The following is a 55,744-nucleotide window of genomic DNA, read 5'->3' as shown; positions in this document are numbered from 1 at the left end:
GCGCGGGCACGAGGACGGTGGCGCGCTCGGCGAGGTCCTGCGCGAACCGGTGCACGTCGAAGCCCTCGGATTCGCGCGCCAGCAATTCGAGCAGGGCGTCGATCAGTTCGGTGCGCATGGGCCGCCCTCCCGTGTCCGTGAGCCGTACCCGCGTCCGGCTTGCCGCGAACTGGGCTGATCGGGTGAACCACGATCCGTGCCCGATCGGCTCCCGCTCGTTCTTGACCAGCGTTTACGCCCCCATCACGGGCGATAGTGCTTGTGTGACGTGCATTACAGTTTTACCGTGTCGCATGACCACCGCGTTCGACACCGCCAGGGCGATCGGCGACGCCGTCCTGTACCGCCCGCGGACGCAGGACTGGCGGTTCGGGGTGCTGATGCCGCCGGCGTTCGCGTCACCGCAGGCCGGTGACTTCGCCGACTGCCGCGTGGAGTGCCTGCTGGAACCCCGCTCCCACGCCGTGCTGCACGTGCGGCTGCGGTTCCTCCAGGGGCAGGAGCGCGTCGTGCGCCAGGACGGCGCCGAGCACATCAGCTGGGACGAGGCGGTCGAGCGCGAGGTCGACGCCGTGCTCCCGGTCGCGGAGCTGACCGCCCAGCGCACCTGCGTCCCGTTCGTCGTCGGCGGCGCCGAGCGGACCGAGGTCCTCGGCCCGGCGAGCAGGCTCGTCCGCCGGAGCTGGACGGTCACCGGCGAGCTGCGGCTGAGCGCCCAGGTGCTGGGCGGCCCCCACGGCGGGATCCGGTTGCGGGCCGACGTCGTCAACAACACCGAGTGGTACGAGCCGGACTCGCCGCGGGAAGTCGCGCTCCGGCACGCGATGCTGGCCGCGCACCTGGTGCTCGCGGTGAACGCGGGCCGGTTCGTGTCGCTGACCGAACCGCCGCCGTGGGCGCGGGCGGCCGCCGAGCAGTGCGAAAGCCACCGGCTGTGGCCGGTCCTGCTGGGCGACAACGACGCCGCAGTGCTGGCCGCGCCGGTCACCCTGTACGACCACCCGGTCGTCGTGCCGGAGAGCGAGGAGCGCATCCAGTACGTGCGCCGCGGGCTCCCGGAGGACGTGTGGTGGGACCCGGGCGGGGTGTCGCCCGAAACCGACGAGGTGGTGGTCGCCGGAATCGCGGTGGCCGCCGGCAGCCGGGTACGCCTCCGCGACGGCCGCACCGGCACCGTCCACGCGGTACTGTCCGATGAGGACGGCAGCCTGCACCTGGAGGTCAGGGTGGGCGACCGGTACCACTACACCGTGCCGGACGAGGTCGAACCCCTGCGCGGGTGACCGGTCAGGGCGCCAGGTCGGCCGCGTTGTACTTGCAGGAGGCGTTCCACAGCAGGAACGAGTCCATCCCGTTGGCACGCGCGCCGTCCAGCTGCGCCCGGATCTGGTCCCGCCCGTAGTGGACGGACATGCTGAACGCCTGGATCCACGGGATGATCACGGTCTGCGTCCCGGCGGCCTTTTCGGCGAACGCCGCCAGTGAGCGCTGGGTGATCTCCAGCGGCTGCGACTCCGGGTCGGAGACCCCGTACTCGCCGGGACCCCAGTGTGACGGGTAGATCATCGGCGCGATGTAGTCCACCTTGCGCGCCATGGCGGTGATGTCCTGCCCGATCTGCGTCGGCCGGTTCACCGCGATCCCGAACACCGACGCGCCCAGGTACGCGCCCTCGGCCCGGACCGCGTTGCGGCTCTCCGTGAGGAAGTCCACGATCCCCTCCTCCGGCGTGCCTTCCAGGCCGGGGAACCGCAGCTGCTCGATCGGGCCTTCCGGCCGCCGCACGTAGTCGTAGAGGATGTCGTCGAACCCGGCCCGCGCGGCTTCCGTCGCGAGCGCGATGTTGTACTCCCGCACCTCGCGGTTGGCGAAGTTGGTGAACGCGTACTCGCCGTACCCGCTGGCCCACGGCTGCCCGTCGGCGCTCTGCACGACCCGGTCGCGCTTGCCGGACTCCCACGACGCCCTGGCCAGGATCGGGTCGCGGAACGCGACCAGCCTGCCGACGACGCGGATGCCCTCCTTGTGCAGCTGCTCGACGACCCCGCGCAGGTCGTAGTAGTTCTTCGCGGCGCCGATCTCCTTCGCCAGCGGGACCTGCGAGTTGTACCCGACCTCGCCGCTCTCGTCCTTGATGTCGAGCTGGACCGTGTCGATGAGCCCGTCCCGCGCCATCTGCAGCACCGGTTCCCGCAGCGCCGGGGCGGTCCACGCCACCGCGGTCATGTGCACCCCGCGCATCCCGGGGTGCCGCGCCCGCACCGGGACGCGCCCGGCCGCCCGGTTGCCCGCCGCGTCCTGCGCGCCGATCTCGATCTTCGCCGGGGGAGTCGGGATGGTCGCGGTGAAGTTGCCGAACTCGTTGACCTTCACCTCTTCGCCCTGGACCGTGACCTTTTCCGCGCCCTTCGCCGTGCCGCGCAGCGTCACCGGCTTCCGCGGGTCGCTGATCTCGATGGGCTGGAAGGTCAGCTCCGGGGCGGTGTTGTCGACGGTGAACGTGCGAGTCACCACAGCGTCCGGCAGCCCGGGGACCTCGTTCGGCAGCCGGGCGGCCAGCGTGTGCTCGCCGTCGCCGATCTTCAGCGGCGGCAGGACCAGCCGGCCGCCGTCACGTTTCGTGGTCAGCGGCTGGTCGTCGAGGGTGACCGCGACCCGGTCGAGGTCGCTGTCGCGTGCCGCCAGCACCCGGATGTCACGCAGCGACTCCGCGTTGGTGGTGACGTCGTCACCGAGGCCCTGGATGGCCAGCCCGAACGGGAGCGATTGCACCACCGCCGGTGTGACGGCGATGGCCATCGTGGCGATGATGGCCACGAGGACCAGAATCGAGTTCTGGGACCGCGTCCGGTGCCTGCCCATGTAACCCTCCCGCGCCGGTTGTGCCGAGCAGCGGGCACATTCCCCGGATCAACCGGGTCATTCGGGAATCCATCCCTTCGGGTTACACCCCGTTGCCTTCGTGCTACGCAGGGCGCACGTTGGAAGGCGTGACACCCAAGCTGGCTTCCCTCGTAGCGGTCCTGTTCCTGCTCACGGCGTGCACCACGGTCGTCGAAGGCCGGCCGCACGAGCAGCGCGACGACGGTCAGGAGTGGGCCGCGTTCGCGCCGCTGCGGTCCTCCGCCCCGGCGGTCCCGGCCGAACCGGCGTCGGTGCGCGCGAACGAGCTGGGGCGGGTGCCGGTGCTCATGTACCACCGGATCGTGCCGGAGACCGAGTCGGTCTACGACCGCACGCCGGAGGACTTCCGGGCGGAGCTGGAACGGCTGGACCGCGAGGGCTACGTGCCCGTGTCGGCGGCCGACTTCACCGCGGGCCGCATCGACATCCCGGCCGGCAAGCACCCGGTGGTGCTGACCTTCGACGACGGCGACCCCAGCCAGTTCGCCCTCGGCCCGGACGGCAACCCGGTGCCCGGCACGGCGGTGGCGATCATGCTCGACTTCGCCCGCAGCCACCCGCAGTTCCGGCCGGTGGCCACGTTCTACGTCAACGCGGAGGCATTCGGCGACCCCGGTGGCGCCCGGACCATCCCGTGGTTGCTGGCCAACGGTTTCGACGTCGGCAACCACACCAAGACGCACGCGAACCTGCGCGAGGCCGACGAGGAGACCGCGCAGGCCGAGATCGGCGAGCTGGACGCGCTGATCCGGCGCGCGGCACCGCAGGCGAACCCGACGACGATCGCGCTGCCGTTCGGCATCCACCCGCGGCCGAAGGAACTCGCCTTGCAGGGCAACGGTTACCGCTACCAGGGCGCGTTCCTGGTCGGCTCGAACCCGTCCGCGTCCCCGTTCACCGCCGACTTCGACCCGCTGAACATCCCGCGCATCCGCTCGCAGGGCGCGACGGGCGAGGAGGCCGAATACGGTTCGGCGGTGTGGCTGGACAAGCTCGCTCAGAACGCGGAAAGCAGGTACACCTCCGACGGCGACCCGGCGCGGATCTCCTACCCGAAGTCCGACACCGACGAGGTGGCCGCCAAGTTCCGGGACAAGGTGAACCCGTACTAGAGCGTGCCCTGTAGGGGTTGTGACCTGCGATAGTTGATCAGGACCGGGGGTGGGTAGTGGTGAACTGACCGCCAAGGCCTGGGCCCGGATCGAACCCCTGCTACCGCCGGTCGCGGGCCGGGGCCGGTGCTGGCGCGATCACCGACAGGTGATCAACGCGATCCTATGGAAGCTGTGGCTGCGAACCTGGACCGCGGACGGCACCTGGGAACGCATCCTCGACCACGTGGTCGTCAAAGACGACTCGGTCGGCAACGTGGAGTGGATGATCAGCGTGGACTCCAGCAACGTGCGGGCCCACCAGCACTCGGCTGGGGTCCGCAAAAAAGGGGGATGCGCTACCGGATGGGTCGAAGCCCTCGCCGTTCACGGGGAAGCCCTCGGCCGCTCCCGAGGCGGACTGAGCGGCAAGATCCACCTCGCCGTGGACGGGCGCGGTCTGCCCGTGTCGATCATCCTCACCGCCGGGCAGGCCGGGGACAACCCGCACCTGCTGCCGCTGCTGGACCAGATCGACGTCGGCCGGGACGGACGGGCCGGCCCCGCACCCACCCGGACCGAGTGATCGCCGACAAGACCAGGTCCAGCATCGCCGCGCCAAGGGCGCGGCCGGTGGCCGCCCACCCGCGTTCGACCAGGCCATCTACGCCAACCGGAACGTCGTCGAGCGCTGCTTCAACCGGCTCAAGCAGTTTCGGGACCTGGCCACCCGCTACGCCGAACGCGCCGCCTACTACCGCGCCGAGATCATCATCGCCTCGATCGTGTTGTGGCTGCGTACAGACCTACAGGACACGGCCTAGAGCGTGTCCGTCCACACCGGACGGACAAACGGGCTGCTAGCGTCGCGCGAGGGCCGCGTTCGCCATCACGTGCTGCATCAGGATCACGAGCACCTGCTTGGTCGACTCGCGGTCCCGCGCGTCGCACAGCAGGATCGGCACCGTGTCGTCCAGTTCGAGCGCCGCACGCACCTCCTCGGTGCCGTAGCGGTAGGCGTTGTCGAAGCAGTTGACGCCGACCACGAACGGCAGCCCGCGCCGTTCGAAGAAGTCCACGGCCGGGAAGCAACTTTCCAACCTGCGTGTGTCGGCGAGCACCACCGCGCCCAGCGCGCCCTGCGCGAGCTCGTCCCACATGAACCAGAACCGGTCCTGCCCCGGCGTGCCGAACAGGTACAGGATCAGCTCGGGGTTGATCGTGATGCGGCCGAAGTCCAGCGCCACGGTCGTGGTGGTCTTGCTCTCCACCCCGGTGAGGTCGTCGACCCCGGCCGAGGCCTGGGTGATCGATTCCTCCGTCCGCAACGGGGAGATCTCGCTCACCGAGCCGACCATGGTGGTCTTCCCGACCCCGAAGCCGCCTGCGATCAGCAGCTTCACCACGGTGGCGGAGACGTTCCGCCGGGGCTCAGAGCCTGCGAATGCCATCGAGAACCGCCTGAAGTACGTGTTGTTCCGGGGTGTCGGAGATGGGCTGGGACGTCCGGTAGATGACGTGGCCGCGCTCGATGAGGTCGGCGAGCAGCACCTTCACGATCGGCACCGGCAGGTCCAGGTGCGCCGCGACCTCGGCGACCGACAGCGGCCGCTGGCACAGGCGCACGATCCGGGCGTACTCCGGTGCCATGGTGGCCGCTTCGGCCAGTCCGGGCAGGGCGACCACGAGTGAGAGCAGCTGCAGGTCGATGTCGCCGGCGTGGGTGCGGCCGCCGGTGATCGTGTACGGCCGGGCGATCGGGCCCGCGGCGTCATCGAACCAGGTGTCGTCGTCCCGCCTGATCATCATGGCGTGCTTTGCTGCTCAACTCGTGGCGCCGCGCTCAGCGCCGCGCCGACCCGCTTGACCATCATGTTCATCGCGTAGGCGACGAGGCCCATGTCGACGTCGGCCGCGGTCAGCAGCGCGAGGCAGGCGCCGTGCCCGGCCGTGGTGACGAACAGGAACGCGTGGTCCATCTCCACGACGGTCTGGCGCACCGCGCCGCCGCCGAAGTGGCGCCCGGTGCCCTTGGCGAGGCTCTGGAACGCCGACGCCACCGCCGACAGGTGCTCGCCGTCCTCTTCGGACAGGTTGGTCGACCGGCCGATGAGCAGACCGTCGGCCGACAGCACAACCGCCCGGTCCGCTCCGACGACCTGCTGCAGGAGGTCGTCGAGGAGCCAGTCCAGCTCGTTGATTCCCGCGTTCGTCACGTGTGCTCTCCCAGAATGTCGGTGGTGCTCGGATCCTGTTCACGAGCGCGGCGGGTGCCCTGCTGGAACGCCGAAAGCCGGCTGCGGGCCTGCTCCGGGCTGTCCGAGGGCACGGTGCTGTGGTCGGTGGCGGCGCTGAAGGTGGTGGTCTCCTCGTCCTTCCTCAACTGCGGGGCCAGGTTCTGCTGCCGTCGCCGCCGCGGCAGCGGCGGGCGGTCCGGCGAGATCGGCCCCGCGTGCTGCGGTGGCCGGGACTGCGGTGGCCGCGTGTCGATCGGCACGCGGGTGTCCAGCGGCGGCCGCGAGTCCAGCGGCGCCCGCAACGGCACCTGCGGCCGCTGCGGCGGCGCCTGGTGCTGCTGCAGGGCGGAGTGCTGCGACGGCGCGGGCTGCTGCGGCGGGGCGGGCGGCGGTTCCGGCGGGGCGGCCGGAACGTTGGCGCGGAACAGATCCACCCGCGCCGGAGGCTCCTCGCGGTGCCCGTTGGTGCCGGCCGGCTCGGGTGCGGTGTCGGCCTCCTCCGGCCAGCGGTGCGACGGCACGCTCTGCGCCGGGACCAGCGCCTCCTCGGGCTGCTGCCCGTCCTCCGGCTGCGGCACCGGAGCCAGCAGCTCGGACCGCACGAGCACGATTGCCCGCGTGCCACCGTAGGCGGATTCGCGCAGGGTCACCGAAATCCCGTGCCGGGACGCCAGCCGCGCGACCACGAACAAGCCGAGGCGCGGTTCCGCGGACAGCGCCATGACGCTGAAGTCCGGCGGTTCCCGCAGCATCGCGTTCAGTTCCTCGGCCTGCTCCGGCTCGATGCCCAGACCCTGGTCCTCGATCTCGATGACCACGCCCTTGCCGACGACGTCGCCGAACACCTCGACCCGCGAGTTCGGCGGCGAGAACGAGGTGGCGTTGTCGAGCAGCTCGGCGAGCAGGTGCACGAGGTCGGCGACGACCGGGCCGGCGACCGCGACGTTCGGCAGCTTGCCGACGGTGACGCGCGCGTAGTCCTCGGTCTCGCCGGTGGCGCCGCGGATCAGGTCGGCCAGCGCGACGGGGTTGCGCCACTGCCGTCCCGGCCGCTCGCCGCCGAGGATGATCAGGTTCTCCGCGTTGCGGCGGGCGCGGGTGGACAGGTGGTCCAGGCGGAACAGCATGTCCAGCTGGTCCGGGTCCTCCTGCTTGCGCTCGGCCTCGTCGAGCGCCTTGAGCTGCCGGTGCACCAGCACCTGGCTGCGGTGCGCGATGTTGAGGAAGACCTTCTTGGTGCCCTCACGGGTCTTGGCCTCGTCGACCGCGGCCGCGATGGCGGTCTGCTGCGCCTTGTTGAACGCGTCGGCGACCTGGCCGATCTCGTCGTCGCCGTGGTCCAGCAGCGCGACCTCGGTGTCGAGGTCGACGGCCTCGCCGGTGCGGACCCGCTCGACCAGCTGCGGCAGCTGCGTCTCGGCGGCCTCCAGGGTCTCCTCGCGGAGCCGGCCGAGGCGCTGGATCAGGCGGTTGGACAGGCGCCAGGCGAAGAAGAACACCGCGAAGGAGACGATCAGCGCGGCGGCGCCGGCGATGATCGAGGTGACCAGCGTCCGGTCACCGCTTTCCAGGCCGACGTTCGTGGCGTTGGAGCTCTGCTCGATGTAGAGGCCCATCAGCGCGTTCCCGACCTGGGTCGCGGCGTCGCGCCACTGCGCCTCGGGCACCGGGAGCGAGTCCTGGTTGCCGCGGAGGAAAGCGTTTTCAACGATGCTCAGCGTGTCCCACGCCGGGCTCGCCAGCAGCGCCTCGTACTTGGCGCGCACCGACGGGATCATCTGCGGCGCGGCGACCTCCAGCTCGGCGTGGTAGGCGCCGACCTGGCTGATGTAGGTGCGGAACTCCTCCTCGGACAGACCGCGGCCGGCGATGCCGGCGGCCGCCAGCGCGTCACCGCGGGACATCGCGTCGGCCGCGGTGAACAGCGGCATCGCGGTGACGCGGAGGAACGCGGTCTGCGCGTCCGGCGCGCCCTCGGCGACGCCGTTCAGACCGGTGGCGAACTCGTCGATGATGCGGTTGTAGAAGGCGTAGGCCTCCAGCGGCGACGCCTGCCTGCTGTCGACGCGCTGGCGCAGCTCCGGCAGCTGGGCGAAGTTCGCGCTGGTCTTGGCGATGCTCTGGCGCACCGAGTCCGGCGCGTCGTCGACCATGTCCTGCAGCACGGTGGCCATCCGCGCGGCCGTGGTGTCCAGCTTCGCGCGGGCCTGGATCAGATCCGCGCCGGGCGCGCCGTTGCTCGCCAGCGTGCGCAGGGTCAGCACGCGCTCCGCGCGCACCGCGCCGAAGAAGAGGGCGCCGGGCTCGGCCGAGTCGTGGACCTTCGTCGCGAATTCGCGGGCGTTCACCGCCTGCACGACCAGGTAGCCCGCGAGCGCCACGCCGGCGAGCAGCAGGGCGACACTGGGCACGATCGCGATCGCGAGCACCCTCGACCGGATCGAAGCACGCCGCCTACGTGTTCCGAATACCTTTTTCAACGCTCTGAAGAGCCTTCCCGCAACTCGATGTGATGGCCTCGGCCCCCGGACCCGAGTTGACGCTGCGCACAGGAACCGCGGTGGGTTCTGCGACCGGGAGAGTGAACCAGCCCGGACAAGTATGAGTCAACTTCACGTTCCGTCCGCGCTCGCCGCCTCTCCGGTGAGGGGTCGGGGGCATTGTCAGCCGCGCGGATATTGTCGTCCCGCTATATGATCTCGTTACGTCCCGACCGACGGGCCGCGCAGATCCTTGGCGAGTCCGGGGAATGCCGAAGCGTTCCGCGGGTTCTATTCCGCTGGATGGTCTCGCCGGCTACTCCGGATGGTCGTAGCGGGCGCTGTCGCGCTTGTTCCTTCTGTGATCTCTCACACCTTTATCGATGAGGTACCGGGGTTCCGAACGCGATTCTAACTGTGGCGCAAGGGGTCCTGGCCACCTCGGCCGTCGCGGGTCCTTTTCGGAGGATGGCGCTGATCAGGTCGTCTCACGGTGGGTGCACGCGCCGATCACGTTTCGTGCGCCGGTAACCGTGACGAATCCGACATTACCCGGATCGCTGCGTGATCGGCCGCTCACGCGACCGGCAATTGGGTCGCGAATTGTTCTATAGGGTTTTCGCATGGTGACGGCGAAGGAGCTGGCCGACGCGGTGCGGGCCGGAACGGTGGACCCGGTGCGGGAGACCGAACGGGTGATCGCGGGCATCGAGGCCGCGGACCGGGTGGTGGGCGCGTTCCGCCGGGTGCGGGCGGACGAGGCGGTGGCGGAGGCCGGAGCGCTGCGCTCGCGCCCGGACCTGGCGGAGCTGCCGCTGGCCGGGGTGCCGGTCGCGGTCAAGGACGTCGCCGGGATCGCGGGCGAGACCGTGACGCGCGGGACCGCCACGGCCCGGCCGGCTGGTTCGGACCACTTGGTGGTGCGGCGGCTGCGGGAGGCCGGCGCGGTGGTCGTCGGGATCACGCGCGTGCCGGAGCTGTGCATCTGGCCGATGACCGACTCGCCCGAGGCCGTGACGCGCAACCCGTGGGCGCCGGAGTACACGGCGGGCGGTTCGTCGGGCGGCAGCGCGGCGGCGGTGGCGGCGGGACTGGTGCCGGTCGCGCACGGCACCGACGGGCTCGGCTCGATCCGGCTGCCCGCGGCGATGTGCGGGCTGGTGGGCATCAAGCCGGGGGCGGACGTGCTGGCCGAGGAGGGCTGGTTCGGGATGTCCGCGCATGGCAGCCTGGCGACGACGGTGGCGGACGCGGCGTTGCTGTTGTCGGTGCTGGCGGGCCGGCCGGAGTTCGCCGAGGTGCGCGAGCCGGGTCGGCTGCGGATCGCGGTGTCGACCGAGGTGCCGCTGACGCGCGCGCCGGTGCCGCGCCCGCTGACGGCGGCGGTCGAGCGGGTGGCGGACCTGCTGGCGGGGTCCGGGCATCGCGTGTCTCGCGCGCGGCCGCGGTACGGGGTGGAGCCGGTGGCCGGGATCCTGGAGCGGTGGTTCGCCGGCCCGGCCGAGCAGGCGTCCGAGGTGGACTTCGACGCGCTGCAGCCGCGGACGCAGCGGCACGTGCGGATCGGCCGCGCCGCGCGGCGGCTGGTGACACCTGGTACGGCCCGCCGCTGGACGGCGCGGGCGGCGGAGTTCTTCGCCGGGCAGGACGTGCTGATCACCCCGACGCTCGCGACGATGCCCCCGAAGGCGGCGGCCTGGCATGGGCGGTCGTGCCTGGCGAACGCGCTGCCGTCGGTGGCCCTGGCGGGCTTCACGGGCCTGTGGAACCTGTCCGGCTACCCGGCGATCTCCGTACCGGCGGGCCGCACGCCGAAGGGCCTGCCGATCGGGGTGCAGCTGGTGACCAGCCCCGGCGGCGAGGCGAGGCTGCTGGCGCTGGCCGCGCAGCTGGAGGAGCTGAACCCCTGGCCCCGGTTGCCCTAGCCGGGTGTTGACCGGGCGGGGCTGGGCGGCGCCCGTCGATCAACTGGAGTGGTGGGCGCGAGCCGATGACGGGACCGGCGGTCCGTGCAGCCGCCGCGCTGCCCGGGCAGCCGAGGTGCGGCGCCGCCTCCGGTGGGCTGCGCGGGGCGGCTTCCCACGGGGGCTGAGACCGCCTCCGGCGGCTTTACTTCGTAGTGGGCTGGGGTCGCCTACTTCTTAGTGGACTGCGGCCGCTTGGCGAGCGGCTTCGGCGGCTGCTGCCCTTCCGCCATGGCGGCCGGGCCGGCGAGAGCCGCGGGCGGCTTGCCCGTCACCGGGCGGGCTCCGCCACCGGGCTTCGCGGCCGGTGCTGCCTTCGGCGGGTTGGGCTTGCCGCCTGCCGGAGCTTCACTGGCCGGGCCGCCCTGGCTGTTGGTGTTCGAACCGCCCTGACCGCCCGCGGCCGGTCCCGCTGCCGGGCGTCCGGCCGCTGCGCCGCCGGGACCCGGCTTCGCCGCGCTCGCGGCTGCGCCACCAGCGCTCGGTCCACCAGCACTGGACCCACCGGCACTCGCGCCACCGGCACCCGGCCCACCAGCGTTGGACCCACCGGCACCGGGCCCACCGGCACTCGCGCCACCGGCACCCGGCCCACCAGCACTGGACCCACCGGCACTCGCGCCACCGGCACCCGGCCCACCAGCACCCGGCCCGCCAACCGGCTTCACCACCGCCGTCTTCACTGCCGCGGAGTTCACCGCCGGCTTCACCGCGGGCACCGTCTTCATGCCGTCGCCCGCATCATCCACCGGGCGGCTCATGTCCACCACGGACTCCTCCCGCAGCGGCTCCAGCGTCGACTGGCTGCGGGCCAGCACCTCGTCGGTCTTGCGGAGCCGCCCGGCGACCTCCGTGCTGATCCGCGTCAGGCGCTCCACCAGCTGCCGCGCCTCGCGTTCGCGTTTCTCCGCCCTCGCGGTCGCGTCCTCGACCATCGCGCGGGCCCTCGCGCTGGCCTCGTCGACCAGGCGCTTCGCCTCGGCGGTCGCCTCCGCGATGCGCCGCTCGGCCTGCTGCTTGCTCGCCGTCTGCTGGTCGGCGATGTGCTTCTCCAGCGCGGCCCGCTGCGACGCCATCGACTGCTCGAAGTCGTGCTGCACGGTGCGCCGCTTGCGCTCGGCCTCGATGTCCAGCTGCGTCCGCCGCCGTGTCGCCTCCGACGTCAGGCGCTCGACCTCCGCCTTCGTCGCCTCCAGCGCCCGCTTGTGCTCGGCCTGCAGGGCCTGCCCGTGCGTGTCCAGCTCCGCCAGCAGCTTCTGGTACCGCTCACGCAGCTTCCCGGACAGCTCGGTCGTCGCGCTCCAGTGCTCCTCCGCCGCGACCTGCGCGCGCGACGTGATCTCCTCGGCGCGCATCTCCGCCAGCTCAACGGTGCGCTGCATGCGCTCGTCGAGGTCCTCGACCCGCTCCGGCGGCCGCTTCAGCTCCTCGACCCGGTTGCGCAGCCGCGCGATCTCCCCGCGCGCGCCCTCCAGCTCGCGCGACAGGTTGGACACCTTGGCCATCGCGTTGTCGCGATCAGCCATCACCCGGCGCAGGTTCGCCTCGACGTGATCCAGGTACTGCAGCACCTGGCCGCGGTCGAAGCCGTGCCACACCTGGTTGTACTCACGCCGCAACGGGAGCAGGCTGTCGCGCTCAGAGACCATGCGAAAACCGTACCCGCGCACAGCGTGTTAACACGGTCAGGCCACGCCCGGTGTGTCACTCACCAGTGGAAACCCCTGGTCAGCTTGACGAGGGCGTTCGCCGCGCGGGACAGGTGCCGCTCGCCCTTCCCGATCCGCAGCTCACCGCTGCCGCCCGCGGCCGTCGAGTCGGGGAAGACGCGGTAACCCTCGTACGCGATGGCGTCGACCAGCCCCGGCAGCAGCGTGTACGCCGCTTGGATCAGGTACCCCTCCGGGGTGCCGATGTGCTTGGGCCGGTTCTTCAGCGCGCGCACCACCATGTCCGCGGCCTGGTCCGGCGACTTCGTCGGGAACGCGTCGTAGATCTTCGTCGGCCGGATCATCGGCGTGCGGACCAGTGGCATGTGGATGGTCGTGAACGTGATGCCGTCACCGTGGGTCTCGGTCGCCGCGATCTTGCTGAAGTAGTCCAGCGCCGCCTTCGACGCGACGTACGCGGAGAACCGCGGCGCGATGCCCTGCACGCCGATCGACGACACGTTGACCACGTGCCCGAACTTCCGCTCGGCCATGTGCGGCAGCACCGCGAGGATCAGCCGCACCGCGCCGAAGTAGTTGATCGCCATCGCGCGCTCGTAGTCGTGGAAGCGGTCGTAGGACAGCTTGATCGACCGGCGGATCGACCGGCCCGCGTTGTTGACCAGCATGTCGATGCGCCCGTGCTCGGCCAGCATCTGGTCGACGATCTTGCGCACGGCCTCCTCGTCGGTCAGGTCGGCCGGGTAGATCGAGGCGTAGCCGCCCGCGGCGACGATCTCGTCGCGCACCTCCGCCAGCTCCGGCTCCCGCCGCGCGACCAGCAGCGGCACCCCGCCCTCGGCCGCCACCTTCAACGCGGTCGCCCGTCCGATGCCCGACGACGCGCCGGTGATGATCACGCGGCGGCCGTCCAGCTCGCCTCGCGGCCCGTGCTTGCGGGCGCGGAACGGGTCGAGGTGCTCGCGCCAGTACCGCCACAGCGCGGGCGCGTAGTCCTCGATCCGGGGCACGTCGACGCCGCTGGCCGCGAGCTCCTTGCGGGTCGCGGCCGAGGAGAAGACCGATGGGAACGACAGCGTGTCCAGCAGCACGGCCGGGATGCCGAGGCGCTCCAGGAACGCGTCGCGCGTGATCGTCACACCCGGCACGTGCTCGCTCAGCCGGGCCAGTTTCAGCAGGCCCCGGGACAGCCGCCGGTCCAGCTCGACGTTGATCGTCGGCGCCCCGGCCGCGCGGGCGAAGGCGTTGTAGACGCAGATCACCGACTGCGGCTCCGGGCTGACCAGGTGGAACGCCCGCCCGTCCAGCCCCGGCTTGACCACCAGTTCCAGCAGCGCCCTGGCCACGTAGTCGACCGGGACGACGTTCGTGTCGCCCAGGTCCGGGCCGGCGAGCGGCAGGTTCGGCAGCGCGGCGAGCCTGCTGATCGCGGGGAAGAGGTAGTACGGGCCGTCGATCTTGTCCATCTCGCCGGTCTGCGAGTGACCCACCACGACCGCGGGCCGGTACACCCGCCACGGCACCTCGGACTGCTGCCGCACCAGGCGCTCGGCCTCGAACTTCGTCCGGTGGTACGGCGTGGGCAGGCGCTGGCCGGTGTCGAACATGTCCTCGGTGAACACGCCCTCGTGGTCGCCGGCCACGGCCACCGACGACACGTGGTGCAGGCAGCCGGCCTGGATGTCGGCGGCCAGTTCCAGCACGTTGCGGGTGCCCTCGACGTTGGCCTTGACGCTCGTCGCGTCGTCGGCGGTCAGGTCGTACAGCGCGGCCAGGTGGACCAGACCGTCGACCCGGCCCCGCAGCCCGGCGCGCACGTCCTCCGCGATGCCGAGGTCCTCGCGGCCGATGTCGCCGTCGACCAGCGTCACCTTCTCCGGGTGCGGCCAGCCGTTGACCAGGTCCGTCAGCCGCTCCCGCGACTTCTCGCGGACCAGCAGGAACACCTGGTCGACCTCCGCCCTGGCCAGCAGCAGCGGGGTGAAGTGGCGCCCGATCAGCCCGGTCGCCCCGGTCACCAGATACCCGGTCATGTGCCTGCCCTCCGCCGTCGTCGCCCGGCTGCATTGTCCGCCGCCGCGGCCGTCGTGACCACAGTCATAGTGCACGGGGTCCCCGGAACGATCAGCGGACGCGAGTAAAGTCGCCTTTACTTGAACGGGAACCGGCAGGGCGCTGCCGACGTTGAACCTGATGCAGGTGCCAGTAGATCCAGGAGGATCAGGTGCGTTCCACAAGCAACCCAGCGTTCCGCAACCTGCCCACCGGCAGCGCGGGATACGGCTCTTACGGGCCGAACGTAGGCTTCAACCAGCCCCAGGGCATGCCCGGTTACGGCATGCCGTCGGGGTACGGCGCGCAGCAGGCGCCGGCGACCGAACGTCCCATGACGGTCGACGACGTCGTCATCAAGACCGGGATGAGCCTCGGCGTCGCCCTGATCACCGGTGTCCTCGCCGCGATCTGGGCGCAGAGCCAGGCTGACGCCAACGCGCTCGGCCCGGTGCTCGGGCTGATGCTCGGCGGCATGATCGTCGGCCTGGTGCTGTCGCTGATCATGATCTTCCGGCAGAAGCCGAGCGGCCCGATGACGCTGCTGTACTCGGCGGCCGAGGGTGTGTTCCTCGGTGCGATCACCGGGCTCTTCGAGATGCTCTACCCCGGCATCGCCCTGCAGGCGATCCTGGGCACCGCGGGTGTGTTCATCGGCATGCTGGTCGTCTACAAGACCGGCGCGGTGAAGGTGACGCCGAAGCTGACCAAGTGGGTGATGGGCGCCCTGGCGGGTGTCGTGATCCTGATGCTGGCCAACCTCGTGCTCGGCCTCTTCGGCGTGAACATGGGCCTGCGGGACGGTGGCGCGCTCGCCATCATCTTCAGCCTCGTGGTCATCGGCGTCGCGGCGTTCTGCCTGCTGCTCGACTTCGACGCGGCCGACCAGATGATCCGGGCGGGCATGCCGGCCAAGTGGGCGTGGTTCGCCGCGTTCGGCCTGATGACCACCCTGGTCTGGCTCTACCTGGAGATCCTGCGCCTGCTGTCGTACCTGCAGAACGACTAGCGAACGCACAGTGGCGGCTAGTTGACAGCGGGGTTTGAAGTGGCTTCGCCACCTGGATGACAGCAGCTCAACAGCTTCCCCAACAGAAGGACACTCGGTTACCAGCCGGGTGTCCTTTTGTTATGTGCTCACCCTTTCGGTGGCCCGGTGATCGTCTCCTTGACTACGCAGTGTTGGATACGAGGACTCCTGTCCAGTTCACACTTGTGAGGTTCGCGTGAGCGTCCCCCCACCGCCGGCTGCGCCTGGAGGGCAGCCGACGCCCTTCGGCAACCAGCCGCCCGCCGGTAACCAGGGCGCTCCCGGCGCGTTCGGCCAGCCGGGCCAGCCCGGGCAGCCGGGCCAGTCCGGTCAGTTCGGCCAGCCGGGACAGCCGGGTCAGCCCGGCCAGCCGGGTCAGCCGGGTCAGCCCGGCCAGTTCGGGCAGCCCGCGGGCGCCCCGCCCGCCTTCCCGCCGCCGGGACAGCCCGGTCAGCCCGGCGCGTTCGGCCCCCCGCCGGGGCAGCCGTTCGGCCCGCCGCCCGGCCAGCCCGCCAAGAAGAGCAAGCTCACCTGGCTGCGGATCGTCCTGCCGATCGTCGTGGTGGTCGGCGTCGGCATCGTCGCGATCATCAACTTCGTCGGGTCCCCTGCCTCGGCCGCGGTCGGTGACTGCCTGCAGATCACCGAGTTCAAGACCAACGGCGACGAGCCGACGAAGAAGGACTGCGGCGACCAGAACGCGAACGTCAAGATCGCGGTCAAGCTGGACAACGCGTCCGACAGCTGCCCGACCGGCGACTACGACGAGTACAGCGTCAGCGGCCGCGGCGACTACAAGCTCTGCCTGATGATCAACGCGCACGACGGCGACTGCTTCGCCAACGTGACGTCCTCGACCGACGGCTACAAGCGGGTCCCCTGCACCGACCCGACGGCCGAGATCGAGTTCCTCAAGGTCGTCACCGGCCAGGCCGACGAGGCCGCCTGCGAGGGCCTGGAGATCGACGGCGCGGTCACCTACTCCGAGCCCGCCACCACCATGTGCGCGGTCGCGAAGAACGGCGCCAGCGCCTGATCCACGCACACGAAGAAGGGGCCCGGCACGCAGCCGGGCCCCTTCTCGCGTGCGGGGTCAGCTCAGCCGCTCGATGACCATCGCCATGCCCTGGCCGCCGCCGACGCACATCGTCTCCAGGCCCCACTGCTTGTCGTGGTGCTGCAGCGAGTTGATCAGCGTCGAGGTGATGCGGGCGCCGGTCATGCCGAACGGGTGGCCAACGGCGATCGCGCCGCCGTTGACGTTCAGCCGCTCGATGTCGATGCCCAGGTCCTTGTAGGACGGGATGACCTGCGCGGCGAACGCCTCGTTGATCTCCACCAGGTCGATGTCGCCGATGGACATCCCGGCGCGGGCCAGCGCGCGCTGCGACGCCTCGACCGGGCCGTAGCCCATGATCTCCGGCGACAGGCCGGACACGCCGGTCGACACGACCCGCGCCAGCGGCGTGATGCCCAGCTGCTTCGCCTTGGTGTCGGACATGATCACCAGCGCGGCGGCGCCGTCGTTGAGCGGGCAGCAGTTGCCCGCGGTGACCCGGCCGTCGGGGCGGAACACCGGCTTCAGGCCGGACACGCCCTCGATCGTCACACCGGCGCGCGGGCCGTCGTCCTTCGACACGACCGTGCCGTCGGGCAGGGTCACCGGCGTGATGTCCTTGGCCCAGAACCCGTCGGCGATGGCCTTCTCCGCCAGGTTCTGCGACCGCACGCCGAACTCGTCCATCTCCTCGCGGGAGACGTTCTTCAGGCGCGCGAGGTTCTCCGCGGTCTGGCCCATCGCGATGTAGACGTCGGGCAGCTGCCCGTTCTCGCGCGGGTCGACCCAGGTGTCGCTGCCCTCGGCCGCGGTCTTCGCGGTGCGGGCCTCGGCGTCGGCGAACAGCGGGTTGTGCGTGTCGGGCCAGGAGTCCGAGCTGCCCTTCGCGAACCGCGACACCGTCTCCACGCCTGCGGAGATGAACACGTCACCCTCGCCCGCCTTGATCGCGTGCAGCGCCATCCGGGTGGTCTGCAGGCTGGAGGAGCAGTAGCGGGTGATGGTGCACCCGGGCAGGTGGTCGTAGCCGAGCTGGACCGCGACGGCGCGGCCCATGTTGAAGCCCGACTCGCCGCCGGGCAGGCCGCAGCCGAGCATGAGGTCGTCGATGTCCTTCGGGTCCAGCTGCGGCACCTTGTCCAGCGCGGCGCGGACCATCTGCGCGGCCAGGTCGTCCGGCCGCATGCTCACCAGCGAGCCCTTCCCGGCGCGGCCGATCGGCGAACGCGCCGCGGAGACGATGACGGCTTCAGGCATGGCTTGACACTCCTTCGGGTCGGACTAAGCGCGTGCTTACCCACATCCTGCACCCTGGGAGCGTGCGGTCAAACCCCTACGCGACCAGTACCACGTCTAGGGTGGGGCCGTGGACTACGTCGAGCACATCGTCGACCTCGTGGGCAACACCCCGCTGGTCAAGCTGAACTCCCTCACCGAGGGCCTGGCGCCGCTCGTGCTGGCGAAGGTGGAGTACTTCAACCCGGGCGGCAGCGTGAAGGACCGCATCGCGCTGCGCATGGTCGAAGCCGCCGAGGCCTCCGGCGAGCTCAAGCCCGGCGGCACCATCGTGGAGCCGACCTCCGGCAACACCGGCGTCGGCCTGGCGATGGTCGCCCAGCGCAAGGGCTACCAGTGCGTCTTCGTCTGCCCGGACAAGGTGAGCGAGGACAAGCGCAACGTGCTGAAGGCCTACGGCGCCCGCGTCGTGGTGTGCCCGACCGCCGTCCCGCCCGAGCACCCGGACTCCTACTACTCCGTCTCCGACCGGCTGGTGCGGGAGATCGAGGGCGCCTGGAAGCCCAACCAGTACGCCAACCAGCAGAACCCGGAGAGCCACTACCACTCGACCGGCCCCGAGATCTGGCAGCAGACCGACGGGAAGATCACCCACTTCGTCGCGGGTGTGGGCACCGGCGGCACGATCTCCGGCACCGGCCGCTACCTGAAGGAAGCCTCCCAGGGCCGCGTCAAGGTCGTCGGCGCCGACCCGGAGGGCTCGGTCTACTCCGGCGGCACCGGGCGCCCCTACCTGGTCGAAGGCGTCGGCGAGGACTTCTGGCCGGACACTTACGACCGCGGCATCGCCGACGAGATCATCGCCATCTCCGACGCCGAGTCCTTCGCCGTCACCCGCCGCCTCGCGCTCGAGGAGGGCCTGCTGGTCGGCGGCTCGTGCGGGATGGCCGTCGCGGCCGCGCTCAAGCTCGCCGAGCGGCTCGGCCCGGACGACGTCATCGTGGTGCTCCTGCCCGACGGCGGCCGCGGCTACCTGGGCAAGGTCTTCAACGACCAGTGGATGGCCGGCTACGGCTTCCTGCCCCCGGACTCCTCGGGCGCCACGGTCGGCGACGTCCTGCGCGCCAAGACCGGATCGCTGCCCGACCTGGTCCACACCCACCCGAACGAGACGGTCGCCGAGGCCGTCGCGATCCTGTCCGAGTTCGACGTCAGCCAGATGCCGGTGGTCAGCGCCGAGCCGCCGGTGATGGCCGCCGAGGTGGTCGGCGCCGTCAACGAGCGGGAGCTGCTGGAGGCCCTGTTCACCGGGAAGGCCCAGCTCGCCGACCGGCTGGACAAGCACATGTCGCCGCCGCTGCCGACCATCGGCGCCAGCGAGGGCGTCGGCGCGGCGATGAAGGCCCTGTCCAACGCGGACGGCGCGCTGGTGCTGGTCGACGGCAAGCCGGCCGGCGTGCTCACCAGGCACGACCTGCTGGGGTACCTCGCCGGACGGTGAACCAGACTTCATCGCGCGGAACCGTCGGGGCGTTACGAGCGTCTATGACCGGTATCCGATAGCGTGTGCCCACCCGGATCAACGTGAATACGCACTGTCAGTCCTCTCGAGGGGGTTCAAGACCCACATGAGCGCTCCGCAGCCGCCCAACCAGCCTTGGGGTGGCGGTCAGCCGCCTCAGGGCCCGCCGAGCGGTCCCCAACAGCAGCAAGACAACCCGTTCGGCTCCTCGGAGCCGACCCAGGTCGTGCAGCCCGGCCAGTCGCAGCAGCCGTCCGAGGGCGGCTCGTTCGGCGAGACCGCGGAGCCGACCCAGGTGGTCCAGCCGGGTGGGGACCCGAACGCCACGCAGAAGGTCAACCCGGGTGACCAGCCGGGCGCGGAGTCCACGCAGCTGGTGCCCCCGGGCTCCCAGCCGCCGGCCATCCCGTACTCGCCGCCGCCGAGCGCCGCGGACAACCCCAGTGCAGTGAACCCCCAGCAGGGCTTCGGGCAGCAGGGCTTCGGGCAGCAGCAGCAGCCCGGTTTCGGGCAGCAGCAGCCGGGCCCGTACGGCCAGCCGCCGCAGGGCTACGGCCCGCCGTCGGGTGGCTTCGGCCAGCCGCAGGGCTTCGGCGCGCCGGGTTACCCCCAGCAGGGCGGCGGCGCCGGTGCGGGCAACAACCAGCTCTTTGGCTACATCGCCGGCGGTGTCGCGGCGCTCCTGGGTCTGCTCTCGGCCATCTTCGTCCTGGTCGACTTCGGTGACGCGAGTGACTACTCGGACGCGTACGACTCGTTCAGCGAGCAGGCCGACCAGCTGGGCCTGCCCAGCCCGGGCCTGGTCTGGTTCTACCTGATCATGATCCTGGTCGGCGGCCTCGCGGCCCTGGCCGGTGGCGTGCTGATCGCGCTCGCCGGGCGCCTCAGCGCCTCGCTGAGGAAGATCGCGCCGATCGTCACCGCGGTCGGCGGGTTCCTCCTCCTGCTGTTCGCGATCCTGTTCATGACCGCGTTCCCGAGCGAGATGGACACGCCCGGCAAGGCGATCATGTACCTGATCTTCGGCATCGTGGTGCTGGCGATCGGTGCGCTCGGCCTGGTCCCGGCCACGAAGCAGTTCGTCGGCCTCGGCGATGGCGGCCAGCAGGGCGGCCCGGGCAGCTTCGGCGGTCCCGGCGGCTTCGGCGGCCCGCAGAGCGGTGGCTTCCCGCAGCCGGGTCAGCCGGGTCAGCCCGGTCAGTTCGGGCAGCCGCACGGCCAGCCCCAGTACGGTCAGCCCGGCGGGCCGAACCCGCAGAGCGGCGGCTTCCCGCAGCCCGGCCAGCCCGGTCAGTACGGCCAGCCGCAGCAGCAGCCCGGTTACGGCCAGCCTGGCCAGTACGGGCAGCAGCCCGGCTACGGCCAGCCCGGCCAGTTCGGCCAGCAGCCGGGTCAGTACGGCCAGCCGCCGCAGCAGCCCGGCCAGTACGGCCAGCCCGGCCAGCCGCCCCAGCAGTGGTGACCAGCTGATCTGACGACGATGCCCCCGGCACGCGCCGGGGGCATCGTCTTTTTCCCAGTTGATGTCCGCGCGCTGGGAACGCGGCTAGGGTGAGCGCCGGAACGGACCGATCCCCCGGGGGCCCTGTGACGAGTCGAAACGGCCACGAGCCGCGCCCCAGCGGGACCACCGCGATCCTCGCCGGCCTGCTCGGGCTGGCGCTGGCCGGCCTGCTGGCTTACCTGCCGCTGAAGTTCTTCGTCGACTACGGCTTCGCCGGCATGGACGGCAAGGTCCGCACCGTCCTCGTCGTCTACTCGGCGGCCGCGCTGGTCCTGCTCGCCGGCGCGCTGACCACGTTCTTCCGCGCGGTCGCCGGCGCGGTGTTGCTGCTGGTCGGCGGGCTGCTCGCGGTCGCAGCGGTGATCTGCGAACCGGTCCTGCTCTACCCCGGCTACTTCGGGGACTTCTTCGCCGCCATGTTCCGCTTCGCCCCCGCCGACGCGTTCGTGCGGGTCGGCGCGGTGGTCGGCGGCCCGCTCGTGTTCGTCCTCGCGGTGCTTCCGTGGACCTTCCGGTACCTGCGGCACCGCCCGGCTGGTAGTTGGTAGTGGTGACCTTTCCGTCCCAATCCGAAGCGGCCGCGGCGTCGCGCGGCGGCGGCGCCGGCATCACGGCGGCTGTCCTGGCCCTGCTCGGCGGCCTGTTCCACCTGGTCGGCGTCGCCGGTGGCGCGGTGCTGCTCGCCGGCGACGGCGACCTCGGGCGCAGCCTGCTGACGTTCGCCACCCACCTGGTGCTCGCCGCGGCGCTCATCACCGGCGGGGTCGGGCTGGTGCTGGCCAAGGAGTTCGGCCGCGTCGCCACGATCATCGGCGCGGCCGCGGCGCTCTTCGTGTACGTGCTGGTGCTGGTGCTCGGCGCGTTCGGGGTGTACTTCCTCGGCCTCCTCGACGGCGACGTGCCGCTCGGCTACGTCGGCGTGCTGTGCGTGCCCGCGATCGGCACGCTGGTGCTGGCGTGCCTGCCGCCCACCGGGCGATGGGTGACCCAGGGCTGGTCGTAGGCTGGGGAAATGACGCACGACCTTTCCCGCTCCGGCTTCGAGACGCGCGCCATCCACGCAGGTCAGGAGCCTGACCCGCGGACAGGTGCGGTCATCGTGCCCATCTACCAGACCTCCACCTACGCGCAGGACGGCGTCGGGGGCACCCGTGAGGGTGACTACGAGTACTCCCGCACCGCGAACCCGACGCGCACCGCGCTGGAGCAGGCCCTGGCCTCGCTCGAGGGCGCGCGGCACGGCTTGGCGTTCGCCTCCGGCATGGCCGCCACCGACGCGGTGCTGCGCACCGTCCTGCGGCCCGGCGACCACCTGGTCCTGGGCAACGACGCCTACGGCGGCACCTTCCGGCTCATCGACAAGGTGCTGAAGCTGTGGGGCGTCGAGTACGGCGTCGCGGACCTGTCGAACCCGGACGAAGTGCGTGCCGCGGTCCGCCCGGAGACGAAGCTGATCTGGTGCGAGACGCCGTCCAACCCGCTGCTCGGCATCGCCGACCTCGCGGTGCTGGCGGAAATCGCCCACGGCGCCGGTGCCCGCCTCGTCGTCGACAACACCTTCGCCACGCCGTACCTGCAGACGCCGCTGGCGCTCGGCGCCGACATCGTCGTGCACTCGACCACCAAGTACCTGGGCGGCCACTCGGACGTCGTCGGCGGCGCCGTGCTGACCGACGAGGACGAGCTGCGCGACCAGCTGTTCTTCCTGCGCAACTCGGCGGGCGCGGTGCCCGGCCCGTTCGACGCCTGGCTCACCCTGCGCGGCCTCAAGACGCTCGCCGTGCGCATGGACCGGCACTGCGACAACGCGGAGCAGATCGCCGAGATGCTGTCGGCGCACCCGAAGGTCGCCGAGGTGTACTACCCGGGCCTGCCCGGGCACGCCGGTCACGAGGTGGCGGCCAAGCAGATGCGCCGCTTCGGCGGCATGATCTCGTTCCGCCACGCCGACGGCAGGCAGGCCGCGCTGGACACCGCGGCGCGCACGGAGCTGTTCATCCTGGCCGAGTCGCTCGGCGGCATCGAATCGCTGATCGAGCACCCCGGCCAGATGACGCACGCGAGCGTGGCCGGCTCGATGCTCCAGGTGCCCGACGACCTGCTGCGGCTGTCCGTCGGCATCGAGGACGTCCGCGACCTGAGCGACGACCTGCGCGCGGCCCTGGGCTGAGAGGCGACGGCGGGGGAGCGTCGCGGCGCTTCCCCGCCCGTCAGCGCCAGAAGTCGGTCAGGGCCGGTAGTTGTTCAGCTCGGCCGTCTTGGCGTCACCGGCCGTGGTGCCGGTGCGGATGCCCTCCAGGTCGGAGCCGTTCACGCACCCGCCGACCAGCTCGACGTAGTTGTCGTGCCGGATGTACTGGGCCGGGTCGCCGCAGTTGGCCCGGTCGACCGTGTAGACCGCCGCGCCGGTGAGGGCCAGGGCGGACGTGACGCCCGCGACCAACGGCAGCAGGCCGGCCGCACGCGTGGCGCGGCGGACCCGTCCGCCCGTTTCACCCCGTGCTGGCATGGCTACTCCCGATTCGCCGTACTGACCGGCTCCCAGGGTACCGAAACCCGTGAGGTGCGAGTGGCATGATCCGGGATATGGATCTGGTGGACGTCGACCGCATCCGCGAGGCGCGGAAGCTGCTCGAGGGGATCATCCGCGTCACGCCGATGGAGCACGCGCGTGATCTGGAGCGGGCGCATGGTGGCGCGGTCCACCTGAAGTGCGAGAACCTGCAGCGCACCGGCTCGTTCAAGATCCGCGGCGCCTACACCCGCCTGCACGGCCTGAGCGCCGAGGAGCGGGCCCGCGGGGTCGTCGCGGCCAGCGCGGGCAACCACGCGCAGGGTGTCGCGCTCGCGGCGTCGCTGCTGGGCATCTCGTCGACCGTCTTCATGCCGACGCGCGCGCCGCTGCCCAAGCTGGCCGCCACCCGCGGCTACGGCGCGGACGTGCACCTGCACGGCGACGTGCTGGAGGAGACCCTGGCCGAGGCGGTCGCGTTCGCGGAGCGGACCGGCGCGGTGTTCATCCACCCCTTCGACCACGCGGACATCATCGCCGGGCAGGGCACCGTCGGGCTGGAGATCCTGGAGCAGGTGCCGGAGGTGGCCACGGTGCTGGTGCCGACCGGCGGTGGCGGGCTCGTCGCCGGGGTGGCCTGCGCGGTGAAGGCGTCGCGGCCGGACGTGCGGGTCGTGGCGGTGCAGGCCGAGGACGCGGCCGCGTTCCCGCCGTCGCTCGCCGCCGGTGGCCCGGTGCGCCTGCGGGAGATGCAGACGATGGCCGACGGGATCGCGGTCGGCCAGCCGGGGCCGGTGAGCTTCGCGCACGTGGCCGCGAAGGTCGACGACGTCCTCACGGTGTCGGAGGAGTCGCTGTCCCGCGCGGTGCTGCTGTGCCTGGAGCGCCGCAAGCTGGTCGTGGAACCGGCGGGCGCCGCGGCGGTGGCGGCGTTGCTGCAGTACCCCGGCGAGTTCGCGGCGCCGGTGGTGGCCGTGGTGTCCGGCGGCAACGTGGACCCGTTGCTGTTGCTGCAGATAATCCAGCACGGCATGACGGCGGGCGGGCGTTACCTGGCGCTGCGGCTGCGTGTGCCGGACCGGCCGGGGTCGCTGGTGTCGGTGCTGTCCCGGGTGCGGGACCTCGGCGCCAACGTCCTGGACGTCGAGCACTCGCGGATCTCCGGCGCGCTGGCCCTCGGCGAGGTCGAGATCGCGCTCAAGCTGGAAACCCGCGGGCCCGACCACTGCGAAGAGGTCCACGCCGAGCTCCAGCGCGCCGGGTTCACCGTCGTCGGCTAGAGGTTGCCGCGGCGCTCCTGCTCGCGCTCGATCGCCTCGAACAGGGCCTTGAAGTTGCCCTTGCCGAAGCCGAGCGAGCCGTGCCGTTCGATCAGCTCGTAGAACACGGTGGGCCGGTCGCCGACCGGCTTGGTGAAGATCTGCAGCAGGTAGCCGTCCTCGTCGCGGTCGACCAGGATCCGGTGCTCCTTCAGCGTCTCGATCGGCACCCGCACCTCGCCGATCCGCGCGCGCAGCTCCGGGTCGTCGTAGTAGGAGTCCGGGGTGTCCAGGAACTCCACGCCCGCGGCGCGCATCGCGGTCACCGTGCCGACGATGTCGTTCGTGGCCAGCGCGATGTGCTGGCACCCGGCGCCGCCGTAGAACTCCAGGTACTCGTCGATCTGCGACTTCTTCTTCGCCACCGCGGGCTCGTTGAGCGGGAACTTCACGCGGTGGTTGCCGTTGGCGACGACCTTGCTCATCAGCGCCGAGTACTCGGTGGCGATGTCGTCGCCGACGAACTCGGCCATGTTCGTGAAGCCCATGACGCGGTGGTACCAGTCCACCCAGTGGTCCATCTTGCCGAGCTCCACGTTGCCGACGCAGTGGTCGACGGCCTGGAACAGCCGCTTGCGCTGCGGCGTCTCCCGCGCCTGGAAGCCGGGCAGGTACGGGCCGGTGTAGCGGGAGCGGTCGACGAGGCTGTGCCGGGTCTCGCCGTAGGTCGCGATCGCGGCCCTGCGCACGGTGCCATGCTCGTCGGAGACGTCGTGCGGCTCCTCCAGGACCGTGGCGCCCTGGGCCCGCGCGTGCGCCACGCACTTGTCCACATCGGACACTTCGAGCGCGAGGTCGACCACGCCGTCGCCGTGGCGGCGGTGGTGGTCGAGCAGCGGCGAATCAGGCCGGACGCCGCCGGTGATGACGAAGCGCGCGGAACCCGACTTCAGCACGAACGCCTTGTGGTCCGGCTGCCCGGTCTCCGGCCCGGCGTAGGCGACGAGCCGCATGCCGAACGCGTGCTGGTAGTACCACGCGGTCTGGGTGGCGTTGCCGGAGATGAACACGACGGCATCGAGCGATTTCACGGGGAACGGGTCGGCGGTCTCATCGTGCTCGACCAAACCGACGAGCTGGCGCAACTGGTCGTAGTCGACATCGTCGAGAGCGTTCGTCATGTCTGGCAGAATGCGTAGTTCGTCGCATCCTGGGCAACAGTGGCGCATTTCCCTGGACACATTGACCAGTGTTCGCCGAGGATGATCTATCAAATCGGGCAATGTGACCAGGAGGATGCGTGGACGCGCTCGACGCCCGGCTGTTGCTGTTGCTCACCGACTCGCCGCGGCTGAACGTGCTGGACTGCGCGCGACGGCTCGGCGTCGCCAGGGGCACCGTGCAGGCGCGCCTGGACCGGCTCACCGAACAGGGCATCCTCGGCGGCTTCCCGCCGCAGCTGAACCTGGCGGCGATGGGGTACGGGCTGACCGCGTTCGCGGTGATCGAGATCGCGCAGGGTCAGCGCACCTCGGTGTCCGAGGCGCTGGACGCGATCGAGGAGGTCTGCGAGGTGCACGCCACCACCGGGCAGGGCGACCTGTTCGTCCGGATGGTGGCGCGCGACCACGACGACCTGCAGCGGGTCATCGACGCCGTGGTGAGCGTGCCGGGCGTGCGCCGCACGTCGACGTCGCTGGCCCTGTCCACGCCCGTGCCGCCGCGCGTCCGTCCGCTGCTGGAACGGCTCGCCTACGAAACGAACTCCAAGTAGCGCTTGGCCGAGCGCTGCACGACGTCGTAGCCGTCCTGCCGCACCACCGCGTCCCACCACGCGCCGTAGATCGCGTCGAAGCGGTAGCCGGCGAGGATCTCCGCGGCGCGCCGCACGACCGCAGGCCGTTCCGGGATCAGGTTCGGGTAGCTGTACATGAACCCGACGTGCCTGCGGTCCGGGATCACCTGCACGATGTCGCCGGACAGCAGCGCGCCCCGGCCCTCCTCGCCGCCGGACCAGTGCAGGACCGTGCCGCCGGTGAAGTGCACACCCAGGTTGACCAGTGTGACGCCGTCGCCGACCTGCTTGGTCTGGCCGCTCCACAGCTCGATGCGCTCGTCCGGGCGGCCGATCCACTCGCGGTCGCCCTCGTGCAGGTAGACCGGCACGTCGAAGGTGCGGGCCCACTCGACGCAGGTCGTGTAGTAGTGCGGGTGGCTGATCGCGATGCCGGTGATGCCGCCGCGGCTGGTGATGTGCTCGGCGATCGTGTCGTCCAGGTAGGCGGTGAGGTCCCAGAGGAAGTTGCCGCTCGCGGTCTCCACGAAGAGGGCGCGCTGGCCGATGCCGAACTTCGGGGTGCAGGCGATGCCGGTGAGGCCGGTGCCCTCTTGCCTGATGACCGGCTCGTGCTCGGCTTTCAGGGTGGCGAAGTCGGTCCACCGCTGGCCCGATGGGGGGACGTACTGGCGTTCGTCCTCGCAGATGGGGCAGTCCGCGCGGGGGGAGGCGTACTGCATGCCGCAGGTCACGCAGATGGGGTTCATGTGGTGTGACGCTACGCGGTTTTCCGGGCGCCGGGCTTTGCTTTTGCTTCGCTACGCCCGCGCGGGACCGCACACAGCGAAGCGGCTGCTCCGGGCGATGCTCCCGCCCGGAGCAGCCGCTCCGAAAAAGTGTGGGTCTCAGCCGGAGTAGGGCACGGCCTTGACCAGCGTCACCTTCTGCGTGCTCCCGTTGGGCAGCTCGTACTCGCGCGACTCGCCTTCCTTCGCGCCCAGCAGGGCCTTGCCCAGGGGCGACTCGGGGGAGTACACGTCGAGTTCGCCCTCGGCGCCCTCTTCGCGCGTGGCGAGCAGGAACTTCTCGTCCTCGTCGTCACCTTCGTAACGCACGGTGAGGACCTTGCCCGGCTCGGCGACCCCGTCGTTCTTCGGGGCCTCGCCGACCTTCGCCGACCGCAGGAGTTCCTGCAGGTGGCGGATGCGGGCCTCCTGCTGGCCCTGCTCCTCGCGGGCAGCGTGGTAACCGCCGTTCTCGCGGAGGTCGCCTTCTTCGCGGCTGGCGTTGATCTTCGCAGCGATGACCGGACGATTCTCGATCAGCTCGTCGAGCTCGTGCTTGAGCCTGTCGTAGGCTTCCTGGGTCAGCCAGGTCACCTGGGTGTCGCTCACGGCCACCATCTCCTCGTCGTGCCTGCCGGACATGGGTGTTCATGCCGGCAGCCGCACTCGACCGAGTGCGGCTGGATAAAGGAAAAACACGGCCCGTTCGGGCCGTGCCGGTAGATCAGGGTACCACGGCAGGGCAGGTCAGCGCCGGTGTCTTTCTCAGAAACCGGGCATTCGTCGCGTCATTCACCCCGTTGGCCGCTAACTCCTTGACAGATACTCCGGGATGTCGTAGGAGCAGCCGTACACGTCCGCGGTGACCGGGCGGTCGATGCTCCGCACGACCACGTCGACCCGGCTGTCGTTCGCCGGGATGTAGACCTCCCGCCGCCCGCTCTCGGCGCCGCTGATGTCCCGCGTCCGCACGATGCACACGCCCGGCCGGTCCGGCTCGTCCCGCGTCACGTTCAGCGAGATCGTCATCGCGTTGCCGGGAAGCTCCGCGAACGTGACGCGTTCCGCACTGATGGGCGCGGCGCCCAGGTTCACGTACCCGATCCACGCGACGGCGCAGCTCACGACCAGCGCGATCCCGGTGAACACCCACACGCGCCAGCGGCGGCTCGGCCTGCGGGGCCGCCCGTATCGGCCGTCCGGCAGCGACGGCGGGGCGCTGGCGGTGCTCAAGTGCCGGGCCTCCGATCGAACTTGTCGTACCCCCGGGGACAATGGAGGCAACCGCAGTATCTCTCCGGGGCGGAATAGGGATTCAGAAGGGGTCGTTGGACGCATGGTGGGTTCTGACGAGCTGATGTCCGGAACGGGATCGCGCCTGCGTCTCATGGCGGTGCACGCACATCCCGACGACGAGTCGAGCAAGGGTGCGGCCACCATGGCGCGCTACGTCGCCGAGGGTGCCGAGGTCATGGTCGTGACCTGCACCGGAGGCGAGGCCGGGAGCATCCTCAACCCGGCCATGGACCGGCCCGAGGTGCTGGCCAACATGTCCGCCATCCGCCGCGAGGAGATGGCCAAGGCCGCCAAGATCCTCGGCGTCCAGCACCGCTGGCTGGGCTTCGTGGACTCCGGCCTGCCGGAGGGCGACCCGCTGCCCCCGCTGCCGGAGGGTTGCTTCGCGCTCACCCCGATCGAGGAGCCGGTGCGCGAGCTGGTCAAGGTCATGCGCGAGTTCCGCCCGCACGTCGTGCTGACCTACGACGAGAACGGCGGCTACCCGCACCCGGACCACATCCGCACCCACGAGGTCTCCATGGCGGCCTTCGACGCCGCCGCCGAGCCGGACAAGTTCCCCGAAGCCGGCGAGCCGTGGCAGGCGCTCAAGCTGTACTACATGCACGGCTTCTCCCGCGCCCGCATGCAGGCCTTCCACGACGCGCTCGTCGAGGCCGGCCTGGAGTCGCCGTACGCGGAGTGGCTCGGCAAGTGGGACCCGGACCGCGCGGACGTCATGGAGCGCGTCACCACGCGCATCGAGTGCGCCGACTACTTCGAGGTCCGCGACGAGGCGCTGAAGGCGCACGCCACCCAGATCGACCCGAACAGCCGGTGGTTCTTCGTGCCGCTGGACATGCAGCGCCGGGTGTGGCCGACGGAGGAGTACGAGCTGGTCCGCTCGCTCGTGGACAGCACGCTGCCCGAGGACGACCTGTTCGCGGGCGTCCGTGAGAAGGTGAACACATGAGTCTCTTGTTGCCGGTGACGGCGCCGGTCGCCACGACCGCCCTCGTCCTCGCGCAGCAGCCGGGCAACGGCGACAACGGCGGCCAGGGCGAGGACTTCGGCAAGTCCTCGCCGCTGGGGTTCCTGATCCTCCTGCTGTTCCTCATCGCCGTCGCCCTGCTGGTGCGCTCGATGACCAAGCACCTCAAGCGCGTCCCGGCCACCTTCGACCCGGAGGAGAAGGCCGAGGCCGACGCCGCCGAGGCGAAGGACGAAGACCAGGCGGGGAAGCCCGCGCCCGAGCCGGTCAAGCAGCCGGAGAAGAGCGAGAGCAGCTAGCGCGGCGGCTCTCCGGGCGCCGTGACACCCTGGTGGCATGGCCAACCGACTCGCCGCCGCGACGAGCCCCTACCTGCTGCAGCACGCCGAAAACCCGGTCGACTGGTGGCCGTGGAGCGCCGAGGCGCTCGCCGAGGCCAAGCGCCGGGACGTGCCGATCCTGCTCTCGATCGGTTACGCCGCGTGCCACTGGTGCCACGTCATGGCCCACGAGTCCTTCGAGGACGCCGAGACCGCGCGCCTGATGAACGAGCACTTCGTCAACATCAAGGTCGACCGGGAGGAGCGTCCCGACATCGACGCGGTCTACATGACCGCGACCCAGGCGATGACCGGCCAGGGCGGCTGGCCGATGACCTGCTTCCTCACCCCCGACGGCGAGCCGTTCCACTGCGGCACCTACTACCCGCCCGAGCCGCGGCCGGGCATGCCGTCGTTCCAGCACCTCCTCGTCGCCGTCGCCCAGGCCTGGCAGGAACGCCGCGACGAACTGCGCGAGGGCGCGGGCAAGATCGTCGAGCACCTCGCCGGGCAGCTCGGGCCGCTGCCGCCCGCCCCGGTCGACGCGGGGGTGCTCGACGCCGCCCTGCTGAAGCTGACCGGGGAGGCCGACCGCGCACGCGGCGGTTTCGGTGGCGCGCCGAAGTTCCCGCCGTCGATGGTGCTGGAGTTCCTGCTGCGCCACCACGAACGCACCGGCTCCGCCGAGGCGCTGTCCCTTGTGGAATCGTGCGCCGAGGCGATGGCGCGCGGCGGCATCCACGACCAGCTCGCCGGCGGCTTCGCCCGCTACTCCGTCGACGCGTCCTGGGTCGTGCCGCACTTCGAGAAGATGTTGTACGACAACGCTCTGCTGCTGCGGGTCTACGCGCACCTGGCCCGCCGCACCGGCTCCGCCCTGGCCGCCGAAGTCGCGCGCATGACCGGCGAGTTCCTGCTCGCCCGCCTCCGCACGGAACAGGGCGGGTTCGCCGCGTCGCTCGACGCGGACACCCTCGGCGAGGAAGGCCTGACCTACGTGTGGACGCCCGCGCAGCTGCGTGAGGTGCTCGGCGACGACGACGGCGCGTGGGCCGCGGAACTGTTCAGCGTCACCGAATCCGGCACGTTCGAGCACGGCGCCTCGGTGCTGCAGCTCCGCGACCCGGACGACCGGGAGCGCTTCGAGCGGGTCCGCTCCGCGCTGCTGGCCGCCCGCGACGAGCGTCCCCAGCCGGGCCGGGACGACAAGGTGATCGCGGCCTGGAACGGCCTTGCCATCACCGCGCTGTGCGAGGCGGGCGTGGCGCTCGACGAGCCGCACTGGGTGACCGCGGCGCAGGAGGCCGCGTCCGCGGTCCTCGGCATCCACCTCCGCGACAACCGCCTGCGCCGCAGCTCGCGTGACGGCACGGCCGGTGACGCGGCGGGCGTGCTGGAGGACTACGGCTGCCTGGCCGAGGGACTGCTGGCCCTGCACCAGGCGACCGGGGACCCGCGCTGGCTCACCGAAGCGGTGAACCTGCTGGACACCGCGCTCGCCAACTTCGCCGTCGCGGACACCCCGGGCGCGTACCACGACACGGCGGACGATGCCGAGGTCCTCGTGCACCGGCCGTCGGACCCGACCGACAACGCCAGCCCCTCCGGCGCATCCGCGCTGACGAACGCGCTGGTCACGGCCTCGGTGCTGGTCGGGCCGGACCGGTCCGCGCGGTACCGGGCAGCCGCCGAGGAGGCCGTGCACCGGACCGGCCAGCTGATCGCCAAGGCCCCGCGCTTCGCCGGGCACTGGCTCACCGCGGCCGAGGCGCTGCTGGCCGGGCCCGTCCAGGTCGCCATCGCCGGGCCGGACTCGACCGAGCGGGACCTGCTGCGCGCGGTGGCCGCCCGTCGTGCGCACGGCGGCGCGGTCGTGCTGGCCGGGGAGCCCGACGCGGAGGGGGTGCCGCTGCTCGCGGACCGGCCGCTGGTGGCCGGTCAGGCCGCGGCCTACGTGTGCCGCGGTTACGTCTGCGACCGGCCCGTGACCAGCCCTGATGACCTGGTCTCAGCTTTGTCCGCCCGCAGTGAACAGGGGATCTGACGCGCTGGTTCCGGCGTAGCGTGTGTTGCAACGTAATCATGTAATCGCGGAGGCGATGGACATGCGCACACACGCACAGTGGGGACGAGGCTGGAAGGGCCGCGGCCAGGCCGAAGTGCCGCCGGCGGACGACGCGGCGGGCTGGTTCGCCGGGCGGCTACCCGACGGCTGGTTCACCGGAACCCCGGACATCACGGTGGACCGCGAGGAGATCCTGATCGTCGGCGAACTGCCGGCGCTCACCGACGAGTTCGCCGACGACGCCGCCCGCGCCGCCGCCGAGTCGGGGCGCATCAGCCGGTTCCGCGAGGAGACCCGCGAGCACCGCATCGAGATCGCGCGCCAGGCCGAGCACCGGTACCAGCGCAAGGTGTCCTGGGGCGCGCGCCTCGGCGGCACCGAAGAGTTGTTCACCACACAGTCGGTGCCGGTGATGACGCGCCTGCGCCAGCCCGAGCGGCTGGTGCTCGACACGCTCGTCGACGCCGGGGTCGCGCGGTCCCGGTCGGACGCCCTGGCCTGGACAGTCCGGCTCGTCGGGCAGCACGCCGAGGAGTGGCTCGGCGAGCTGCGCGAGGCCATGTCGAAGGTCGACGAACTGCGCCGGGAGGGGCCGGATCTGGGCTGAGCTCGCCATGCGGGACCGCGGAAGTTACGCCAGAGTAGGAACATGAACCCCGATGCGTTGACCGCGGTACTGGATGGACAGTGGGCCCAGCTGCGCCGGGAGATTCGCGCGCAGTACGCCGGGTACGACCTCGACGAGCCCTACGACCTGAGCACCGAGGAGTACCGGGCCTGGGTGCTGGAGCGCCTGCGGGAACTGGCCAAGAGCGGCTGGCACCGGCTCGGATTCTCCCGCGAGTACGGCGGCGGGGGAGACATCGGCGGCTCGGTGGTGTCGTTCGAGATGCTCGGCTACGGCGACCTGTCGCTGATGGTGAAGTCCGGTGTGCAGTGGGGCCTGTTCGGCGGCGCGATCCAGCTGCTCGGCACGGCGCCGCACCACGAGCGGTACCTGGCCCGCATCATGGACCTGGACCTGCTCGGCTGCTTCGCCATGACCGAAACCGGGCACGGCTCGGACGTGCAGCACCTGCGCACCACGGCCACCTACGACCCGGCCACGCGCGAGTTCGTCATCGACACCCCCGACGAGCAGGCGCGCAAGGACTACATCGGCAACGCGGCGCGGCACGGCCAGATGGCGGTGGTGTTCGCGCAGCTCGTCACCGGTGGGGAAAGCCGTGGCGTGCACGCCTTCGTGGTGCCGATCCGGGACGAGACGGGCGCGCCGATGCCGGGCGTGGAGATCGGTGACGACGGCCGTAAGGCGGGCCTCAACGGCGTCGACAACGGGCGCCTGACGTTCCACTCCGTGCGCGTGCCGCGGGACGCGCTGCTCAACCGGTACGGCGACGTCACCGAGGACGGCACCTACACGAGCCCGATCGAGAGCGACAACCGCCGGTTCTTCACCATGCTGGGCACGTTGATCCGCGGCCGGATCAGCGTGGCGGGCGGCGCGATCCACGCGACCGAGCGGGCGCTGGCGATCGCGACCCGGTACGCGGAGAAGCGCCGCCAGTTCGGCCGTCCCGGCGCGGACGGCGAGACAGTGCTGTTGGATTACCGGGCGCACCAACGGAAACTGCTGCCGGCGATCGCGCGCACCTACGCGCTGCACTTCGCGCACGAGGAGCTGACCCGGGCGCTGCACGACATCCAGGGCACCGCGGACGCCGAAGAACGGGCGCAACGCGAGCTGGAATCGCGTGCCGCGGGCATCAAGGCGATCGCGACCTGGCACGCGACCCGCAGCATCCAGACGGCGCGGGAAGCGTGTGGTGGCGCGGGATACCTGTCGGAGAACCTGCTGCCCGCGCTGAAGGCCGACACCGACGTGTTCACCACGTTCGAGGGCGACAACACGGTGCTGCTGCAGCTGGTCGCGAAGGGCCTGCTGACCAGCTACCGCGACCACTTCGCCGACCTGAGCCCGCTGGCGACCGCCCGGTTCGTGGCCGAGCAGTTCGTCGGCGCGGTGATCGAGCGGACCGCGGCGCGCAAGGTGATCGAGCGGCTGGTGGACGCCGCGCCCGGCCGGGACGACGACGATGTGCTGTTCGACCGCGGCTGGCAGGTGAAGCTGTTCGAGGACCGCGAGCAGCACGTGCTGGAGGGCTGTGCGCGGCGGCTGCGCCGGGCCGCGGAGGCGGACCCGTTCGAGGTCTTCAACGACGCGCAGGACCACGTGCTGCGTGCGGCGAAGGTGCACGTCGAACGGATCGTGCTGGAGGCGTTCGTCGCCGCCATCGACCGGTGCGCGGACCAGGACGCGCGCGCCCTGCTGGAGCGGGTGTGCGACCTGTACGTGCTGTCGAACGTCGAAGAGGACCGCGCGTGGTTCCTCGAACACGGCCGGCTGACGTCGGCGCGGGCGAAGGCGGTGGTCGCCGCGGTGAACGACCTGTGCGCCGAGCTCCGCCCCCACGCGCGACTGCTCGCGGACGGCTTCGCGGTGCCGGAACCGTTCCTGCGCCCCGCGATGCTGCGTTAGGCGCGCGTGCTGCCGTTTTGTTGTTCGGCACGAGCTCCCGGCCGGAGTGGGACCTCGGCGAGGTGCGCCGGGAGATGGCGGTGATTCGGTCGCCACCACCGGTTTGCCGTGCGCGAAGTGCGACCGCAGGTCCTGGCGCAACGTGTTCGCGTTACCTCGACCTGGCCTCCTACGGCGTGGTGAAGCTGACCGATGCCGGCCCGCGGCCGAAGGCCGTGTTCCACGGGCCTACAGCGCCGGCCGGGTCGCGGCCGGCGCCGCGTCAGGTGCGCTTCTTCTCCTTGGCGGTGCCGAGCGCCAGGATCGCGACGACCATCGCGATCGCCACGGCGCTCGGCACCACGTACCGCCACGCGCCGGCCAGGTCCAGCCCGCCGGAAAGCCAACCGAACACCCCACCCTGCCGTGCGCCGAGAATCGCCTGGACCAGCGGGACCGCGCCGAGCTGGATGCCCGCCACCAGGCAGACCAGTTGCGCGGCGTCGTATCCCGGCGTCTTCGTCGCCATGAGCACCCCCACAGTGTTTTCGCAATGCGTCTGCATTGTAAGAACGAGCCGGACGGCAATGCAAGTGCATTGCTAAGCTTGGCGCGTGCCCAGGCAAGTCGATCACGACCAGCGCCGCGCCGAACTGGCCGAAGCCCTGTGGCGGCTGGCAAGCACGCGCGGCATCGAGGCGGTGAGCCTGCGCGAGGTGGCCGCCGAGGCGGGGGTCTCGATGGGCCGGGTGCAGCACTACTTCGCGTCCAAGGACGACATGCTCGCGTTCGCGCTGGAGCTGGCGAACGAGCGCGCGGGGGCGCGGATCCGGGCGCGCCTGGCCGGGGATCCCGGGCCGGAGCGGATCCTGCGCGAGGTGCTGACCGAGATGCTCGGCCTGAACGCGGAGAGCAGGCAGTTCCTCCTGCTCGGCATCGCCTTCCTCAACCGCGCGATCACCAGCGAGGCGATCGCGACCCGGATGTCCGACGGCGACGCCGAGCTGCGCGGCTTCCTGGCGAGCCTGGTCGCCGCGGCAGTCGGTGAGCGGCGCGGTGTCGACCCGGACCGGGAGGCACGCATCCTGATCCAGCTGGCCGCCGGACTGGGCGTCGAGGTGGCACTGGGACAGACCGCCCCGGACGAGGCGGTCGCCACGGTGGACTACTACCTCCGGCGACTGCTCGGCTGACGAACGTCAAGCCCGGACCCGGATTCGGCATGATCACCGGCCGCGGGCTCGCGCGGTGGCAGGGGCTCGCAGCCTCGTCGGCGGAGTTCCGCCGCGCGGAGCGGGTGTTCTCGGTCGTCTGGGGAGCGGCGTTGCCGGACGAGTGCGTGGTCCGCGTCGTCGAGGTCTACACGCTCCCGGTCGCCACGATGGTCAAGCCCGGACCCGGATGTTCGTGCTCGCGGCCGCGATCGTGCTCGCGTTCCCGATCAGCGGGAAGCTCGCGGTCGGCGCGATGGAGCGCCTGACGCGGTCAGCGGGCGAGGTGGGCGCCGATGCCGTCGAGCAGGAAGTCCAGCCCCCTGCGGAACGTGGCGTCCGCGTCCGGCCTGCTGCCGTCGCGGACGAAGGCGGCCAGCGCGGGGTATCGGCCCGTCGCGAAGGCCCGTTCCAGGTACGGCCAGGACGCCGCCTGCCACTGCGTCTTGTCCATCCCGCTGGCCCGCTCGGCGCGCCGCTCGGCGATCTCCCGCCGCACGGCGCCGATGACGTACGAGTCGACGGCCGCGACCACCGGCAGGACGGCGTCCGCGTCGACGCCGCGCAGCCCGGCGACCACCGCCTCCAGCCTGGCCAGCGCGTTCGGCCCGAGCTGGGGTCGTCCGCCGAGCAGGTCGGCGAGCCATTCGTGCCGGTGGACGGCCTGCCGCGTGGCTTCGGCGAGTGACCGCAGCACTTCCCGCCAGCCCTCGCCGGAGGGCCGGATCTCCGCCTGCGCCGCGTCGACCATCAGGTCGAGCAGCTCCTCCTTGGTTTCGAGGTAGCCGTACAACCGCATCGGGCCGACGCCCAGCTCGGCGGCCACCTTGCGCAGCGACACGGCATCCAGGCCGTCCGCGTCGGCCAGGCGGATCGCCGCCTCGACGATCCGCTCCCGGCTCAGCGGCGCGGGCGCCGGACGGCTCGGCGGCTCGGGCCTCTCCCACACCAGCATGCGTTGACGATACATCGCATCCTGCAATACGGTGTATCGTAGAAATACACTGTATCGAAGGAGTGCTCGTGAACATCGCCATCGTCGGTGCCGGCCTCGGCGGGCTGGCCCTCGCCCGCGTGCTGCACGTGCACGGCATCGAGTCGGTCGTCTACGAACGCGACTCGTCGCGGCACGCGCGCGGCCAGGGCGGCATGCTCGACATCCACTCCGGGCAGCAGGCGCTGCGCGAGGCCGGGCTGTTCGACGGGTTCCAGGGGATCGCCCGGGGCGCGGGCCAGGACATGCGGCTCCTGGAACCCGACGGCACCCTGCTGCTGCAGGAGGACACGCCCGACGACGCCCCGCTCGACCGGCCCGAGGTGGACCGCGCCGACCTGCGTGACCTGCTCCTCGACTCCCTCCCCGAGCACACCGTGCGCTGGGGGCACGCCTTCCAGTCCGCGGCCGACGGCGTGCTGCGCTTCGCCGACGGCCGCACCGAGGGGTACGACCTGCTGGTCGGCGCCGACGGCGCGGAATCCCGGGTGCGCCCGCTGCTCACCGATGCCCGGCCGGTGCACACCGGCCAGAACACCATCGAACTCGGTATTCCGGACATCGACCGCACCCACCCGGACCTCGCGGCGATGGTCGGGCGCGGCAACTACTGGGTGCTCGGCGACCGCCGGTCCCTGTCCGCGCAGCGCAACGGCGACGGCCGCGTCCGCGTCTACCTCAGCTTCCACACCGGCGCGGACTGGCTGGCGACCAGCGGCATCCCGTTCGACGACCCCGCCGCGGCCAGGCGCGCCTGCTCGACCTGTTCGCCGACTGGCACCCGCGGATCACCGCGCTGATCGCGGCCTGCGACGACACCATCGTGCCGCGCGCGATCACCACGCTGCCGGTCGGCGTGACCTGGCCCGCGAAACCGGGCGTCACGCTGCTCGGCGACGCCGCGCACCTGATGCCGCCGGTGGGGCAGGGCGCCAACATGGCGCTGCTCGACGGTGCCCGGCTCGGCCAGGCGCTGGCCGCGCACCCGGGCGACCTCGCCGCGGCGGTCGAGGAGTACGAGCGTGAGATGTTCGAACGCACCAGCGCGGCCGCCCGGCACTCCGCCCGCATCCAGGAAATGCTGGCGGCGCCGGACGCGGCCCGGCGCATGCTCGCCTTCTTCCAGCCGTCGGGCCGCTGACCGCCGCTCAGGCGTAGATCGCCAGCCAGACGGCGATGTAGTGCGAGATCGCCGCCAGCACGGTGCACGCGTGGAAGAACTCGTGGTAGCCGAAGGTGTTGGGCCAGTAGTTCGGCCACTTCACCGCGTAGAACACCGCGCCTACGGTGTAGAACAGGCCGCCGACCAGCAGCAACACGAGCGCGGCCACCCCGGCGTGCGTGGCCAGCTCGGGCAGCACGAAGATCGCCACCCAGCCGAGCGCCACGTAGATCGGCACGCCGAGCCAGCGCGGCGCGCCCGGCCACAGCATCTTCAGCGCCACCCCGGCCAGCGCGCCGCCCCAGACCACGCCCAGCACGACGTACCCGGTCGGCTTCGACATCGCCAGCAGCGTGAACGGGGTGTACGTGCCCGCGATGAACAGGAAGATCATCGAGTGGTCCGCGCGCTTCATCCACTGGTAGGCACGCGGGCTCCACAACCGGCGGTGGTACAGCGCGCTGACGCCGAACACGCCGAGCACGGTCACCCCGTACACCGACGTGGCCAGCGCGGCCAGACCGGACACCGTCGCGCCCGCGAACGCGACCAGCGTCGCCACACAGGCGAGCGCGCTGAAGAACGTCCAGAAGTGGATATGGCCGCGGAGCCGGGGGCGGGTGTCGACGAAGGGTTCGGTCTCTACGGTCACACCAACAAGGTTACGGCGACGTAGGTTCCGCGCCAGTCAACCGTGGCCCGGCCCACGTCGCTTTCGGACCCTGCGTACATTGGTTGGACGTGAGTCTTCGCTCCTTCGGGTCCAAGCTTGTCTACGGCATCTACAGCCGCCGTCTGATCCAGCAGGCCGCGGGCAAGCACCCGCGGCACATCGCGATCATGCTGGACGGCAATCGCAGGTGGGCACGGGAAGCCGGCTTCACCGACGTCGCCGACGGGCACCGCGCGGGAGCGCGCAAGATCGCCGACTTCCTCACCTGGTGCCGCGAGGCCGACGTCGAGGTCGTGACGATGTGGCTGCTGTCCACGGACAACCTCAGCCGCGCCACCGAGGAGCTCGAACCGCTCCTGGAGATCATCGCCGACGTCGTCGACGAGCTGGCCCACCCCGGCAACCCGTGGCGCATCCGGGTGGTCGGCGCGCTGGAGCTGCTGCCCGAGCCGATCGCCAAGCGCCTGCAGTCGGCCGCGGCGAGCACCGAGAAGCGCACCGGCATGGAGGTCAACGTCGCCGTCGGCTACGGCGGGCGGCAGGAGATCGCGGACGCGGTCAAGAAGCTGCTGCTCCAGCACGCCGACGAGGGCACGTCCATCCGCGAGCTGGCGAAGATCCTCGACGTCGACCACATCTCCGAGCACCTCTACACCTCGGGCCAGCCCGACCCCGACCTCATCATCCGCACCTCCGGTGAGCAGCGGCTGTCCGGTTTCCTGCTGTGGCAGTCGGCGCACTCCGAATTCTGGTTCACGGAGGCCTACTGGCCCGCGTTCCGCAGGGTCGATTTCCTCCGCGCGCTCCGTGACTACGCGTGGCGGCACCGCCGTTTCGGTACTTGACAACACGTTCCGTGCCGATCCGTTGATTTCTCCTCTACCGACGGTGAGATGACAACCTGGTGAATCACCTGCCTGGCTGCCTGCACGAAACGGCGAACGCAGGTAACTTCCGAAGTGATGGCTCGTGACCTTGCGGACCATCACGGGAGGCCCTGGTAGTGGCGGTTGTAGAGCAGACGGCGCGTGAGCCGTTCGCGATACCCACGAGGGGGCCGGCGCCCGGCCCTCGTGGCCCTGCGCGCTGACGCGGAAGCGTCAGCGAAGAGCGGACCAGCCAGGGTGGTGCCCGGCCCAGCGAGTGTGGGCGTGGTGCCACGTCCACGAGGGAGATGCCGTCGTGACTACGCAGCGTTCGCCCCGTAAGGCCTCCGGCCGCTCACCGAATTCCGCGGAGGGCCCCGCAGAACCCCCGAGTTCCGTGCCAGGGCAGCACACCTATGTCCTGGACACCTCGGTTCTGCTGGCCGACCCGTGGGCCATCACGAGATTCGCCGAGCACGCCGTGGTCCTGCCGTTGGTCGTGATCAGTGAACTGGAGGCGAAACGGCATCACCCCGAACTGGGCTGGTTCGCGCGGGAATCCCTGCGTCAGCTCGACGACCTGCGGCTCAAGCACGGCCGGCTGGACGCCCCGATCCCGATCGGCGACTCCGGCGGCACCCTGCACGTCGAGCTGAACCACTCGGACCCGACGGTCCTGCCGCCCGGGTTCCGCACGGACTCCAACGACCACCGGATCCTGGCCTGCGCGCTGAACCTCAAGGTCGAGCGCGAGGCGGTCACCCTGGTCACGAAGGACATCCCGCTGCGCGTCAAGGCCGGCGCCGTCGGCCTGCCCGCCGACGAGTACCGCGCGCTGGAGGTCGCGCCGTCCGGCTGGACCGGGATGGTCGACGTGGAGGTCCCGCAGGAGGCGGTCGACGCGTTGTTCCGCGACGGTGTCGTGGACCTGGCCGAGTACGGCCTGCCCGAGGTGGGCGAGTCGCCGTGCCACACCGGTCTGCGGCTGGTCGCCGGTTCGGGCAGCTCCAGCGCGCTGGGCCGGTTGACGCCGGCCAAGAAGGTCAAGCTGGTCCGCGGGGACAAGGAGGCGTTCGGCCTGCACGGCCGCTCGGCCGAGCAGCGGATCGCGCTGGACCTGCTGCTCGACCCGGACATCGGCATCGTGTCGCTCGGCGGCCGCGCCGGCACCGGCAAGTCCGCGCTCGCGCTGTGCGCCGGTCTGGAGTCCGTGATGGAACGCCGCGAGCACCGCAAGGTGGTCGTGTTCCGGCCGGTGTACGCCGTCGGCGGCCAGGACCTCGGCTACCTGCCGGGGTCGGAGTCGGAGAAGATGCAGCCGTGGGCGCAGGCGGTGTTCGACACCCTCGGCGCCTTGGTCAGCCAGGACGTGCTGGACGAGGTGTTCGACCGCGGCATGCTGGAGGTCCTGCCGCTGACGCACATCCGCGGCCGGTCCCTGCACGACTCGTTCGTGATCGTGGACGAGGCGCAGTCGCTGGAGCGCAACGTGCTGCTCACCGTGCTGTCGCGGCTGGGCACCGCGTCCCGCGTGGTGCTCACGCACGACGTCGCGCAGCGGGACAACCTGCGCGTCGGGCGGCACGACGGCGTGTCGGCGGTGATCGAGAAGCTGAAGGGCCACCCGCTCTTCGCGCACGTCACCCTGACCCGCTCGGAGCGGTCGCCGATCGCCGCGCTGGTCACGGAGATGCTGGAGGACCACGGGTAAGCGTGGGCGGGGCCGCCTCGGGTGAGGCGGCCCCGTTCCTCACCAGCCGGCGGGCAGCGGCCGCCCTTCGGCGAAGCCGGCGGCCGACTGGATGCCCAGCACCGCGCGGCGGTGGAAGTCCTCGATGTCCCGCGCGCCCGCGTAGGTGAACGCGGACCGGACGCCCGAGCAGATCTCGTCGATCAGGTCCTCGACGCCGGGGCGCTGCGGGTCGAGCAGCATCCGCGACGACGAGATGCCCTCCTCGAACAGGGCCTTGCGGGCGCGCTCGAACACGTTGTCGGTGCGCGTGCGGGCGCCGACGGCCCGCTTCGACGCCATGCCGAACGACTCCTTGTAGGGACGGCCGTGCTCGTCGTAGCGCAGGTCGCCGGGGGATTCGTGGGTGCCGGCGAACCAGGAACCGACCATCGCCGCCGACGCGCCGGCGGCGAGGGCCAGCGCGATGTCACGGGGGTGGCGGACGCCGCCGTCGGCCCACACGTGCTTGCCCACCTCGCGGGCGGCCTTCGCGCACTCCAGCACCGCGGAGAACTGCGGCCGGCCGACGCCGGTCATCATCCGCGTGGTGCACATCGCGCCGGGGCCGACGCCGACCTTGACCACGTCCGCGCCCGCGTCGATGAGGTCGCGGGTGCCCTCCGCGGTGACCACGTTGCCCGCCACGACCGGCACCGCGGGCGAGACCGAGCGGACGGCCTTCAGCGCGGCGATCATCTTCTCCTGGTGGCCGTGCGCGGTGTCGACCACGAGCGTGTCGATGCCCGCGGCCAGCAGCGACTCGGCCTTGGCGGCGACGTCGCCGTTGATGCCCACGGCTGCGGCGACCCGCAGGCTGCCCTGGGCGTCCACGGCCGGGGTGTAGATGTCGGCGCGCAGCGCCGCGGTCTGGGTGAGGATCCCGGCGAGCTTGCCGTCGGCGTCCACACCCAGCGCGATCTGGGCGCCCGCGGCGTGCAGGCGCTCGAAGACCTCACGGGAGGGGGTGTCGAGCGGGCAGGTCACGGGCGGCTCGTAGGCCACTTCGGCGACGCGCGCGAAGCGGTCGACGCCCGTGCAGGCGGCCTCGTCGACGATGCCCTGCGGGCGGCCGTCCTCGTCGACCACGACGACGGCGCCGTGCGCGCGCTTGCCGATCAGGTTGAGGGCGTCCGCGACCGCGTCACCGCCGGTGAGGACCAGCGGGGTGTCCCAGGTGGTGTGGCGGCTCTTGATCCAGCCGACGATGTCGGCGACCGCGGCCGGGTCGACGTCCTGCGGCAGGACCACGAGCCCGCCGCGCCGCGCGACGGTCTCGGCCATCCGCCGCCCCGCGACGGCGGTCATGTTGGCGACGACGATCGGGATCGTGGCGCCGGTGCCGTCGACGGTGGACAGGTCGACGTCGAAGCGCGATTCCACGGCCGAGCGGTTGGGCACGAGGAAGACGTCGTCGTAAGTGAGGTCGTGAGCGGGCCCGTGGCCATCGAGAAAACGCACGAGTCCCCAGACTACGGCACAATCGGCGCCATGGCCGATCGGGACCGCGACGCCGAGGGCAAGCCGCGAAACGCCCGCCCGCGCGACGGGCTGGGGCGGCCGCTGCCGTACGGGACGCCGGGGGTGGAGCGCCAGCCGGAGGGCATCGCGCGCACGCCGGCGGAGACGGTGGAGGAGGCCCAGCGCCTGTTGGACGCCGGCAGACCGTTCCACGCGCACGAGGTGTTCGAGGACGCGTGGAAGTCCTCCGACGGCCCGGACCGCGGGTTGTGGAAGGGACTGGCGCAGCTGGCGGTCGGACTGACGCACGCCGCACGCGGCAACGCGAAGGGCGCGGTGTCACTGCTGAGACGCGGCGCCACGGCGATCGAGCCCTACGCGGCGGAGTCCCCGCACGGGATCGAGGTCGTCGGGCTGGTGGCGTGGGCCAGGGAAGGCGCGGAGGCGCCGGAGAACCTCCGCACCCCGCGGCTGAGCTGACGCGCCGCGGCGAACCCGCCGCCCCCGGCGAACACGGGGTCACCGGCCGCCAACACGGCGTCACCGGCGGCCAAGGCGCCACCGTGCCCGCGCGACATGCCGCCCCGGCCAGCACAGCGCCACCGGCGGCCAAGGCACCACCGTGCCCGCCCGACATGCCGCCCCGGCGGCCAACACGGCGCCACCGGCGGCCAAGGCACCACTGTGCCCGCCCGGCACGCCGCCCCGGGCGGCCAGCACAGCGCCACCGGCGGCCAAGGCACCACTGTGCCCGCCCGACATGCCGCCCCGGCGGCCAGCACGGCGCCACCGGCGGCGGACGCCGCGCGCGCCGTGTTCGCCGCTCCGGGTGCCGTGTTTGCCGTCCCGGTTGCCGTGTCGGCCGACCGCCGGGGTCAGACGACCTTGCGGGACGCCTCCAGGTTCGCGGCGAGGTTGTTCAGCGTGCGGGCCTGCGCCACGTAGTCCATCGACGAGAACTCCCACGGGAACACCTGCCCGGCGGCGGCCGCCGGCGTGCGGGCGAACGTGGCCTGCTGCATGAGCGTGTCCTTGTCCATCGCGCGCAGCGAGTACAGCACCACGTCGGCCGGGTACTTGCCGATGTTCTCCCAGCTGACCTGCTCCCAGTAGTACTTCGAGCCGCCCGGGTCGGGGTAGGTCAGGCCGAGCTCGGTGTAGCTGCGCAGCGCCGGGTCGTCGGCTGCCTTGCAGATGTAGACGCCGTCGCCGGGGTAGGCGGCGACCGCCATCACGGTGAGGCCCTTGCCGGTGGCGTTCTTGAACCGGGTGCGGGCGGTTTCGTAGGCCTGCTTGGCGTCCGCGGCCGGCTCGGTGCCCAGCGCCTTGACCAGCTCCACGGTCCGGTCGACGACGTTGGTGGCGGAGCCGGCCATCTTCAGCGCGACGATCGGCGCGATCTCGGCGACGGCCTGCTGCTGGGTGACGTCCTTGAACCCGTACAGCGGCTGGGTCGGGTCGATCTTGCCCGTGCTGTCCACGGGGTAGGCGTGGGTGAGGATCAGGTCCGGCTTGGCGGCGGCGAGTGCCTCGATGTCGATCTCGCCGTAGGTGCGGCCCACCTCCTTGACCTGGCTGAGGTCGCGGCCGGTGAAGTTCACGTCGTCGGCGAGGCCGGTGTAGCCGAACGAGGCGACCGGCGTGATGCCGTAGTTCCACAGGGACGCGATGGCGTCGTTGAGGCCGGCGATGCGCGTCGGGCGGGCGTCGAGGTCGACCTTGGTGCCCAGGTCGTCGGTGAAGGACCAGGCACCGCCGCTCGCGGCCGAGTCCGATCCGCTCGAACCGCACGCGGCGAGCAGTCCGGTCGCGGCCACGGCCAGGCTGCCGGTGAGGAAGGTCCGGCGGGTCGCTGTCATGGGGTCACCTTTCTTCGGGGTCAACGTCGTCGGAGGAGGAGCCAGATGAGGTACGGGGCGCCGATGGCGGCCGTGATCAGGCCGACCGGGACCTCCCAGCTGAACGCGGTGCGGCCGAGCAGGTCGGAGGCCTGGACGAGCAGGGCGCCGCCGAGCGCGGACGCGACCAGCGGCGGCCGGGACCCGCCGGTGAGGCGCAGCATGATCTGCGGGGTGACCAGCGCGACGAAGCCGATCGGCCCGGCGGCGGCGACCGCGGCCGCGGTGAGCCCGACGCCGACGCCGATCGTGCCCAGCCGGGACGCCTGGATGCGCACGCCCAGCCCGGCGGCCGCGTCGTCGCCGAGCTGGGTGACGGCGAGGGTGCGGGGCAGCGTGAGCGCGGCCGGGATGAGCAGCGCGGCGAGGACGAGCAGGGGGATCGCCTGGTCCCAGCTGACGGCGCTGATCGAGCCGACGAGCCACACCGTGGCCTGCGCGGCGCTGTTGATGCTGGCGAGGATGAGGAGCCAGCTGGTGAGCGCCGTGAGGACGGCGCCGCAGCCGATGCCGACCAGCACCAGCCGGAAGCCGTCGACGCCGTGGCGCCAGGAGAAGCCGTAGACGGCCGCGGCGGCGACGAGACCCCCGACGAGCGCGGCCACGGGCACGCCGATGGTGGTGATCCCGCTGGCGAGGCTGTAGACGCCGCCCCCGAAGACGATCACTGCGACCGCGGCCGCGGAGGCGCCCCCGGTGACGCCGAGGATGTCCGGGGTGGCGAGCGGGTTGCGGGAGATGGTCTGGGTGAGGGCCCCGGCCATGGCGAGGCACGCGCCGGCCAGGCACCCGGTGACCGCCCGCGGGACGCGGAGGTCGAACAGGATGTGCCGGTCGATGCGGTGCCCGCCACCGGTGAGCAGCTCGGGCAGCCGGCCGAGCGGGATGGGGTACTCGCCGACGGTCACGCCCACCGCGGTGACCAGCAGGAGAGCCACGAGCACGACGAGGCAGACGGTGGCCGCGCGGGTGTTCCACCGCACGCCGAGGGTGGTGGTCATGCGTGCCCGCCTCCGCGGGTGGCCTGGGCGGCGAGTGGTGCGCCGGTAACTCCAGGACGGTGCTGAACGACCTGGACCGGTGCGCCCATGCCGCCGCGAGCCGCGGCTGCCTGGGCAGCGGAACCGCCGAGGCGGGTGGCGAGCCTGGACGACGCAGATTGACGGCTGGTGAGCACCGGCCGGGCTTGGCGGGCGATCAGTACAAACGCGCCGCTGCCGAGGATGGGCGGCCTGATGTCGGCTGGGGGTTGCGCCGCGGCCGTGTTCGGGTGGTCGGTGGGTGGGGTGGCGCTGGCTGGGGGTTGCGCTGCGGCCGCGTTCGGATGGCCGACGGGTGGGGCGGCGCTGGCTGGGTGTCGGGCCGCTCGGGCGGGTTGGGTGTATGCCATCAGAGCTTCACCAGCCAGGTGCCGCGGGCGATCAGGAAGAATGGGGCCCTGCCGAGGATGGTCGGCATGATGTCGCCGCCCGGCGGCTAAGCCCCTGTCATGTGCGGGTGGGGTGGCACTGGCTGTGTGCCGGGCCGCGCCGATGGGTTGGGTGTGTGGCATCAGAGCTTCACCAGCCGGGTGCGGCGGGCGATCAGCACGAATGCGCCGCCGCCGAGGATGGCCAGCGTGATGCCGGCCGGGATTTCCGCTGGGGCGGCTATCAGGCGGCCCGCGACGTCCGCGAGCAGCAGCAGCACCGCGCCGGCCAGGGCGGCACACGGGAGCAGCCACCGGTGGTCCGGGCCGGTCACGGTGCGCACCACGTGCGGGACGATCAGACCGAGCGCGGCGATCGGCCCGGCGGCGGCAGTCGCGGCGCCGGCCAGCAGCGTCACCGCCGCCAGGCCGACCAGGCGGCTCGCCGCGACCGACTGGCCCAGCCCGCGCGCGGTGTCCTCGCCCAGCGAGACCGCGTTCAGCGCCCGCGTGTTCAGCATCGCCAGCACCAGCCCGGCCACCACGAACGGCAGGATCCCGAGGCTGATGCTCGCGTCGCGGCCGCTGATCGAGCCCACCACCCAGCGGCGGTAGACGTCCAGCGTCGGGTTGTCGCTCAGGATCACCAACGACGTGAAGGTCGACAGCAACGCCATCACGGCCGCCCCGGCCAGCGCCATCGGCACCGGGCTCAGCTGCCGCCCGCTCGACCCGATCGCGAACACCGCGGCCGTCGCGATCAGCGCCCCCGCGAAACCGAACCACACCTGGCCGCCTGGATCGACCACCCTGAGGAACTGCGCGGCCAGCGCCACCGCGAGCGCGGCACCGGCGTTGATGCCGAGCAGACCGGGATCGGCCAGCGGGTTGCGGGTGTGCCCCTGCATGAGGACGCCGGCGGCGCCGAGCGCGACACCGACGAGCACCCCCAGCGCGGTGCGTGGCAGGCGCACGTCACGCACGATCGTCGCCGCCTCGCTGCCGTCGTCGTGCAGCAGCACCTGGACGGCGGTGCCGATGCCGAGGTGGTTGCTGCCCAGGACCAGGCTCAACGCGACGGCGACGACCAACGCCACCAGCAGGGACACCAGGAGCAACAGCCGGCGCGGCGTCGTCCTGGTCACCGAGGGTGACATGATCGCGTTCACGCTGTGCAACTTAGCTTAGCCGAACCTAAGCACGGAAGTGTGACGTTCGTTCAGGTTCTGGACACGCGGTGTACGGGCAGCCGGCTCACGAAGGTCATCCGCCGCTGATGACATGGCCGTATGTGCATGGGTTGCGGAGTTTCCCGACGCGGTTTCCTGCAGGCGGCGTCGGTGGCCGGCGCGGTGACGCTCGCACCGGTGGCGTTCGCCGAGGCCGCCGAGGGCCAGGCCGAGACCAAGGTGCTGACCGGCCGGTTCGAGCCGGGCACCGCGGACTTCGTCTACCTGCCGGTGGAGGTGCCGGCCGGGGTGAGCCAGCTGTCGGTGGTCTACACCTATGACAAGCCGACGGTGCCCAGCGGGACGCCCGGCAACTCGTGTGACATCGGCATCTTCGACAGCCGCGGCACCGCTCTCGGTGGCGACGGCTTCCGCGGCTGGTCCGGCGGCTTCCGCGACCGCTTCTCGATCAGCCGCACCGAGGCCACGCCCGGCTACCTGCCCGGTGACATCACGCCCGGCACCTGGCACATCGTCCTCGGCCCGTACACGATCGCGCCGCAGGGGCTGAACTACCGCGTCGAGGTGACGCTCACCCACGGCCCGGCGGGCGCGCCGTACCGCCCGAACTACCCGTCCGAGCGCACCCGCACGCGCGGCCGCCAGTGGTACCGCGGCGATTGCCACCTGCACACCGTGCACTCGGACGGCAAGCGCCTGCCTGCCGAGGTGGCCGCCGGCGCGCGGGAAGCCGGGCTGGACTTCATCACCTCGACCGACCACAACACGTCGTCCTCGCACGGGGTGTGGGGCGAGTTCGCCGGCGACGACCTGCTGATCATGCTCGGCGAGGAGGTCACCACTCGCAACGGCCACTGGCTCGCGCTCGGCTTGCGGCCCGGCCAGTTCGTCGACTGGCGGTACCGGTCCCGCGACGGCGAACTGCCCGAGTACCAGCGTGCGGTGCACCGCTCCGGCGGCCTCTGCGTCGCCGCGCACCCGTACTGCCCGTGGGTCGGGTGCAACTTCAAGTTCGGCTACACCGGCTTCGACGCGGTCGAGGTGTGGAACGGCCCGTGGACGTGGGACGACGACGCCGCCGTGTCCGAATGGGACAACACACTGGTGGAATCCGTGCGCGGCAAGGGAAGCTGGCTGCCCGCGATGGGCAACAGCGACGCGCACAACCCCGGCCAGACGATCGGCCTGCCACAGACCGTCGTTCTCGCCGACGCGCTCACCTGGGACGCGATCCTCGACGGGATCAAGGCCGGGCGCAGCTGGATCGCCGAGTCGGCCGCGGTCGACCTGTCACTCGCCGCGACCGGACCGCGCGGCCAGGTCGCCGGCATCGGCGATCGTCTCGCCGTGGCGGCCGGGGACAAGGTCGCCGTGCGGCTGGACGTGTCGGGCGTGCCGAACGGGACCGTGCGGCTGATCACCGACGAGGGTCAGGTGTTCCAGCAGAGCCTTCCCGCTTCGGGTACCGGCAGCGTGACGTGGCTGACCACGCCCGCGGTGTCGGCTTATGTGCGTGCTGAGGTGCGTCACCCCCTTGCTGATGGTTCGGCGGGTGCTCCCGCGTTGTCGGCTGGTCTCAACTTCGGCGCCATGGCGGCGATGACGAACCCGATCTTCCTCGGCCGGGTGTGATGGTGGGTTGGGCTGTCGGCGAGTTGGTGCGTGTGGGCGGTTCGGGGGCAGGGTGGTGGTGTTCCGGTTCGGGTGTTGGGCAGGGAGTGTGGGGTAGCGCGGTGTTCTGGTTGTTGGTGAGGTTGCCCGGTGTTTTGGGTAGCCGGAGGGTGGGCTCGGTGTTTCTTGGCCGGGTGTGATGGTGGGGTTGGGCTGTCGGCGAGTTGATGCGTGTCGGCGGCTCGCCGCCGGGTGGTGACGGTCCGGCCTTGGCGCTGGCAGGAAGTGTTGCCGTATCAAGGTTTTCGGCTCGTTGGGCGCCGGAAGTTCGCCGTCGGGCGGTGGTGCTCCGGCTCGGGTGACGGGCAGGGGGTGTTGTGGTAGCGCGGTTTTCGGCTCTTGGCGAGGCAGCCCAGCGTCTGTTCGAGCATCACCCCCGGAGCGTCGCGCGGACGGCGTCGATGGTGTCCGCCTCGGCTGGGTCCTTGTCGGGGCGGTAGCGCACCACGCGGGCGAAACGCAGTGCGACACCGCCCGGGTAGCGCGTGCTGACCTGGGCGCCGTCCAGTTCGATCTCGACCACCAGCTCCGGCCGGACATGCACGGTCCACTTGTCCCTGTGGGTCTCGATCTCCTGGAACGTCCTGGTCTGCCACGCCAGGAGCTCGTCGGTGAGGCCCTTGAACGTCTTGCCCACCATGATCGGCGGGCCGCCGTCCGGGTCGCGTGCGCCGAGGTGCAGGTTCGACAGGTACCCGGTGCGGCGGCCGTGGCCCCACTCCGCGGCGAGGACGACGAGGTCGAGCGTGTGCACCGGCTTCACCTTCAGCCACGCCCGGCCCCGCCGCCCCGCCGCGTACGGCGAGTCGAGCGCTTTCACCATCACGCCCTCGTGCCCGGCGTCGAGGGCGGCCGCGAGGATCGCGTCCGGATCGGACGGTTCCGTCCGCCCCGGGATGAGGTGCTCGCCGGCCACCCGGCGCAGCGCCTCGTTGCGCTCCCGCAACGGCTTGTCGAGCAGGTCCGTGCCGTCCAGGTGCAGGCAGTCGAAGAAGTACGGCTGCAGCAGCAACGCGCGCACCTGCTCCTCGCGCGTGCTGCCGAACCGGCTCATCGTCTCCTGGAACGGCCGTGGCCTGCCGTCGTCGGTCAGCGCGAGCGTCTCCCCGTCGAGCACCACCGACCGGCACGGCAGCGCGCGCACCAGGGACACCAGCTCGCCCACGTGCTGGGTGATCTCGCGCAGCGTTCTCGTGTAGACGTGCACCTCGTCGCCGTCGCGGTGCACCTGTATCCGCGCTCCGTCCATTTTGTACTCGACGATGGCCGACGGGTGCTCGCGCACCGCCTCGTCGAGCGATTCGGCCGGGGACGCCAGCATCGGCCGCAGCGGACGCCCCAGCTCCAGCCCGAAGCCGCCGAGCGCGGCCTCGCCACCGGTGACCGCGGCCGCGGCGGTGACCGGCAGCTGCCCGGACAGCATGAACGCGCGCCGGACCGCTTCGGCGGGCACGTCCGCCGCCGCCGCGATCGCGTCGAGCATCACGCCCTCCAGCGCCCCCTGCCGCAGCTCACCGGTGAGCAGGCGGAAGAGGAACTGCTGTTCGGCTTCGGTGGCGCGGGAGAACAACTCCGTCAGCAGGCCGGCCCGGCGCCTGGCCGACCCGCTGCCCGAAGCGGCTCCCACTTCGCCGAGGACCTCGTCGACCCCGGCCACGGTCAGGTTCGGTTCGTCAGCCGGGCGCGCGCCCAGCTCGGCCAGCGTGCGCCACCCCGTCCCGATCCGGCCCTGGGTGGGCCGTCCGGTCAGGAAGGCGACCACGGCGGGCAGCTCCCGCTCGTCCGCGCGGTTGAGCAGGTCCGCCAGCGTCGCGATCTTCGCCTTGCGCGAGCGGGTGGCCGCTAGCGAGGCGGAGGCTGTGACGACGTCGGCGAGCAACATGCGGACATCATCTCCCGCCCCACCGACAATTTCCGGGGACGCAGGACCAGCGCGACCGCGCCGAGACAGACGACCAGCCCGAGCAGGCCACGCAGCGTGATCGTGTCGTCGAACATGAGCCAGGCGAGGATCATCGTGGTAGGCGGTGTGAGGTACAGCAGGCCGGACACGGTCGTCACCGAGCTACGACGAAGGACCAGCCAGTAGCAGCCATATCCCCCGAACGTGGAAAACACGACGACCCACCCGACCGCGACCCAGAAGTCCGGATCCGCCGGCGCGACCAGCTGCCCGGTGGCCGCCGCGATGCCGGTGAACAGCACCGCGCTGGTCACGCACTGCACCACCAGCCCGTCCCAGAGCGGCACGGCGGAGGCCGTCTTGCGTTCGATGAGCGTGGCCGCGACCAGTGCGAGCATCGCCAGGAACGGCAGCGCGTAGGCCAGCGGCGGGGTGCCGGGGCGGCCGGACAGGTTGTCGCCGACCACCAGCGCCACCCCGGCCAGCCCGCCGACCAGCCCGGCCCACCGCAGCGCGCCCGCGCGTTCGCCCAGCACGAACTGGCTCAGCACCACCGCGACGATCGGCTGCAGCGCCGCGATCAGCGCGGACGTCCCGGCGGCCACGCCGAGGTCGGCCGCCGCGTAGACGCAGTACAGGTACGCGCCCTGGGAGAGCACACCAAGACCGGCCTGGATCGCGGCGTCGCGCGGCCGCATCGAGCGCCGCCGGACCACCCACCACACGCCGAGCAGCAGCCCCGCGGCCAGGAACCGCCAGGCCAGGAGGGACACCGCGCCGCCGGAGCTGGCGCCCAGCGTGGCGCCGACGAACCCGGAGCTCCAGAACAGGACGAAACCGCTTCCGGCGACGACGTTCCCCCGCATGCACCCTCCCGCACAGGTATACCGGTCTGTATAGCCCACGGTAGCTATACCGGTCGGTGTACTGTCAAGTCGTGGAGACGGACAAGCCGCTGACCCCGGCCGCCGAACGGATCCTCACGGTCGCCGGGAAACTGTTCTACGACAACGGGATCCACGCGGTCGGTGTGGACACGATCGCCGCCGAGGCCGGGGTCACCAAGAAGACCCTGTACGACCGGTTCGGCTCCAAGGCCGACCTGGTCGCGCTCTACCTGCGCCGCCGGGACGAGCGGTGGCGGGAGCGGGTGCGCTCCTTCGCGGGCTCCCGGACGACTCCGGCCCAGAAGCTGCTCAGGGTGTTCGACGCGCTCGCCGACTGGCTCGACACCGAGAACACGCGCGGCTGCGCGTTCGTCAACGCGCACGCCGAACTGCCGTCGGCCGACCACCCCGGCCGGCAGGTGATCGCGGCGTCGAAGCAGTGGTTGCTCGGCTACCTGCGGGATCTGGCCGTGGACGCGGGCGCGCGGAACCCGGCACGGCTGGCGGAGGCGCTGCTCGTCCTGGTCGAGGGCGCGACGGTCGCGGCGTCGCTGGAGGTCGCACCGACGGCGGTCGCCACGGCCAAACGCGTCGCGAAGTCGCTGGTGGACGAAGCGACGGCGGCGCAGCACAACTCGGCGTCCCGGCGGTAGGGCGCCGGTCACCGGGATGGCTCTTGCCCCGCCGCGAGGCCGAAACGTACCGTGAGCGGGCCGTGGTGCTCGGGAAGTCCGGTGTGAAACCGGCGCGGCCCTCGCCACTGTGAACGGGAAGTCCCGGCCCGGGACAGCCACTGGACGCGAGTCCGGGAAGGCGGGCCGCGGATGTCGATCCGAAGCCAGGAGACCGGCCACGGCACGTTGGACCATCCACGAGGTGCTGGAAGGCGGTCTCCATGGGGACTTCACCCACCATGTCCTGGCGCAGGCAGGACACCTACCGCACGGGCCTGTTGCTGCTGGCGATCGTCGTGTTGCACGCGGTCGCGTTCGGGATTCTCGCGTTGCTCGTGGTGCCCGGGCACTACGCCGTCGGCGCGCAGGTGTTCGGCTTCGGGCTGGGGCTGACGGCGTACACGCTCGGCATGCGGCACGCGTTCGACGCCGACCACATCGCCGCGATCGACAACACCACCCGCAAGCTGATGGCCGAGGGGCAGCGCCCGGTCTCGGTCGGGTTCTGGTTCGCGCTGGGGCACTCCACCGTGGTCGTCGTGCTGGCGGTGCTCGTCGCGATCGGCGCGAAGGGCATCCTGAGCTGGACCGAGGACGGCTCCTCCGCGCACAAGGTGCTCGGCGTGATCTCCACCGGAGCGTCCGGCGGGTTCCTGTACCTGATCGGCATCCTGAACCTGGTCGCGTTGATCGGCATCTGGAAGGTGTGGCGCGAGCTGCGCCGCGGCCGCTTCGACGAGGCCGAGCTGGAGGCGCGGCTCGACTCGCGCGGGTTCGTCAACCGCTTCCTCGGCAGGCTCACCCGCTCGATCCGCCGCCCGGGCCAGATGTACCTGGTCGGGCTGCTGTTCGGCGTCGGATTCGACACCGCGACCGAGGTGCTGCTGCTGGCACTGGCCGGGTCCGGCGCGGCGGCCGGCCTGCCCTGGTACGCGATCCTGTGCCTGCCGCTGCTGTTCGCCGCCGGCATGAGCCTGTTCGACACGCTCGACGGCACGTTCATGAACTTCGCCTACGACTGGGCGTTCGCCAACCCGGTCCGCAAGATCTACTACAACCTCACGATCACCGGCCTGTCCGTCGCGGTGGCGCTGGTCATCGGCACGATCGAGCTGGTCGGTGTGGCCAGGGACGACCTGGGCTGGTCGGGCGCGCTGATCGACTGGATCGCGGACATCGACCTCGACAGCGTCGGCTACATCGTCGTCGGGTTGTTCGTGGTGGTGTGGGCGGCCGCGATCGCGTACTGGCGGCTCGCCAGGGTCGAGCACCGGTGGAGCTCAGCCGAGTGAGGCCGCCCGCCCGTTCGAGCTGAGCGCTGCGGTCAGGTCCTCGCGGGCCCGGAACACGCGGGACCGGATGGTGCCGACCGCGCAGTCGCACACCTCCGCCGCGTCGGCGTAGGACAACCCGATCACCTGCGTGAGCACGAACGCCTCGCGGCGCTCCGGCTCCAGCTCGGCGATCAGCTTGCGCAGCACGACGAGCCGGCCGTGGTCCGGCGTCTGGGCGCCGCTCTGCTCCGCGGTGGCCACCCAGTCGTCGACCTGGCTGGTCTGCGGGCGGCGGCGGGTGCCGCGCAGGTGGTCGGCGGCGACGCGCTTGGCGATCGACAGCAGCCACATCCGGGCGGGCGACCGGCCTGCGAACGACGGCAGGGCGGCGAAGGCGCGCAGGTAGGTCTCCTGCACCAGGTCCTCGGCGACGCCGGGGTTGGACAGGTAGGTCAGCAGGCGGTGCAGCTGTCGTTGGGTGGCGGACACGAAGCGCTCGGCGGCCACCCGATCGCCGCGCGCCGCCAGGAAGGCGTCCCGGGTGATCTCGTCGTCGTCCACGTTCGCGTTCCTCCCAGTGCGGCCTGACGGTGCGGGCCCTGACCGATGACCTTATGGCCTCCGCGGCATCCGGCGTCAAGGAAACATCACAGGTCTGTGAAATCCCAACCGGTCCCAGAATCCGGAGCGGTGAGGGGAACCATCCAGTGCGCGCGGACGACAATGCAAATATGGACTGTGCAACCGCGCGCGAGGCGATCTCCGCCAATCTCGACGGCGAGGACCCCGGGGTGGATCCGGTGGCGCTCGACGAGCACGTCTCGCGCTGCGCGGCCTGTCTGACCTGGCAGGACGAGGCGGCGGCGGTGACGCGCCTGGTGCGCCTCGAGCCGGCCGCCGCGTCGCCGGACGTGTCGGCGCGAGTGCTCGCCCACGCGCCCGCGACCGCCCGGCCGGTGCGGCTCGACTGGCCGCGGCTGGCGCTGGTCCTCACCGCGATCGCCCAGTTGTCCATCGTGGTGTCGCTGTTGTTCGTGCCCCAGCGGATGGCCGACGGGATGGCCGTTCAGCCGGGATCGCACCTCGAACACGAGGCCGCGGCGTTCAACTTCGCCATCGCGATCGCCCTGCTGTGGGCGGCCGCGAAGCCGCGGCAGGCACGCAGCCAGCTGCCGGTCCTGCTCAGCTTCGCCGCGGTGCTCGTCGGGTTGTCCGTGCTGGACCTGGTCGCCGGCCGGGTCGGCTGGGAACGGCTGGCCAGCCACCTGCCGCTGCTGTTCGGCCTGTTCTGCGCGGTGCTGGTGGCGCGCCGCGACGGCCGGCGGCCGTGGCCGGGCAACCGGGCCGGTGCCGAACCGGCGAGCCGCACCAGCACCGGCGAGACCGGCCGGGACCTCGCCGAGCCGTCGGCGCAGTCCCGGAAGTATCAGCCGCCCGCCGCGCGGCGCAACGTGGCCTGATCGATGTCGTCGGTGGCGATCCAGCTGGCCAGCAGGCCCAGCGCGCGCTCGGACTCCGAGCCCGGTTCGGCGGTGTAGGTGACGATCGCCTGGTCCGGTTCGTCCGGCAGGCGCAGCGTTTCGTACCGCAGGTGCAGCTCGCCGACCAGCGGGTTGTGGATCCGCTTGTGGCCGTGTGCCTTCTCCCGCACGTGGTGCCCGGCCCACAGGTGGCGGAACAGGTCGCTGCCCAGTGACAGCTCGCCGATCAGCTGGGCCAGGCGCGGATCGCCGGGGCACCGGCCGGCCTCGGCACGCAGGTTCGCCACCAGCTCCTCGCAGACCTGGTCGAACTCGGGGTGCAGGGCGCGTGCCTCGTCCTCGCCGAGGAAGAACAGTTTCGGCAGGTTGCGCTCCTGCGGCGGCAGCGAGCCGAAGTCGAACGCGATCGCGCCGCCCATCGGGTTCCACGCCAGCACGTCGAGGTAGCGGCCGAAGACGAAGGCGGGCACCGACATGGCGTCGAGCAGTTGCTGCACCGCCGGCCGCACCTGCTGCACGGGGCACCGCCCGGTCCGCTTGAGGCGCGGTGACGCGAGGTTGTGCAGGTAAGCGCACTCGTCCGGGTTGAGGCGCAACGCCCTTGCGAGTGAATCCAGCACCTCGTCCGACACGTTCCGCGCACGGCCCTGCTCCAGGCGGGTCAGGTAGTCGACGCTGATCCCGGCCAGCTGCGCCAGTTCCTCGCGGCGCAGCCCGGCGACCCGTCGCCGCGTCACCCCCTGCGGCAGTCCCACGTCGCGCGGGTCCAGCGCAGCGCGGCGGGCCTTGAGGAACGCTCCGAAATCAGCTCCGTCCACGCCTCCAGTATCCGGATCCGCGCACCCGTTGCCTGGTACTGCCAGACCCAGGTCAAGCGTTGCCTGGTCCCCCTCCTCGTCCGCGGCGAACTTGGACACCACACACCAGAGGAGGAACTCGAAATGCGACGACGGATTCTCGGCGGCACCGGTATCGAGGTCAGCGAGTACACGCTGGGCGCGATGATGTTCGGC

The 55,744-nt window shown here is 71.5% G+C and carries 51 protein-coding genes, 2 pseudogenes and 1 riboswitch (2 of these 54 running past the window's edge); of the genes and pseudogenes, 28 read left to right on the top strand and 25 right to left on the bottom strand.

Annotated features, from left to right (window positions below; all coding sequences use genetic code 11):
* Nucleotides 1–118 carry the 5' end (the start) of an ANTAR domain-containing protein gene (locus tag L2C96_RS11330; RefSeq protein WP_020421511.1) on the bottom strand. Its footprint begins 554 nt before the window's first position, so the window shows 118 of its 672 coding nt (coding positions 1–118); it begins with the start codon at nucleotides 116–118; its stop codon lies beyond the left edge, outside the window.
* Nucleotides 119–293: 175 nt separating this feature from the next.
* Between L2C96_RS11330 and L2C96_RS11325 the strand changes: the two genes are divergently transcribed.
* Nucleotides 294–1,283, top strand: a complete 990-nt coding sequence (locus L2C96_RS11325; RefSeq protein WP_237336104.1) for a hypothetical protein — start codon at nucleotides 294–296, stop codon at nucleotides 1,281–1,283.
* Nucleotides 1,284–1,287: 4 nt separating this feature from the next.
* Here L2C96_RS11325 and L2C96_RS11320 read toward each other — a convergent pair whose 3' ends face one another.
* Nucleotides 1,288–2,862: a putative glycoside hydrolase gene (locus tag L2C96_RS11320; RefSeq protein WP_020421509.1), complete on the bottom strand. Its 1,575-nt coding sequence runs from the start codon at nucleotides 2,860–2,862 to the stop codon at nucleotides 1,288–1,290.
* 128 nt (nucleotides 2,863–2,990) lie between these two features.
* Here L2C96_RS11320 and L2C96_RS11315 point away from each other — a divergent pair, with 128 nt between their 5' ends.
* The gene (locus L2C96_RS11315) at nucleotides 2,991–4,016 is read left to right on the top strand and encodes a polysaccharide deacetylase family protein (protein ID WP_237336103.1); all 1,026 of its coding nucleotides are present in this window, start codon (nucleotides 2,991–2,993) and stop codon (nucleotides 4,014–4,016) included.
* A 49-nt stretch (nucleotides 4,017–4,065) separates the two neighbouring features.
* Nucleotides 4,066–4,819 (top strand): annotated as a pseudogene (locus L2C96_RS11310) (IS5 family transposase).
* 36 nt (nucleotides 4,820–4,855) lie between these two features.
* Here L2C96_RS11310 and L2C96_RS11305 read toward each other — a convergent pair.
* From L2C96_RS11305 to L2C96_RS11290, 4 genes are read right to left on the bottom strand one after another with little or no spacing between them, the layout of a single operon-like run.
* Nucleotides 4,856–5,446 (bottom strand): GTP-binding protein, encoded by a 591-nt coding sequence (locus L2C96_RS11305; RefSeq protein ID WP_026153485.1) that lies wholly within the window; start codon nucleotides 5,444–5,446, stop codon nucleotides 4,856–4,858.
* Nucleotides 5,427–5,801 (bottom strand): DUF742 domain-containing protein, encoded by a 375-nt coding sequence (locus L2C96_RS11300; RefSeq protein WP_017984828.1) that lies wholly within the window; start codon nucleotides 5,799–5,801, stop codon nucleotides 5,427–5,429. Before L2C96_RS11300 ends, L2C96_RS11305 begins: the two co-directional genes overlap by 20 nt.
* Entirely contained in the window at nucleotides 5,801–6,211 is a 411-nt protein-coding gene (locus L2C96_RS11295; RefSeq protein ID WP_020421504.1) for a roadblock/LC7 domain-containing protein, read from the bottom strand. The genes L2C96_RS11300 and L2C96_RS11295 overlap by 1 nt, the downstream gene beginning before the upstream one ends.
* The gene (locus L2C96_RS11290) at nucleotides 6,208–8,661 is read right to left on the bottom strand and encodes a sensor histidine kinase (RefSeq protein ID WP_237336102.1); all 2,454 of its coding nucleotides are present in this window, start codon (nucleotides 8,659–8,661) and stop codon (nucleotides 6,208–6,210) included. The genes L2C96_RS11295 and L2C96_RS11290 overlap by 4 nt, the downstream gene beginning before the upstream one ends.
* A gap of 674 nt (nucleotides 8,662–9,335) precedes the next feature.
* Here L2C96_RS11290 and L2C96_RS11285 point away from each other — a divergent pair.
* Nucleotides 9,336–10,637, top strand: coding sequence for an amidase family protein (locus L2C96_RS11285; protein WP_237336101.1), 1,302 nt, complete (start codon nucleotides 9,336–9,338; stop codon nucleotides 10,635–10,637).
* 209 nt (nucleotides 10,638–10,846) lie between these two features.
* Here L2C96_RS11285 and L2C96_RS11280 read toward each other — a convergent pair whose 3' ends face one another.
* Entirely contained in the window at nucleotides 10,847–12,325 is a 1,479-nt protein-coding gene (locus tag L2C96_RS11280) for a coiled-coil domain-containing protein (RefSeq protein WP_237336100.1), read from the bottom strand.
* A 59-nt stretch (nucleotides 12,326–12,384) separates the two neighbouring features.
* Nucleotides 12,385–14,379 (bottom strand): SDR family oxidoreductase, encoded by a 1,995-nt coding sequence (locus L2C96_RS11275; RefSeq protein WP_237336099.1) that lies wholly within the window; start codon nucleotides 14,377–14,379, stop codon nucleotides 12,385–12,387.
* Nucleotides 14,380–14,570: 191 nt separating this feature from the next.
* Between L2C96_RS11275 and L2C96_RS11270 the strand changes: the two genes are divergently transcribed.
* Complete coding sequence (locus tag L2C96_RS11270; protein ID WP_027936367.1) at nucleotides 14,571–15,407, top strand: Bax inhibitor-1/YccA family protein; 837 nt, start codon at nucleotides 14,571–14,573, stop codon at nucleotides 15,405–15,407.
* 217 nt (nucleotides 15,408–15,624) lie between these two features.
* A complete protein-coding gene (locus L2C96_RS11265; RefSeq protein ID WP_237336098.1) occupies nucleotides 15,625–16,464 on the top strand; it encodes an LppU/SCO3897 family protein in 840 nt (279 codons plus the stop codon).
* 57 nt (nucleotides 16,465–16,521) lie between these two features.
* Here L2C96_RS11265 and L2C96_RS11260 read toward each other — a convergent pair whose 3' ends face one another.
* Entirely contained in the window at nucleotides 16,522–17,742 is a 1,221-nt protein-coding gene (locus tag L2C96_RS11260; RefSeq protein WP_020421497.1) for an acetyl-CoA C-acetyltransferase, read from the bottom strand.
* A 109-nt stretch (nucleotides 17,743–17,851) separates the two neighbouring features.
* Between L2C96_RS11260 and L2C96_RS11255 the strand changes: the two genes are divergently transcribed.
* The 5 genes from L2C96_RS11255 to L2C96_RS11235 all read left to right on the top strand — a co-directional run bounded on the left by L2C96_RS11255 (nucleotide 17,852) and on the right by L2C96_RS11235 (nucleotide 22,917).
* The gene (locus tag L2C96_RS11255) at nucleotides 17,852–19,222 is read left to right on the top strand and encodes a cystathionine beta-synthase (RefSeq protein WP_020421496.1); all 1,371 of its coding nucleotides are present in this window, start codon (nucleotides 17,852–17,854) and stop codon (nucleotides 19,220–19,222) included.
* A 127-nt stretch (nucleotides 19,223–19,349) separates the two neighbouring features.
* On the top strand, nucleotides 19,350–20,705 hold the full coding sequence (locus L2C96_RS11250; protein ID WP_272882380.1) for a hypothetical protein: 1,356 nt from the start codon (nucleotides 19,350–19,352) through the stop codon (nucleotides 20,703–20,705).
* 125 nt (nucleotides 20,706–20,830) lie between these two features.
* Entirely contained in the window at nucleotides 20,831–21,295 is a 465-nt protein-coding gene (locus tag L2C96_RS11245) for a hypothetical protein (RefSeq protein ID WP_237336097.1), read from the top strand.
* Between the two features lie 2 nt (nucleotides 21,296–21,297).
* Nucleotides 21,298–21,750: a hypothetical protein gene (locus L2C96_RS11240; RefSeq protein WP_235716252.1), complete on the top strand. Its 453-nt coding sequence runs from the start codon at nucleotides 21,298–21,300 to the stop codon at nucleotides 21,748–21,750.
* A gap of 9 nt (nucleotides 21,751–21,759) precedes the next feature.
* Nucleotides 21,760–22,917 (top strand): cystathionine gamma-synthase, encoded by a 1,158-nt coding sequence (locus L2C96_RS11235; RefSeq protein ID WP_020421492.1) that lies wholly within the window; start codon nucleotides 21,760–21,762, stop codon nucleotides 22,915–22,917.
* A 57-nt stretch (nucleotides 22,918–22,974) separates the two neighbouring features.
* Here L2C96_RS11235 and L2C96_RS11230 read toward each other — a convergent pair whose 3' ends face one another.
* Nucleotides 22,975–23,256, bottom strand: a complete 282-nt coding sequence (locus tag L2C96_RS11230) for a hypothetical protein (protein ID WP_020421491.1) — start codon at nucleotides 23,254–23,256, stop codon at nucleotides 22,975–22,977.
* 77 nt (nucleotides 23,257–23,333) lie between these two features.
* On the opposite strand from L2C96_RS11230, the gene ilvA reads away from it, so the two are divergent.
* Entirely contained in the window at nucleotides 23,334–24,539 is a 1,206-nt protein-coding gene (ilvA, locus tag L2C96_RS11225) for a threonine ammonia-lyase (protein ID WP_237336156.1), read from the top strand.
* On the opposite strand, the gene hppD is transcribed toward ilvA, so the two are convergent.
* Nucleotides 24,536–25,699, bottom strand: a complete 1,164-nt coding sequence (gene hppD, locus L2C96_RS11220; protein ID WP_237336096.1) for a 4-hydroxyphenylpyruvate dioxygenase — start codon at nucleotides 25,697–25,699, stop codon at nucleotides 24,536–24,538. The genes ilvA and hppD overlap by 4 nt on opposite strands.
* A 119-nt stretch (nucleotides 25,700–25,818) precedes the next feature.
* Between hppD and L2C96_RS11215 the strand changes: the two genes are divergently transcribed.
* On the top strand, nucleotides 25,819–26,292 hold the full coding sequence (locus tag L2C96_RS11215; protein ID WP_020421488.1) for an Lrp/AsnC family transcriptional regulator: 474 nt from the start codon (nucleotides 25,819–25,821) through the stop codon (nucleotides 26,290–26,292).
* Here the strand turns inward: L2C96_RS11215 and L2C96_RS11210 are convergent.
* The 3 genes from L2C96_RS11210 to L2C96_RS11200 form a co-directional block, all read right to left on the bottom strand.
* Entirely contained in the window at nucleotides 26,271–27,062 is a 792-nt protein-coding gene (locus L2C96_RS11210; RefSeq protein WP_237336095.1) for an MBL fold metallo-hydrolase, read from the bottom strand. The two genes, L2C96_RS11215 and L2C96_RS11210, sit on opposite strands and share 22 nt — an antisense overlap.
* A 138-nt stretch (nucleotides 27,063–27,200) precedes the next feature.
* A complete protein-coding gene (gene greA, locus L2C96_RS11205; protein WP_027936366.1) occupies nucleotides 27,201–27,698 on the bottom strand; it encodes a transcription elongation factor GreA in 498 nt (165 codons plus the stop codon).
* A gap of 189 nt (nucleotides 27,699–27,887) precedes the next feature.
* Nucleotides 27,888–28,313 (bottom strand): DUF4307 domain-containing protein, encoded by a 426-nt coding sequence (locus tag L2C96_RS11200; protein ID WP_027936365.1) that lies wholly within the window; start codon nucleotides 28,311–28,313, stop codon nucleotides 27,888–27,890.
* Between the two features lie 103 nt (nucleotides 28,314–28,416).
* Here L2C96_RS11200 and mca point away from each other — a divergent pair, with 103 nt between their 5' ends.
* From mca to L2C96_RS11175, 5 genes are read left to right on the top strand one after another with little or no spacing between them, the layout of a single operon-like run.
* The gene (gene mca, locus L2C96_RS11195; RefSeq protein WP_027936364.1) at nucleotides 28,417–29,328 is read left to right on the top strand and encodes a mycothiol conjugate amidase Mca; all 912 of its coding nucleotides are present in this window, start codon (nucleotides 28,417–28,419) and stop codon (nucleotides 29,326–29,328) included.
* Nucleotides 29,325–29,645 carry a hypothetical protein gene (locus L2C96_RS11190; protein WP_027936363.1) on the top strand — a complete coding sequence of 107 codons (321 nt, stop codon included), beginning with the start codon at nucleotides 29,325–29,327 and terminating at the stop codon, nucleotides 29,643–29,645. The genes mca and L2C96_RS11190 overlap by 4 nt, the downstream gene beginning before the upstream one ends.
* 37 nt (nucleotides 29,646–29,682) lie before the next feature.
* Entirely contained in the window at nucleotides 29,683–31,710 is a 2,028-nt protein-coding gene (locus L2C96_RS11185; RefSeq protein ID WP_020421482.1) for a thioredoxin domain-containing protein, read from the top strand.
* A gap of 55 nt (nucleotides 31,711–31,765) precedes the next feature.
* Nucleotides 31,766–32,338 carry an ATP-binding transcription factor AbmR gene (gene abmR / locus L2C96_RS11180; RefSeq protein WP_237336094.1) on the top strand — a complete coding sequence of 191 codons (573 nt, stop codon included), beginning with the start codon at nucleotides 31,766–31,768 and terminating at the stop codon, nucleotides 32,336–32,338.
* Nucleotides 32,339–32,380: 42 nt separating this feature from the next.
* Nucleotides 32,381–34,270, top strand: coding sequence for an acyl-CoA dehydrogenase family protein (locus L2C96_RS11175; RefSeq protein WP_237336093.1), 1,890 nt, complete (start codon nucleotides 32,381–32,383; stop codon nucleotides 34,268–34,270).
* Between the two features lie 262 nt (nucleotides 34,271–34,532).
* On the opposite strand, the gene L2C96_RS11170 is transcribed toward L2C96_RS11175, so the two are convergent.
* Complete coding sequence (locus L2C96_RS11170; protein WP_027936361.1) at nucleotides 34,533–34,778, bottom strand: hypothetical protein; 246 nt, start codon at nucleotides 34,776–34,778, stop codon at nucleotides 34,533–34,535.
* 85 nt (nucleotides 34,779–34,863) lie between these two features.
* On the opposite strand from L2C96_RS11170, the gene L2C96_RS11165 reads away from it, so the two are divergent.
* On the top strand, nucleotides 34,864–35,442 hold the full coding sequence (locus L2C96_RS11165) for a TetR/AcrR family transcriptional regulator (RefSeq protein WP_020421478.1): 579 nt from the start codon (nucleotides 34,864–34,866) through the stop codon (nucleotides 35,440–35,442).
* Between the two features lie 292 nt (nucleotides 35,443–35,734).
* Here the strand turns inward: L2C96_RS11165 and L2C96_RS11160 are convergent, their stop codons facing one another.
* Nucleotides 35,735–36,415 (bottom strand): TetR/AcrR family transcriptional regulator, encoded by a 681-nt coding sequence (locus L2C96_RS11160; protein ID WP_237336092.1) that lies wholly within the window; start codon nucleotides 36,413–36,415, stop codon nucleotides 35,735–35,737.
* 68 nt (nucleotides 36,416–36,483) lie between these two features.
* Here L2C96_RS11160 and L2C96_RS11155 point away from each other — a divergent pair.
* Nucleotides 36,484–37,595: pseudogene (locus tag L2C96_RS11155) on the top strand (FAD-dependent oxidoreductase).
* 7 nt (nucleotides 37,596–37,602) lie between these two features.
* Here L2C96_RS11155 and trhA read toward each other — a convergent pair.
* Nucleotides 37,603–38,268: a PAQR family membrane homeostasis protein TrhA gene (trhA, locus tag L2C96_RS11150; protein ID WP_020421475.1), complete on the bottom strand. Its 666-nt coding sequence runs from the start codon at nucleotides 38,266–38,268 to the stop codon at nucleotides 37,603–37,605.
* Nucleotides 38,269–38,357: 89 nt separating this feature from the next.
* On the opposite strand from trhA, the gene L2C96_RS11145 reads away from it, so the two are divergent.
* Together L2C96_RS11145 and phoH2 are read left to right on the top strand one after the other, a co-directional pair.
* Nucleotides 38,358–39,134 (top strand): isoprenyl transferase, encoded by a 777-nt coding sequence (locus tag L2C96_RS11145; RefSeq protein ID WP_020421474.1) that lies wholly within the window; start codon nucleotides 38,358–38,360, stop codon nucleotides 39,132–39,134.
* A 418-nt stretch (nucleotides 39,135–39,552) separates the two neighbouring features.
* Nucleotides 39,553–40,866, top strand: coding sequence for an RNA 5'-3' helicase PhoH2 (phoH2, locus tag L2C96_RS11140; RefSeq protein WP_020421473.1), 1,314 nt, complete (start codon nucleotides 39,553–39,555; stop codon nucleotides 40,864–40,866).
* A gap of 39 nt (nucleotides 40,867–40,905) precedes the next feature.
* Here the strand turns inward: phoH2 and guaB1 are convergent, their stop codons facing one another.
* Nucleotides 40,906–42,345, bottom strand: coding sequence for a GMP reductase (guaB1, locus tag L2C96_RS11135; protein WP_237336090.1), 1,440 nt, complete (start codon nucleotides 42,343–42,345; stop codon nucleotides 40,906–40,908).
* 30 nt (nucleotides 42,346–42,375) lie between these two features.
* Here guaB1 and L2C96_RS11130 point away from each other — a divergent pair, with 30 nt between their 5' ends.
* Entirely contained in the window at nucleotides 42,376–42,825 is a 450-nt protein-coding gene (locus L2C96_RS11130) for a DUF309 domain-containing protein (RefSeq protein ID WP_237336089.1), read from the top strand.
* Between the two features lie 395 nt (nucleotides 42,826–43,220).
* On the opposite strand, the gene L2C96_RS11125 is transcribed toward L2C96_RS11130, so the two are convergent.
* The 3 genes from L2C96_RS11125 to L2C96_RS11115 form a co-directional block, all read right to left on the bottom strand.
* A complete protein-coding gene (locus L2C96_RS11125) occupies nucleotides 43,221–44,204 on the bottom strand; it encodes an ABC transporter substrate-binding protein (protein WP_237336088.1) in 984 nt (327 codons plus the stop codon).
* 20 nt (nucleotides 44,205–44,224) lie between these two features.
* Nucleotides 44,225–45,244 (bottom strand): FecCD family ABC transporter permease, encoded by a 1,020-nt coding sequence (locus tag L2C96_RS11120; protein ID WP_237336087.1) that lies wholly within the window; start codon nucleotides 45,242–45,244, stop codon nucleotides 44,225–44,227.
* A 550-nt stretch (nucleotides 45,245–45,794) separates the two neighbouring features.
* Nucleotides 45,795–46,820 carry a FecCD family ABC transporter permease gene (locus tag L2C96_RS11115; RefSeq protein ID WP_020421468.1) on the bottom strand — a complete coding sequence of 342 codons (1,026 nt, stop codon included), beginning with the start codon at nucleotides 46,818–46,820 and terminating at the stop codon, nucleotides 45,795–45,797.
* A gap of 183 nt (nucleotides 46,821–47,003) precedes the next feature.
* Between L2C96_RS11115 and L2C96_RS11110 the strand changes: the two genes are divergently transcribed.
* The gene (locus tag L2C96_RS11110; RefSeq protein ID WP_237336086.1) at nucleotides 47,004–48,473 is read left to right on the top strand and encodes a CehA/McbA family metallohydrolase; all 1,470 of its coding nucleotides are present in this window, start codon (nucleotides 47,004–47,006) and stop codon (nucleotides 48,471–48,473) included.
* Nucleotides 48,474–48,882: 409 nt separating this feature from the next.
* Here the strand turns inward: L2C96_RS11110 and L2C96_RS11105 are convergent, their stop codons facing one another.
* Complete coding sequence (locus L2C96_RS11105; protein WP_237336085.1) at nucleotides 48,883–50,394, bottom strand: ATP-dependent DNA ligase; 1,512 nt, start codon at nucleotides 50,392–50,394, stop codon at nucleotides 48,883–48,885.
* Complete coding sequence (locus tag L2C96_RS11100) at nucleotides 50,355–51,281, bottom strand: DMT family transporter (RefSeq protein WP_237336084.1); 927 nt, start codon at nucleotides 51,279–51,281, stop codon at nucleotides 50,355–50,357. Before L2C96_RS11100 ends, L2C96_RS11105 begins: the two co-directional genes overlap by 40 nt.
* Nucleotides 51,282–51,352: 71 nt before the next feature.
* Between L2C96_RS11100 and L2C96_RS11095 the strand changes: the two genes are divergently transcribed.
* Together L2C96_RS11095 and nicT are read left to right on the top strand one after the other, a co-directional pair.
* A complete protein-coding gene (locus L2C96_RS11095; protein WP_020421464.1) occupies nucleotides 51,353–51,955 on the top strand; it encodes a TetR/AcrR family transcriptional regulator in 603 nt (200 codons plus the stop codon).
* Nucleotides 51,956–52,001: 46 nt separating this feature from the next.
* Nucleotides 52,002–52,171: riboswitch (cobalamin riboswitch) on the top strand.
* Nucleotides 52,172–52,215: 44 nt separating this feature from the next.
* Nucleotides 52,216–53,268 (top strand): Nickel transporter NicT, encoded by a 1,053-nt coding sequence (gene nicT, locus L2C96_RS11090; protein ID WP_020421463.1) that lies wholly within the window; start codon nucleotides 52,216–52,218, stop codon nucleotides 53,266–53,268.
* On the opposite strand, the gene L2C96_RS11085 is transcribed toward nicT, so the two are convergent.
* The gene (locus L2C96_RS11085) at nucleotides 53,257–53,811 is read right to left on the bottom strand and encodes a sigma-70 family RNA polymerase sigma factor (protein ID WP_020421462.1); all 555 of its coding nucleotides are present in this window, start codon (nucleotides 53,809–53,811) and stop codon (nucleotides 53,257–53,259) included. The two genes, nicT and L2C96_RS11085, sit on opposite strands and share 12 nt — an antisense overlap.
* A gap of 170 nt (nucleotides 53,812–53,981) precedes the next feature.
* Between L2C96_RS11085 and L2C96_RS11080 the strand changes: the two genes are divergently transcribed.
* Nucleotides 53,982–54,710 carry a zf-HC2 domain-containing protein gene (locus L2C96_RS11080; RefSeq protein ID WP_020421461.1) on the top strand — a complete coding sequence of 243 codons (729 nt, stop codon included), beginning with the start codon at nucleotides 53,982–53,984 and terminating at the stop codon, nucleotides 54,708–54,710.
* On the opposite strand, the gene L2C96_RS11075 is transcribed toward L2C96_RS11080, so the two are convergent.
* Nucleotides 54,677–55,549, bottom strand: coding sequence for a helix-turn-helix domain-containing protein (locus L2C96_RS11075; protein WP_237336083.1), 873 nt, complete (start codon nucleotides 55,547–55,549; stop codon nucleotides 54,677–54,679). The two genes, L2C96_RS11080 and L2C96_RS11075, sit on opposite strands and share 34 nt — an antisense overlap.
* A gap of 123 nt (nucleotides 55,550–55,672) precedes the next feature.
* On the opposite strand from L2C96_RS11075, the gene L2C96_RS11070 reads away from it, so the two are divergent.
* On the top strand, nucleotides 55,673–55,744 hold the start of the coding sequence (locus tag L2C96_RS11070; RefSeq protein WP_237336082.1) for an aldo/keto reductase. 948 nt of this gene lie beyond the right edge of the window; 72 of the gene's 1,020 nt are visible here — the first part of the coding sequence; its start codon is at nucleotides 55,673–55,675; its stop codon lies beyond the right edge, outside the window.

Source organism: Amycolatopsis tucumanensis (assembly GCF_021654135.1).
GTDB classification, from domain to species: Bacteria; Actinomycetota; Actinomycetes; order Mycobacteriales; family Pseudonocardiaceae; genus Amycolatopsis_E; species Amycolatopsis_E tucumanensis.
Note: the sequence above shows the minus strand (reverse complement) of the source record. Positions and strands in the feature narration are given on the sequence as shown.

Excerpts from the sequence above, each read along its gene's own strand:
- L2C96_RS11325 (WP_237336104.1), top strand. The coding sequence starts at position 294 with ATGACCACCGCGTTCGACACCGCCAGGGCGATCGGCGACGCCGTCCTG.
- L2C96_RS11320 (WP_020421509.1), bottom strand. The coding sequence starts at position 2,862 with ATGGGCAGGCACCGGACGCGGTCCCAGAACTCGATTCTGGTCCTCGTG.
- L2C96_RS11305 (WP_026153485.1), bottom strand. The coding sequence starts at position 5,446 with ATGGCATTCGCAGGCTCTGAGCCCCGGCGGAACGTCTCCGCCACCGTG.
- L2C96_RS11300 (WP_017984828.1), bottom strand. The coding sequence starts at position 5,801 with ATGATCAGGCGGGACGACGACACCTGGTTCGATGACGCCGCGGGCCCG.
- L2C96_RS11285 (WP_237336101.1), top strand. The coding sequence starts at position 9,336 with ATGGTGACGGCGAAGGAGCTGGCCGACGCGGTGCGGGCCGGAACGGTG.
- L2C96_RS11280 (WP_237336100.1), bottom strand. The coding sequence starts at position 12,325 with ATGGTCTCTGAGCGCGACAGCCTGCTCCCGTTGCGGCGTGAGTACAAC.
- L2C96_RS11275 (WP_237336099.1), bottom strand. The coding sequence starts at position 14,379 with ATGACCGGGTATCTGGTGACCGGGGCGACCGGGCTGATCGGGCGCCAC.
- L2C96_RS11260 (WP_020421497.1), bottom strand. The coding sequence starts at position 17,742 with ATGCCTGAAGCCGTCATCGTCTCCGCGGCGCGTTCGCCGATCGGCCGC.
- L2C96_RS11250 (WP_272882380.1), top strand. The coding sequence starts at position 19,350 with ATGAGCGCTCCGCAGCCGCCCAACCAGCCTTGGGGTGGCGGTCAGCCG.
- L2C96_RS11235 (WP_020421492.1), top strand. The coding sequence starts at position 21,760 with ATGACGCACGACCTTTCCCGCTCCGGCTTCGAGACGCGCGCCATCCAC.
- L2C96_RS11230 (WP_020421491.1), bottom strand. The coding sequence starts at position 23,256 with ATGCCAGCACGGGGTGAAACGGGCGGACGGGTCCGCCGCGCCACGCGT.
- ilvA (WP_237336156.1), top strand. The coding sequence starts at position 23,334 with ATGGATCTGGTGGACGTCGACCGCATCCGCGAGGCGCGGAAGCTGCTC.
- hppD (WP_237336096.1), bottom strand. The coding sequence starts at position 25,699 with ATGACGAACGCTCTCGACGATGTCGACTACGACCAGTTGCGCCAGCTC.
- L2C96_RS11210 (WP_237336095.1), bottom strand. The coding sequence starts at position 27,062 with ATGAACCCCATCTGCGTGACCTGCGGCATGCAGTACGCCTCCCCCCGC.
- greA (WP_027936366.1), bottom strand. The coding sequence starts at position 27,698 with ATGGTGGCCGTGAGCGACACCCAGGTGACCTGGCTGACCCAGGAAGCC.
- mca (WP_027936364.1), top strand. The coding sequence starts at position 28,417 with ATGGTGGGTTCTGACGAGCTGATGTCCGGAACGGGATCGCGCCTGCGT.
- L2C96_RS11190 (WP_027936363.1), top strand. The coding sequence starts at position 29,325 with ATGAGTCTCTTGTTGCCGGTGACGGCGCCGGTCGCCACGACCGCCCTC.
- L2C96_RS11185 (WP_020421482.1), top strand. The coding sequence starts at position 29,683 with ATGGCCAACCGACTCGCCGCCGCGACGAGCCCCTACCTGCTGCAGCAC.
- abmR (WP_237336094.1), top strand. The coding sequence starts at position 31,766 with ATGGACATGCGCACACACGCACAGTGGGGACGAGGCTGGAAGGGCCGC.
- L2C96_RS11175 (WP_237336093.1), top strand. The coding sequence starts at position 32,381 with ATGAACCCCGATGCGTTGACCGCGGTACTGGATGGACAGTGGGCCCAG.
- L2C96_RS11170 (WP_027936361.1), bottom strand. The coding sequence starts at position 34,778 with ATGGCGACGAAGACGCCGGGATACGACGCCGCGCAACTGGTCTGCCTG.
- L2C96_RS11160 (WP_237336092.1), bottom strand. The coding sequence starts at position 36,415 with ATGCTGGTGTGGGAGAGGCCCGAGCCGCCGAGCCGTCCGGCGCCCGCG.
- L2C96_RS11130 (WP_237336089.1), top strand. The coding sequence starts at position 42,376 with ATGGCCGATCGGGACCGCGACGCCGAGGGCAAGCCGCGAAACGCCCGC.
- L2C96_RS11125 (WP_237336088.1), bottom strand. The coding sequence starts at position 44,204 with ATGACAGCGACCCGCCGGACCTTCCTCACCGGCAGCCTGGCCGTGGCC.
- L2C96_RS11120 (WP_237336087.1), bottom strand. The coding sequence starts at position 45,244 with ATGACCACCACCCTCGGCGTGCGGTGGAACACCCGCGCGGCCACCGTC.
- L2C96_RS11105 (WP_237336085.1), bottom strand. The coding sequence starts at position 50,394 with ATGTTGCTCGCCGACGTCGTCACAGCCTCCGCCTCGCTAGCGGCCACC.
- L2C96_RS11100 (WP_237336084.1), bottom strand. The coding sequence starts at position 51,281 with ATGCGGGGGAACGTCGTCGCCGGAAGCGGTTTCGTCCTGTTCTGGAGC.
- nicT (WP_020421463.1), top strand. The coding sequence starts at position 52,216 with ATGTCCTGGCGCAGGCAGGACACCTACCGCACGGGCCTGTTGCTGCTG.
- L2C96_RS11080 (WP_020421461.1), top strand. The coding sequence starts at position 53,982 with ATGGACTGTGCAACCGCGCGCGAGGCGATCTCCGCCAATCTCGACGGC.